44 protein-coding genes (2 of these 44 running past the window's edge) are annotated in these 57,671 nt (G+C 63.3%); 17 read left to right on the forward strand and 27 right to left on the reverse strand.

All coding sequences use genetic code 11. The features are described from left to right. Window positions 1-1,376 carry the 3' portion of an enoyl-CoA hydratase-related protein gene (locus tag RE4_RS10790; protein WP_238076708.1) on the forward strand. It extends 391 nt beyond the left edge of the window, so only the last 1,376 of its 1,767 coding nucleotides appear in the window; its start codon lies beyond the left edge, outside the window; it ends in the stop codon at window positions 1,374-1,376. On the opposite strand, the gene RE4_RS10795 is transcribed toward RE4_RS10790, so the two are convergent. Then, window positions 1,366-2,157, reverse strand: coding sequence for an Rv1486c family protein (locus tag RE4_RS10795; RefSeq protein WP_060938558.1), 792 nt, complete (start codon window positions 2,155-2,157; stop codon window positions 1,366-1,368). The two genes, RE4_RS10790 and RE4_RS10795, sit on opposite strands and share 11 nt — an antisense overlap. A 67-nt stretch (window positions 2,158-2,224) precedes the next feature. Here RE4_RS10795 and RE4_RS10800 point away from each other — a divergent pair, with 67 nt between their 5' ends. Genes RE4_RS10800 through RE4_RS10810 form a run of 3 tightly spaced genes read left to right on the forward strand, consistent with a single transcriptional unit; the run spans window position 2,225 to window position 4,809 of the window. After that, entirely contained in the window at window positions 2,225-3,052 is an 828-nt protein-coding gene (locus RE4_RS10800; protein ID WP_003944813.1) for a DUF3097 domain-containing protein, read from the forward strand. Window positions 3,053-3,094: 42 nt separating this feature from the next. Continuing rightward, on the forward strand, window positions 3,095-3,526 hold the full coding sequence (locus RE4_RS10805) for an NfeD family protein (RefSeq protein WP_019748432.1): 432 nt from the start codon (window positions 3,095-3,097) through the stop codon (window positions 3,524-3,526). Beyond that, the gene (locus tag RE4_RS10810; protein ID WP_003944935.1) at window positions 3,526-4,809 is read left to right on the forward strand and encodes an SPFH domain-containing protein; all 1,284 of its coding nucleotides are present in this window, start codon (window positions 3,526-3,528) and stop codon (window positions 4,807-4,809) included. Before RE4_RS10805 ends, RE4_RS10810 begins: the two co-directional genes overlap by 1 nt. Window positions 4,810-4,845: 36 nt before the next feature. On the opposite strand, the gene RE4_RS10815 is transcribed toward RE4_RS10810, so the two are convergent. From RE4_RS10815 to RE4_RS10825, 3 genes are read right to left on the reverse strand one after another with little or no spacing between them, the layout of a single operon-like run. Further along, on the reverse strand, window positions 4,846-5,379 hold the full coding sequence (locus RE4_RS10815) for a hypothetical protein (RefSeq protein ID WP_003944797.1): 534 nt from the start codon (window positions 5,377-5,379) through the stop codon (window positions 4,846-4,848). A gap of 55 nt (window positions 5,380-5,434) precedes the next feature. Continuing rightward, window positions 5,435-6,031: a hypothetical protein gene (locus RE4_RS10820; protein WP_003944858.1), complete on the reverse strand. Its 597-nt coding sequence runs from the start codon at window positions 6,029-6,031 to the stop codon at window positions 5,435-5,437. Between the two features lie 31 nt (window positions 6,032-6,062). Beyond that, window positions 6,063-6,770, reverse strand: coding sequence for a TVP38/TMEM64 family protein (locus RE4_RS10825; protein ID WP_060938559.1), 708 nt, complete (start codon window positions 6,768-6,770; stop codon window positions 6,063-6,065). A gap of 423 nt (window positions 6,771-7,193) precedes the next feature. Between RE4_RS10825 and mutA the strand changes: the two genes are divergently transcribed. The 3 genes from mutA to meaB are packed head-to-tail and all read left to right on the forward strand — an operon-like array spanning window position 7,194 to window position 12,348. Then, the gene (mutA, locus tag RE4_RS10830) at window positions 7,194-9,089 is read left to right on the forward strand and encodes a methylmalonyl-CoA mutase small subunit (protein WP_020969616.1); all 1,896 of its coding nucleotides are present in this window, start codon (window positions 7,194-7,196) and stop codon (window positions 9,087-9,089) included. After that, window positions 9,086-11,338, forward strand: a complete 2,253-nt coding sequence (scpA, locus tag RE4_RS10835) for a methylmalonyl-CoA mutase (RefSeq protein ID WP_019748436.1) — start codon at window positions 9,086-9,088, stop codon at window positions 11,336-11,338. Before mutA ends, scpA begins: the two co-directional genes overlap by 4 nt. 17 nt (window positions 11,339-11,355) lie before the next feature. Next, on the forward strand, window positions 11,356-12,348 hold the full coding sequence (gene meaB / locus RE4_RS10840) for a methylmalonyl Co-A mutase-associated GTPase MeaB (RefSeq protein ID WP_003945003.1): 993 nt from the start codon (window positions 11,356-11,358) through the stop codon (window positions 12,346-12,348). A gap of 60 nt (window positions 12,349-12,408) precedes the next feature. Here the strand turns inward: meaB and RE4_RS10845 are convergent, their stop codons facing one another. From RE4_RS10845 to RE4_RS10910, 14 genes are all read right to left on the reverse strand, one after another. After that, window positions 12,409-13,356, reverse strand: a complete 948-nt coding sequence (locus RE4_RS10845; protein ID WP_019748438.1) for a sulfite exporter TauE/SafE family protein — start codon at window positions 13,354-13,356, stop codon at window positions 12,409-12,411. 230 nt (window positions 13,357-13,586) lie between these two features. Then, the gene (locus RE4_RS10850) at window positions 13,587-14,621 is read right to left on the reverse strand and encodes a nucleoside hydrolase (RefSeq protein ID WP_019748440.1); all 1,035 of its coding nucleotides are present in this window, start codon (window positions 14,619-14,621) and stop codon (window positions 13,587-13,589) included. Beyond that, the gene (locus tag RE4_RS10855) at window positions 14,614-15,090 is read right to left on the reverse strand and encodes an OsmC family protein (RefSeq protein ID WP_019748441.1); all 477 of its coding nucleotides are present in this window, start codon (window positions 15,088-15,090) and stop codon (window positions 14,614-14,616) included. The genes RE4_RS10850 and RE4_RS10855 overlap by 8 nt, the downstream gene beginning before the upstream one ends. Window positions 15,091-15,121: 31 nt before the next feature. Beyond that, a complete protein-coding gene (locus RE4_RS10860; RefSeq protein WP_060938560.1) occupies window positions 15,122-16,435 on the reverse strand; it encodes a CoA transferase in 1,314 nt (437 codons plus the stop codon). A gap of 18 nt (window positions 16,436-16,453) precedes the next feature. Further along, window positions 16,454-17,332, reverse strand: coding sequence for a hypothetical protein (locus RE4_RS10865; RefSeq protein WP_060938561.1), 879 nt, complete (start codon window positions 17,330-17,332; stop codon window positions 16,454-16,456). A 3-nt stretch (window positions 17,333-17,335) separates the two neighbouring features. Continuing rightward, window positions 17,336-18,424 carry a hemolysin family protein gene (locus RE4_RS10870; RefSeq protein WP_060938562.1) on the reverse strand — a complete coding sequence of 363 codons (1,089 nt, stop codon included), beginning with the start codon at window positions 18,422-18,424 and terminating at the stop codon, window positions 17,336-17,338. After that, entirely contained in the window at window positions 18,417-19,799 is a 1,383-nt protein-coding gene (locus RE4_RS10875; RefSeq protein WP_019748444.1) for a hemolysin family protein, read from the reverse strand. The genes RE4_RS10870 and RE4_RS10875 overlap by 8 nt, the downstream gene beginning before the upstream one ends. A 311-nt stretch (window positions 19,800-20,110) precedes the next feature. Continuing rightward, complete coding sequence (locus RE4_RS10880) at window positions 20,111-21,547, reverse strand: GuaB1 family IMP dehydrogenase-related protein (protein WP_020969620.1); 1,437 nt, start codon at window positions 21,545-21,547, stop codon at window positions 20,111-20,113. Between the two features lie 3 nt (window positions 21,548-21,550). Continuing rightward, window positions 21,551-22,432 carry a DMT family transporter gene (locus RE4_RS10885; protein WP_020907757.1) on the reverse strand — a complete coding sequence of 294 codons (882 nt, stop codon included), beginning with the start codon at window positions 22,430-22,432 and terminating at the stop codon, window positions 21,551-21,553. Between the two features lie 4 nt (window positions 22,433-22,436). Beyond that, entirely contained in the window at window positions 22,437-23,939 is a 1,503-nt protein-coding gene (locus RE4_RS10890; protein WP_060938563.1) for a DEAD/DEAH box helicase, read from the reverse strand. 62 nt (window positions 23,940-24,001) lie between these two features. Further along, the gene (gnd, locus tag RE4_RS10895) at window positions 24,002-25,459 is read right to left on the reverse strand and encodes an NADP-dependent phosphogluconate dehydrogenase (protein ID WP_007730904.1); all 1,458 of its coding nucleotides are present in this window, start codon (window positions 25,457-25,459) and stop codon (window positions 24,002-24,004) included. A gap of 217 nt (window positions 25,460-25,676) precedes the next feature. Next, entirely contained in the window at window positions 25,677-27,518 is a 1,842-nt protein-coding gene (locus tag RE4_RS10900; RefSeq protein WP_060938564.1) for a DEAD/DEAH box helicase, read from the reverse strand. Between the two features lie 261 nt (window positions 27,519-27,779). Further along, window positions 27,780-28,733 (reverse strand): M56 family metallopeptidase, encoded by a 954-nt coding sequence (locus RE4_RS10905; protein ID WP_003944922.1) that lies wholly within the window; start codon window positions 28,731-28,733, stop codon window positions 27,780-27,782. A gap of 25 nt (window positions 28,734-28,758) precedes the next feature. Beyond that, entirely contained in the window at window positions 28,759-29,172 is a 414-nt protein-coding gene (locus RE4_RS10910; protein WP_003944876.1) for a BlaI/MecI/CopY family transcriptional regulator, read from the reverse strand. A 191-nt stretch (window positions 29,173-29,363) separates the two neighbouring features. On the opposite strand from RE4_RS10910, the gene RE4_RS10915 reads away from it, so the two are divergent. Next, a complete protein-coding gene (locus RE4_RS10915) occupies window positions 29,364-31,937 on the forward strand; it encodes a bifunctional lysylphosphatidylglycerol flippase/synthetase MprF (RefSeq protein ID WP_060938565.1) in 2,574 nt (857 codons plus the stop codon). Window positions 31,938-31,947: 10 nt separating this feature from the next. On the opposite strand, the gene RE4_RS10920 is transcribed toward RE4_RS10915, so the two are convergent. The 3 genes from RE4_RS10920 to RE4_RS10930 are packed head-to-tail and all read right to left on the reverse strand — an operon-like array spanning window position 31,948 to window position 35,344. Continuing rightward, a complete protein-coding gene (locus RE4_RS10920; protein ID WP_020907760.1) occupies window positions 31,948-32,799 on the reverse strand; it encodes an ABC transporter ATP-binding protein in 852 nt (283 codons plus the stop codon). Then, on the reverse strand, window positions 32,796-33,887 hold the full coding sequence (locus RE4_RS10925) for a FecCD family ABC transporter permease (RefSeq protein ID WP_019748452.1): 1,092 nt from the start codon (window positions 33,885-33,887) through the stop codon (window positions 32,796-32,798). The genes RE4_RS10920 and RE4_RS10925 overlap by 4 nt, the downstream gene beginning before the upstream one ends. Next, window positions 33,884-35,344 (reverse strand): FecCD family ABC transporter permease, encoded by a 1,461-nt coding sequence (locus tag RE4_RS10930; protein ID WP_019748453.1) that lies wholly within the window; start codon window positions 35,342-35,344, stop codon window positions 33,884-33,886. Before RE4_RS10930 ends, RE4_RS10925 begins: the two co-directional genes overlap by 4 nt. Before the next feature lie 202 nt (window positions 35,345-35,546). On the opposite strand from RE4_RS10930, the gene RE4_RS10935 reads away from it, so the two are divergent. Both RE4_RS10935 and RE4_RS10940 read left to right on the forward strand, forming a co-directional pair. Beyond that, on the forward strand, window positions 35,547-36,329 hold the full coding sequence (locus RE4_RS10935; protein WP_020907762.1) for a hypothetical protein: 783 nt from the start codon (window positions 35,547-35,549) through the stop codon (window positions 36,327-36,329). A 236-nt stretch (window positions 36,330-36,565) separates the two neighbouring features. Beyond that, window positions 36,566-36,994, forward strand: a complete 429-nt coding sequence (locus tag RE4_RS10940) for a PaaI family thioesterase (RefSeq protein WP_020969625.1) — start codon at window positions 36,566-36,568, stop codon at window positions 36,992-36,994. An 87-nt stretch (window positions 36,995-37,081) separates the two neighbouring features. Here the strand turns inward: RE4_RS10940 and RE4_RS10945 are convergent, their stop codons facing one another. Beyond that, window positions 37,082-38,497: an NAD(P)/FAD-dependent oxidoreductase gene (locus RE4_RS10945; protein WP_060938566.1), complete on the reverse strand. Its 1,416-nt coding sequence runs from the start codon at window positions 38,495-38,497 to the stop codon at window positions 37,082-37,084. A 410-nt stretch (window positions 38,498-38,907) separates the two neighbouring features. Here RE4_RS10945 and RE4_RS10950 point away from each other — a divergent pair, with 410 nt between their 5' ends. After that, entirely contained in the window at window positions 38,908-39,705 is a 798-nt protein-coding gene (locus RE4_RS10950; protein ID WP_081098343.1) for an ArsR/SmtB family transcription factor, read from the forward strand. A 451-nt stretch (window positions 39,706-40,156) separates the two neighbouring features. Here RE4_RS10950 and RE4_RS10955 read toward each other — a convergent pair whose 3' ends face one another. Continuing rightward, complete coding sequence (locus RE4_RS10955; RefSeq protein WP_021333470.1) at window positions 40,157-40,429, reverse strand: hypothetical protein; 273 nt, start codon at window positions 40,427-40,429, stop codon at window positions 40,157-40,159. A 58-nt stretch (window positions 40,430-40,487) separates the two neighbouring features. Between RE4_RS10955 and RE4_RS10960 the strand changes: the two genes are divergently transcribed. From RE4_RS10960 to galE, 5 genes are all read left to right on the forward strand, one after another. Next, window positions 40,488-42,575 carry a glycosyltransferase gene (locus RE4_RS10960; protein ID WP_060938567.1) on the forward strand — a complete coding sequence of 696 codons (2,088 nt, stop codon included), beginning with the start codon at window positions 40,488-40,490 and terminating at the stop codon, window positions 42,573-42,575. 61 nt (window positions 42,576-42,636) lie between these two features. Next, window positions 42,637-42,909 (forward strand): PqqD family protein, encoded by a 273-nt coding sequence (locus tag RE4_RS10965; protein WP_020969628.1) that lies wholly within the window; start codon window positions 42,637-42,639, stop codon window positions 42,907-42,909. A gap of 7 nt (window positions 42,910-42,916) precedes the next feature. Beyond that, the gene (locus tag RE4_RS10970; protein ID WP_235867796.1) at window positions 42,917-43,795 is read left to right on the forward strand and encodes a phosphoenolpyruvate carboxykinase (ATP); all 879 of its coding nucleotides are present in this window, start codon (window positions 42,917-42,919) and stop codon (window positions 43,793-43,795) included. Beyond that, complete coding sequence (locus tag RE4_RS10975) at window positions 43,774-44,904, forward strand: nucleotidyltransferase family protein (protein ID WP_060938568.1); 1,131 nt, start codon at window positions 43,774-43,776, stop codon at window positions 44,902-44,904. Before RE4_RS10970 ends, RE4_RS10975 begins: the two co-directional genes overlap by 22 nt. Continuing rightward, on the forward strand, window positions 44,901-45,935 hold the full coding sequence (gene galE, locus RE4_RS10980; RefSeq protein WP_060938569.1) for a UDP-glucose 4-epimerase GalE: 1,035 nt from the start codon (window positions 44,901-44,903) through the stop codon (window positions 45,933-45,935). Before RE4_RS10975 ends, galE begins: the two co-directional genes overlap by 4 nt. On the opposite strand, the gene RE4_RS10985 is transcribed toward galE, so the two are convergent. Next, on the reverse strand, window positions 45,907-46,890 hold the full coding sequence (locus RE4_RS10985; RefSeq protein ID WP_060938570.1) for a hypothetical protein: 984 nt from the start codon (window positions 46,888-46,890) through the stop codon (window positions 45,907-45,909). The genes galE and RE4_RS10985 overlap by 29 nt on opposite strands. A 489-nt stretch (window positions 46,891-47,379) precedes the next feature. Here RE4_RS10985 and RE4_RS10990 point away from each other — a divergent pair, with 489 nt between their 5' ends. Then, on the forward strand, window positions 47,380-48,513 hold the full coding sequence (locus tag RE4_RS10990) for a GGDEF domain-containing protein (protein ID WP_020969633.1): 1,134 nt from the start codon (window positions 47,380-47,382) through the stop codon (window positions 48,511-48,513). Here the strand turns inward: RE4_RS10990 and RE4_RS10995 are convergent. From RE4_RS10995 to RE4_RS11005, 3 genes are all read right to left on the reverse strand, one after another. Then, window positions 48,502-48,975 carry a DUF5709 domain-containing protein gene (locus tag RE4_RS10995; RefSeq protein WP_019748468.1) on the reverse strand — a complete coding sequence of 158 codons (474 nt, stop codon included), beginning with the start codon at window positions 48,973-48,975 and terminating at the stop codon, window positions 48,502-48,504. The genes RE4_RS10990 and RE4_RS10995 overlap by 12 nt on opposite strands. Window positions 48,976-49,048: 73 nt before the next feature. Beyond that, the gene (locus RE4_RS11000) at window positions 49,049-50,224 is read right to left on the reverse strand and encodes a lipase family protein (protein ID WP_021344275.1); all 1,176 of its coding nucleotides are present in this window, start codon (window positions 50,222-50,224) and stop codon (window positions 49,049-49,051) included. A gap of 110 nt (window positions 50,225-50,334) precedes the next feature. Beyond that, a protein-coding gene (locus tag RE4_RS11005) for a non-ribosomal peptide synthetase (protein WP_060938596.1) crosses the window boundary here: on the reverse strand, window positions 50,335-57,671 show its 3' end. The gene runs 19,240 nt beyond the window's last position; 7,337 of the gene's 26,577 nt are visible here — the last part of the coding sequence; its start codon lies beyond the right edge, outside the window; the stop codon is at window positions 50,335-50,337.

The following is a 57,671-nucleotide window of genomic DNA, read 5'->3' on the forward strand; positions in this document are numbered from 1 at the left end:
GTGATCGCGGACCGTCGTCGCTGGACTGGGCGATAACGGATGGCGAACCGATCTGGGGAGTGACCGCGTTGCAGGCCGCCGAGGAACTCGATGCCGGAGCGGTGTGGGCGTGGCGGACATTCGAACTCCAGAGCGGTGTAACCAAATCTTCGGTATACAACGAGGCAGTCACCGACGCGGCGATGGAGTGCATTACGGAGGTCGTCGAACATTTCCGTACTCCTGACTTCCAGGCGATCCCATCGGACCGAGTTGCGCTGCCCGTGGCATCGGCCCGATCGAGGCCCAGCATGAAACAGGCCGATCGCGTTTTCAGCTGGGAGGAAGACGCGTCGAGCATCGTCCGCGCCGTCAACGCCGCCGACGGGTTTCCCGGCGTCGCCGTTCAGTTGGGGCTCGACCGGGTCTACGTCTACGACGCTCACCCCGATACCCACGTCGATGCAGCGCCCGGCACCATTGTCGAGTACTTCCACCAGGCGATACGTGTCGCCACCGGTGCGGGCTCCGTATGGATCGGACATGCGCGGCTCGTCGGCGCCGGCAATGTCAAACTTCCGTCGACCGCGGTCGTACGTCCGGACGTGTTCGTTCCACAGGTCTGGGAGAGTCGTTACCCCGAGACCGACTATCACCGCGACGGCGAAATCGGATATCTCTCGTTCCGCTTCTACAACGGTGCGATGAGTACGAAGCAATGCGCCCGACTGGCCGCCAGGCTCCGCTGGGCGATCGCGCAGGACACCAAGATCCTTGTCCTGACGGGTGACTACGACAGATTCAGCAACGGTATCCACCTCAACGTCATCGAGACAGCGTCGGATCAAGCCGGAGAAGCGTGGGCCAACATCAAAGCCATCAACGAGATCGCGAAAGCGATCGTCACCTGTACGGAACAGGTTGTGGTGGCGGCATTCACAGGCAACGCCGGTGCCGGCGGGGTCATGCTCCCGCTTGGAGCCGACGTAGTCGTGGCCAGGGACGGTGTGGTTCTCAATCCTCATTACGCCACGATGGGCCTGTTCGGCTCGGAACTGCACACGTACACACTTCCGGCTCGGGTCGGCGAGGAGCAGGCCCGCAGCCTGCTGGCCGAGTGCAGTGCGATCGGTATCCGTCGAGCCTTGGACATCGGACTTGTCGACGCGATCGGCCCCAGACGGCCGGATCTGTTCGAGGCGTGGTTGCACGAGGTCGCCACCGACTTGCTCGAAGGAGATCGGATGGAATCGATGCTGGAGCGCAAACGTCTTCGACTGGAACGTGATCCGGTGGAGCCCTACGAGGAGCGTGAGCTCGAAGAGATGAAGATCGACATGTTCGGTGACCGCAACGGGTTTGCCGAGAAACGCCGGAACTTCGTGCTCAAGCTCTGATCGACACGCTGTTCGCCGACGCGACACGGGCAGTGCGAACGACGTCCCACAGTCGTCGCAGCAGGTCGTCACGCCTCTGCGCAGTGGACACGCTCGGGGCCTGATTGGTCGAGACCGACGCAGCGACGGTAAGAATGGCTGCCACGTTGTCGGCGGTGTCGATCACCTGTAGATGCCGAGGTGACAGTGTCGACGGCCAGCGGTACCCGGCCTGGGCCTGCAGCGCTTCGGCGACCAGCGTACGAGCGTCGCCCCCAGGCATTCCGGTGGCTACGGCCGGAAGCCCGCCGAGCACCTCCGCTGCGTCCCGAACAGCCTGGCGCAGTTCGTATTCGGCTTCACGGAGTCCGATCGATTCGGCACTGCCCGCCACGGTGGGAATGGAGAAAACCGTCCACCGTAAGACGTCCGGACCTTCCTTCGACGGCACGAGGCCGACTCCCGGCTTCCCGACGGAGCCGATCTGTATCCCTTCACCCGTTGCGATCGCAGCGCGCGCGAACTCGGTGCCTGTGGGCAGGCCACGTACATCGCCGGCCGTAGGAAGGACCAGGCGGACTTCAGCAGCCTCCGAGCGTGCGATTCTCAACAGGGTGGACACACCCGAAGCCGTGACTCCCGGCCACTCGAGATCGTGACGGACCGCGGTTTCCGCATCGGCGGCGCCGATCAGGTGCATCGGCGCCCACGCGGCAAGGGCGTCGATGACGTCGTCCGGCGCAGCGTCGCCGGCGAGCCATGACGCTGCCCACACGGTGAGGGTTGCGCTGGGAGAACTCATGACCGTGAAGTTTAGTTCGGCGTGGCGACATGCGCGGCCCCGGCATTGTGACCTAGCGTGATCCGGCGTGAGCGGTGGCAACGGATACGGTGACATTTTTGCGGGTCATACCCGCAAACAGAAGCGCGTGACGCCTGAAGTGGCGGCCGAACGTGATCTTGTCGTCGAGGATGCGGCGACAGGATTCTGCGGTGCGGTAGTCGGTTTCGAGCGCACGTACGACGGCGATTTCGTGCGACTCGAGGACGGGCGTTCCCGGACGCGGTTGTTCGCGATGCGCGAGGCGGCCTTCCTCATCGACGGCTCACCGGTCACCCTCGTTCGCCCGGCCCCCAAGCCCGCGTCCACCAAACCCGCACGATCGGCTTCGGGTTCGACCCGAGTCGAAGGCTTACGTGCACGCACGGCACTGCCCAGCCGGATCTGGGTGGAGGGAGTACACGATGCTGCCCTCGTCGAGCGGGTGTGGGGCCATGACCTTCGCGTCGAAGGTGTTGTCGTCGAACATCTCGAAGGGCTCGACAATCTGGGGGAGCGGCTTGCCGAATTCGGGCCGGGCCCCGGCCGCCGTGTCGGTGTCCTCGTCGACCACCTGGTCACCGGTTCCAAGGAAACCCAACTGACTCAGGGCCTCGGCCCGAACGTGTTGGTGACCGGACATCCGTACATCGACGTGTGGGAGGCCGTTCGTCCCAAATCTGTCGGAATCGCCTCCTGGCCGAAGATTCCACGCGGCGAGGATTGGAAGACGGGAATCTGCCGCGAACTGGGCTGGGGGACACCTCAGGAGGGCTGGCGGCGGGTCTACAACTCGGTCGAGAGCTTCCGCGATCTGGAAGCTCCCTTGATCGGTGCCGTCGAACAACTTGTCGATTTCGTTACCGAGCCGAACTGACGTAGCGGCGGCCTGGGTCACACATTCTGGTTAGATGGTGTTGTGGCTGCACTTATTTGGCTGATCGGAGCACTGGTGCTCGCCGGGGCCGAAGCGCTGGTGGGGGATTTCTTCCTGCTGATGCTCGCCGGTGGGGCGCTCGCTACTGCCGGTGTCAGTGCTGTCACCGACTTCCCGGTGTGGGTCGACGCCGTCATGTTCGGAGTGTTCTCCGCCGCCCTCGTCCTGGGTGTGCGACCGATCATGTTGCGTCGCTTCGGTAGTCCGCCACCGACCCCGACCGGAATTCAGGCACTCGAAGGTAAACACGCTCTGGTTCTGGAAGAAGTGGGCGAGCATTCCGGGCAGGTCAAGTTGAACGGCGAGGTGTGGACTGCCAGGCCGTACGACACCACCGAGGTGTACCCGCCGGGCACCAAGGTGACGGTGATGGAAATCAACGGCGCAACAGCAGTCGTCTGGAGGGGACCTTAATGGCAGCACTCATAGTGCTCGGTGTGTTGGTGCTATTCGTGATCTTGGTGGTCGCGAAGTCGGTAGCACTGGTACCGCAGGCAGAAGCCGCGGTGATCGAGCGGCTCGGTAGGTATTCGAAGACGGTGTCCGGTCAGCTCACATTCTTGATCCCGTTCGCCGATCGTGTGCGCGCCAAGGTGGATCTTCGTGAGCGGGTGGTCTCCTTCCCACCGCAACCGGTGATCACCCAGGACAACCTGACACTGTCCATCGACACGGTGGTGTACTTCCAGGTCACCAATCCGCAAGCTGCGGTGTACGAGATCAGCAACTACATCGCTGCCGTCGAGCAGTTGACAACCACGACGCTGCGAAACGTCGTCGGCGGAATGACCCTCGAAGAGACGCTGACCTCGCGTGATTCCATCAACGGTCAGCTTCGTGGTGTCCTCGACGAGGCGACCGGCCGCTGGGGCCTGCGAGTGGCCCGCGTCGAACTCAAGAGCATCGATCCTCCGCCCTCCATCCAGGAGTCGATGGAAAAGCAGATGAAGGCGGACCGCGAGAAGCGCGCGATGATTCTGACGGCTGAAGGCCACCGCGAATCCGCTATCAAGACAGCCGAGGGTGCCAAGCAGAGCCAGATTCTTTCCGCCGAGGGCAACAAGCAGGCCTCGATCCTCAACGCCGAGGGTGAGCGTCAGTCCCAGATTCTTCGGGCTCAAGGTGACCGCGCGGCCAAGTACTTGCAGGCCCAAGGCGAGGCCAAGGCCATCGAGAAGGTTTTTGCTGCTATCAAGTCCGGTAAGCCGACTCCGGAATTGCTTGCATACCAGTATCTTCAGACGTTGCCGCAGATGGCGCAAGGCGATGCGAACAAGGTGTGGCTCGTGCCCAGCGACTTCGGTGACGCACTGAAGGGATTTGCGAAAACGCTTGGCGCGCAGGGGCAGGACGGTGTCTTCCGTTACGAGCCGCCGGCCGCCGAAGAGAATCTTCCCAACCCTGAGGACGATTCAGCTGAGGTGGCGGAGTGGTTCGAAACGAAATCCGATCCGGCTATCGCAGAAGCAGTCCGTGCTGCTGAAGTTGCTGCACGTACTCCCGTCGAAGATCCGGCGGCTGCGGTCAGGCACCTCCGTGAAAGTGCGCCCGAGCAGCCCGGATTCGTAGATCCCGCGCTGCCGCAGCAGAGTGAAAATCCTTGGCCCGGTCAGCTACCGCTGCCGTCCGAACGCGAAGAGTTCCAGCAGAAGTACCCCTACCAGGATCAGCCGCCGGAGGGCGGCCAGCGCCGGTAGGCTCCTCTCGTAGTAATCGGGACGGGCACTCGTCACCTACGTGATGAGTGCCCGTCCCGTTCCGCATACAGCGATCGCCCAGAGGACACTGACGAAGGTTCCCATGATGAACTGCTCGGACGCGTGAGGTTCGCGAAGTTCCGGGTACCGTGCGAGCCCCTTGACTGCCAAGACGATCGCGATCCCCTCCGGCCAGGTTGCGAGAATCGACGCCGCCACCGCGAGCCGTTCGAGGATGCCGATCACACGTCCGCCGCGAAGAGGTCCGGCGTCCGGTGCCGGGCTCCCGTCCGGTTGGCGACGAGCGATCTTGAAGGTGGCAAGTACCAACGGTGCACCGGCCGTGGCGGCGGCAAGTACGCACAGGACAAGCGTCGCCCCGAGAGCGAAACCGGTGACCGGGGTCGTTCGGGTCGATGCCAGTGCGGCAACACCCAGCGCCGGAAGAGCCACCACGGACGACGCCCATTCGGGGACTTCCAGTCGACCACGACTGAGCGGTCCCAGTGCCGCCGCAACTGCTGGTGCCGCGGCGGCGACGGCGAGCGCGATCAACGCCAGAACGACCATGTATTCGAGCCCCCTGCTGTGTCGACGAGTTTGTACCGGTGCGAGCGTGAGCAGTCTAGGGCTGGAGTCTGACCAAAAGTCGTTCTGCGAGTCTGCGCCCGGCGAGTTCTGCGTGCCACCCGGCTGTCAGGAGTCGCTTGGACATGGCTTGCTTGGTGATTCCGAGGTGGGCTGCCGCGCTGACCTGAGTGAGTCCGCTGTCCATCAGAGCGATGGCTTCGCGTCCGTCCTTCGTCTGTCTCGTGACAATCGTTCCGAGCAAGGTGAACGCGGCATCGACATCGGCGGCGAGTTCGTCGCGTGAGCTATCGGCCGGCGCCTGTTCGACAGCAATTCTGGCCGGAGCTCGCTTGGCTCGCTCGACGGCGATCCGAGCAGCTTCGAATGCCGGTCCGCGTCCGGCCCGGGTCTGCCGTGGGAGAGGCTGCTCGACGGGACCGATCCCGATCCCGACACTCCAGTGCTCGCGCCGAATCAGCTCGAGTGCGACGAGGACGAGTAGCGCCGGATCGTCGGTCACCGCTTGAATCTCGTCGCCCGCCGTGCGCTCGAACGGCCGCAGGAGCCTGCGATCGGCCATGTCGTCGATGATGTCCCCGACGCGGTCGACATCGCGTCGGCTACCTCGCTGATCCACTGTCAGTACGAACATTAGTCAATGCTAGATAGTTGACTGTCAATAGTCAATCGTTTTGGGTTGACTCAATCAAATCAACCTCTTGAGATTGACCGTTGTCAACGATGGTTTCGCCCGGTGAAGGCTGACGGCGAGCGTCGAACACCAGACCGGCGATGCCGATCGCAATGCAGATCCCGGACAGAATCAGGAGACGAGGATCGGCTTCGCCGGAGAGCGCATCGCCCAGAACGACAATCCCAACAGTGCCGGGCAAGATGCCGACGACGGTGGCAAGGATGTAGGGCACGATCCGGATCGACGAAATGCCGCAGCAGTAGTTCACCACCGAGAAGGGGACAAACGCGATCAAGCGCAGAGAGCCGACGGCCAGCCACCCCCGCTTTTCGATCCGCTCGTCCACCCGCCGGATCGTCGGACTCGAAATCCGTTGCCACACGACGTCACGGCCGATGGCGCGGACCAGGTAGAGGGCCAGAACGGCGCTCACAGTCGTTGCCGCCACGGTAAGAGCGATGCCGGTCACCGAGCCGAAAAGAACCCCCGCACTGAGGGTGAAGACGGTGCGCGGGAACGGCGCGACGGTGACTATCGAATGAACCAGGAAGAACACGAGGGGAAACGCCGGGCCAACCGAGTCCGCCCACTCTCGCACCTGGGACACCGTGGGATGTGGGGCGAGGAGGGCTGCGAGGAACAAAGCGAGCACTACCAGGACTATTGCGATCAATCTTCGGTCCAGCAGGCGTCCCATCACAGGTCACAAGGCTACCTGCGAACGGTGAACCGGGCCGACTGCCGACCCGCAATCGTGAGTCGAACATTGCCACGGGGGCGGGAAAGCGACGTGCTCCAGGCGACAATGAAACGGCGCTGTGACGAAAACCACTAGGCTTTCGGAGTGGCCTTCACCTGTAGTCCCGGCCAGTGAAACGAACTCGCGGGTAACCCGTAAACATGCTGAACAATCGCTAGGTAAGGGCCGGTCACACGTGCACGAACGACCGAATCTGCACGTCGTCTGACCGGTCGGAAAGTGGCCGCGAACAGCCCTGTGAAGAACATGACGTGATCCTCACGATATCTGGGCTCAACCGCGGGTTAGCATCACAGAACTAACGAACAAATCCGATTATCGGTAAAGCGCTCACGCAAAAAATGAGAGGGAGCGGACACAGTGTCATTAGCTTCAGAAGCCGAGGCTGTCGAGCAGGCGTACGCGGAGTGGCAGCGCTCCGTAGCCGGTGTGCTCGCCAAGTCCCGCAGAGTCGATGCGGCAGAGCTGGGCCCCGAGCCACAGAAACTGCTCGAAACCGTCACCTACGACGGTGTCACTGTCGCACCGCTCTACAGCCCACGCGACGAGCGTCCCGAGCAGAGCTTGCCGGGCACGTTTCCGTACGTGCGTGGCGTCGACGCTCACCGTGATGTCAATGCCGGTTGGTTGGTTTCCGCTGCATTCGGAACCGCTTCGGCGGCCGAGACTAATCGCGCCATCCTGGACGCCCTCGAAAACGGAGTCAGCGCACTCTGGTTGAAGGTGGGCGCCGACGGCGTTCCGGTCACCGACCTCGCCGCTGCGCTCGAGGGCGTTCTTCTCGACCTCGCACCGCTCACGCTCGACGCAGGCGCCGAGGTGAACGATGCAGCCCGCGCACTCTTCTCTCTCCTCGATGCTCGCGGCGAAGCCGGCGACGGCGTCAGTGATCGCAGCAGTATCCGAGTCCACCTCGGTGCAGCGCCGCTGACCAGTTCGTTCTCCGGCGCAGCCGACGTCGAATTTGCAGGCGCCGTCGAGTTGGCCGCCCTCGCTGCAGCTCGCGCGGAAACCGTGCACGCGATCACCGTCGACGGCACGGCCTTCCACAACGCGGGTGCCGGCGACGCCGAGGAACTCGGAGCCGCGATTGCCGCCGGACTCGAATACCTCCGCGCACTCACCGCAGAGAGCGGTCTGACCATCGGTGCTGCGTTGTCGCAGTTGGCTTTCCGCTACTCGGCAACCGACGATCAGTTCCAGACCATCGCGAAGTTCCGCGCCGCACGTCTCGTGTGGGCCCGCATCGCTCAGGTCTGTGGAGCTTCCGACTTCGGTGGAGCGCCGCAGCACGCAGTCACCTCCGCCGCGATGATGGCTCAGCGTGATCCCTGGGTGAACATGCTGCGCACGACCCTCGCCGCATTCGGCGCCGGCGTCGGCGGAGCAGATGCAGTGACTGTTCTTCCGTTCGACGTCGCCCTGGCCGACGGCACCCTTGGTGTCAGCAAGTCCTTCTCCTCGCGCATCGCGCGCAACACGCAGTTGCTTCTCCTCGAGGAGTCGCACCTGGGCCGCGTGCTCGATCCGTCGGCGGGCTCCTGGTACGTCGAGGACCTGACGCAGCAGATCGCCGCCACCGCGTGGGAGTTCTTCCAGGAAATCGAAGCAGCCGGCGGATATCTGGCGGCACTCGAAGCGGGAATCGTCTCCGGTCGTATCGCTGCCACGAAGGCCAAGCGCGACTCCGACATCGCACACCGTAAGACCACGGTCACCGGTGTCAACGAGTTCCCGAACCTCGGCGAAACGCCGCTGTCCGCCGAAGCCGTCGAGCCCGGCCAGTCCGTCGCCCGCTACGCAGCTGCATTCGAAGCGCTTCGTGACCGTTCGGACGCGTTCCTCGCCGCCGGCGGCGCCCGTCCCACTGCGCTTCTCGCGCCGCTGGGCTCGGTTGCAGAACACAACGTGCGCACCACGTTTGCGTCCAACCTGCTCGCTTCGGGTGGTATCGACGCAGTCAACCCCGGCCCCCTCGAGGTAGGCGCAGAAGCCATCTCCGCAGCCGTCAAGGCTTCCGGTGCCACCGTCGCGGTGCTGTGCGGCACGGACAAGCGCTACGGCGAGAGCGCCGCAGCGGCCGTCGCCGAACTTCGCGCTGCAGGCATCACCAAGGTGCTGCTCGCAGGACCGGAAAAGGCAGTCGCCGACGCGACCGGCGATTCTCGCCCGGACGGATTCCTCACAGCCCGCATCGACGCAGTGTCGGCTCTGACCGAACTGCTCGACTTCATCGAGACGGGAAGCTCCAAGTGACGACACGAGAGGTCAAGCACGTGATCGGCAGTTTCGCCGAGGTCCCACTCGAGGACCCGCAGTCTCCGGCACCCACACCGCCGTCGGTCGAGCAGGCACAGGCGCTCATCGAAGAGGGCGCAAACGCCAACAACTACGCCGCCGAGCAGGTTGTCTGGTCCACCCCGGAAGGCATCGACGTCAAGCCGGTGTACACCGGTGCGGACCGCACGGCCGCCGCCGAGTCCGGTTACCCGCTCGACAGCTTCCCGGGCGCAGCGCCGTTCCTGCGTGGTCCGTACCCGACCATGTACGTGAACCAGCCGTGGACCATTCGCCAGTACGCCGGATTCTCCACTGCCGCGGAGTCGAATGCGTTCTACCGTCGTAACCTCGCGGCCGGTCAGAAGGGCCTCTCGGTTGCCTTCGACCTCGCCACACACCGCGGCTACGACTCCGATCATCCTCGCGTTGCGGGTGACGTCGGAATGGCCGGTGTCGCAATCGATTCCATCCTCGACATGCGTCAGCTCTTCGACGGAATCGACCTCTCGCAGGTGTCGGTCTCGATGACGATGAACGGCGCTGTGCTCCCGATTCTCGCGCTGTACGTCGCTGCGGCAGGCGAGCAAGGCGTCACCCCGGACAAGCTGGCCGGAACGATCCAGAACGACATCCTCAAAGAGTTCATGGTTCGTAACACCTACATCTATCCGCCCAAGCCCTCGATGCGGATCATCTCGGACATCTTCGCGTACTCCAGCGCGGAAATGCCGAAGTACAACTCCATCTCCATCTCGGGCTACCACATCCAGGAAGCCGGAGCGACGGCCGATCTGGAACTGGCGTACACCCTTGCGGACGGCGTCGAGTACATCCGCGCCGGCCTCGACGCCGGTATGGACATCGACAAGTTCGCACCGCGCCTGTCCTTCTTCTGGGCCATCGGCATGAACTTCTTCATGGAGGTCGCCAAGCTCCGCGCCGGACGCCTCCTGTGGGCCGAGCTTGTTGCCAAGTTCGATCCCAAGAGCGCGAAGTCGCTCTCGCTGCGTACCCACTCGCAGACCTCGGGCTGGTCTCTGACCGCGCAGGACGTCTTCAACAACGTTCCGCGTACCTGCGTCGAAGCCATGGCTGCCACCCAGGGCCACACACAGTCGCTGCACACCAACGCACTCGACGAGGCCATCGCACTGCCGACGGACTTCTCCGCCCGCATCGCCCGTAACACCCAGTTGCTGCTGCAGCAGGAATCCGGCACCGTGCGTCCCATCGACCCGTGGGGCGGCTCGTACTACGTCGAGTGGCTCACCAACGAACTCGCCAACCGGGCTCGTAAGCACATCGAAGAGGTCGAGGAAGCCGGCGGAATGGCTCAGGCCATCAACGAAGGCATCCCGAAGCTGCGCATCGAGGAAGCTGCCGCCCGCACCCAGGCACGCATCGACTCCGGTCGGCAGCCGCTCGTCGGCGTCAACAAGTACGTTCCCGACGAGGTCGACACCATCGAAGTTCTCAAGGTCGAGAACTCCAAGGTCCGCAAGGAACAGCTCGAGAAGCTGGTTCGCCTTCGCGCAGAACGTGATCCGGAAGCCGTCGAGGCCGCACTCGCGAACCTCACCCGCGCTGCCGCATCCACCGAAGGCGGCATGGAGAACAACCTCCTCGCCCTCGCTGTCGTCGCCGCCCGTGCGATGGCTACCGTCGGCGAGATTTCCGACGCCCTCGAAAAGGTGTACGGACGCCACCAGGCCGAGATCCGCACCATCAGTGGTGTGTACCGCGACGAGGCAGGAACGGTGAGCAACATCAGCAAGGCGATGGAACTGGTCGAGAAGTTCGCCGAGGACGAGGGACGTCGTCCCCGTATTCTCGTCGCGAAGATGGGCCAGGACGGTCACGACCGTGGCCAGAAGGTCATCTCAACGGCCTTCGCGGACATCGGATTCGACGTCGACGTCGGACCGCTGTTCCAGACTCCCGAAGAGGTCGCCAATCAGGCGGCCGACAACGACGTCCACGTAGTCGGTGTGTCGTCGTTGGCAGCCGGTCACCTCACCTTGGTGCCGGCGCTGCGGGAGGCTCTGGCTGCGGCCGGTCGTCCCGACATCATGATCGTCGTCGGCGGCGTCATTCCGCCCGGTGACTTCGACGAACTCTACGAGGCCGGCGCTGCTGCCATCTTCCCGCCCGGAACCGTCATCGCCGACGCTGCCAGCGGATTGTTGGAGAAGCTCTCCGCCCAACTGGGTCACGACCACAGCTGAGAAGGGGGTCACTGAAGATGGCACGTCAGCCCATCGACATTGATTCCCTCGCCGAGGCGGTACGCGGGAATCAGCGTGCCGGCCTCGCTCGGGCGATCACCCTCGTCGAGTCCACTCGCGACGACCACCGGGCCCTTGCGCAGCAGCTTCTACTGAAGTTGCTGCCCGAGGCCGGGGGAGCGCACCGGATCGGCATCACCGGCGTTCCCGGCGTCGGCAAGTCGACCTTCATCGACGCGCTCGGAATGTACTTGCTGGGCAAGGGACATCGGGTTGCGGTGTTGGCGGTCGATCCGTCGTCCACCCGCACCGGCGGCTCGATTCTCGGCGACAAGACACGCATGGCTCGGCTCACCGTCGAACCGAATGCGTACATCCGGCCGTCACCGACGTCCGGCACGCTCGGTGGCGTTGCCAAGGCAACCCGCGAGACCATCGTGCTTCTCGAAGCTGCCGGTTTCGACGTCATCCTGGTGGAGACAGTGGGTGTCGGCCAGTCCGAAGTCACCGTTGCCAACATGGTGGACTGCTTTACGTTCCTGACCCTCGCGCGTACCGGTGATCAGCTCCAGGGCATCAAGAAGGGTGTCCTCGAGCTCGCAGATCTGGTGGCGGTCAACAAGGCCGATGGCAAGCATGAGCGCGAGGCAAAGGGTGCTGCCCGCGAACTTGCGGGAGCGCTTCGCCTGATCTACCCGCACGACGCCATCTGGAAGCCGCCCGTCATCACGATGAGCGGTCTCGAAGGTGTCGGGCTGGACGAGTTCTGGGGAACTGTCACCAAACACCGTGAGGTGCTCACCGAAGCAGGACAGTTCGAGGAGAAGCGTCGCAAGCAACAGGTCGATTGGACCTGGACGATGGTCAACGATCAGCTGCTACGCAGGCTCTCGAGCAACGATCGGGTGCGTGCGATCCGGGCCGACGTCGAGCAGAGCGTGCGTGACGGTTCGCTGACGGCAGCGTTGGCGGCGGGGCGAATTCTCGACGCGTTCGACGGAAGCAACTAGGGCGAAAAACAAAATCCCGGGTATCCGAGCGCGGATACCCGGGATTTCTTCTGTGACGAGCTATCGTTCGCGTTTGACCGCAGGCTCGGTGAGTTCGTTCTCGACAGCGAGTTCGACTCCCGTGAAATCGCCTTCTGCCTCGGCTGGGGTGAGCGTGGACCGCTTCCACGCGTAGAACAGCAACGCTGCCCACGCGCCGAGAATGGCCAGGTAGCCGGCCACTGTGACCGCCCCGGTGATGTCGAAGGATTTGAACAGCTTCTGTGCGTTGGTCAACACGATGACGCCGCCCACCGCCGTTCCGAGCAAGGTTGCAGGCACGCGGCTGACCAGCCACGCCGCGAACGGGGCAGCGATGACACCGCCGAGCGCGAGACCGGCGACAACGAGGAGGTTTCCCGCCGACTCACGACCCAATCCGACAAGAAATCCCAGCGACGCGGCCGACGCGACCAGAAACTCCGAGGCGCTGACCGAGCCGATCACGGTGCGCGGCGCGGTCTTGCCCCGCGAGAGCAGCGTGCTGGTGGTGATCGGACCCCAACCACCACCGCCGGATGCATCGATGAAACCACCGAACAGGCCGAGTGGGGACAGGAAACGTGCAGTGTGCGGAGTGGTACGAGCGTCCGCGACGGCCGGTGGGCGGACCGAAAAGCGAAGTGCCACATAGATACCGATGGCCAGCAGGATCGTCGCCGTGATGGGGACTGCCGCTTCGGTGGACAGACCCGATAGCACAGTTGCGCCGATGAATGCACCGACTGCGCCGGGCACACCGAGCTTGGCGACGAGCTTCCAGTCGATGTTCTTGAACTTCCAATGCGACACACCCGAAGCGAGGGTGGTGCCGACCTCGGCCAGGTGAACAGCGGCGCTGGCCTGAGCCGGACCGAGGCCACCGATCATCAACAGAGTGGTTGCGGTGACACCGAAGGCCATACCGAGGGCGCCGTCGACGAGCTGGGCGCCGACGCCGACAAGGGTGAACAAAAGAAGGTTGAACATGAGAAGACAGACTCCGAGCGAAGAAGCGACAAAGTCAGGGGTGCAGGCAGCGAGAATCGCCGCTCAGCAACACGCCTGATCGAAGCATGCGCTACGACGAGTGGGCCAGAACGCCATCAATCCGAGCGCAAATGCCGGGGAGGCATCGTGGCTGGAAATCTGCACGTCAGGTCCTTTGTTCTCGTTCGTTGGTGTTCTGTCCATGCGAGCATAGCCGGTGCCCGGCTCGGTCAACCCACGACGCGGGCGTAATTTCCCACTCGGTGGACAAGTCGATCGAAGAATTCCGCCGGATCGGTGCTGACCGCGATATCCGCGTTGGGCTCACGCTTCCAGTGCCCGACCCAGTCCGCGACCGTCGTTCCGATCAGCAGTGGACTCTCGGTTTCGACATCTACCGTTGCCGGCTTCAGTGTCGCCAAGCTCGGATCGAGCGCGACGGCAGCAGCAAAGGGATCATGCATGTGAGCAAGAAAGCCCTGGTCGTATTCACGATGGAATTCCATGTAGAACCGGATCGCGTCGGACATATGCCTGATCACGCTGTTGGACGCGGAACTGCGGACGTCGGGGCCGTCGTCAGGCGAGATGATCTCTTCCGGAGTGCTCCCGGCAGCTTCGGCGAGCCGACGCACATGTTCGGGGAACATCTCGATGGATTCGGTGACGTTGAGGCCGCAGATGATCGGGCGCCGGTGCGCGGGTACGACGGAGAACGCGTCGAACACCTCCTTGGCGGCGTGCGGATCCACCGAGACGTTCCACTCCGCGGTCGGCGTCGTGTTGCCCGGATAGTTGAACGACCCACCCATCACGACCAGTCGCTTCAGCAGAGACGGCAGATCGGGTTCACGTCTGATCGCCAGCGCAAGGTTGGTGAGCGGCCCCGTCACCAATCCGGTGAGTTGTCCGGGGTACTCCCGGACGAGATCCACCCAGAGGTCGGTGGCGGTTCGGACCGAGCGCTTGCGACCCGAATCGGGGAGGACGGCATGCCCGATCCCTTGCGGACCGTGAGTCTCCTCGGTGGTGCGCAACGGGATGACCAGTGGCTCGCGGGCGCCGAGTGCAACCTCGATGTGCGGGGCGCCGCAGAGCGCAAGCCAGTTCAAGTTGTTGGCCGCGACCTGTTCCACCGGAACGTTGCCGGCGGTGCTCGCTATCCCCAGAATCTCGGCTTCGGGGCTGGCAAGGAGATAGAGAAGCGCCAACGAGTCGTCGATGCCGGTGTCGACGTCGACGATGAGCTTGTGCGTATCACTCATCGGTGGCCACCAGGATCGTCGGTGAATGCAGGACAGGGAAGTTGACCGACCGAGCGATGAAGCACTTCGTGTGTGCGGGGCCGTGAAGCTCCTCGGCCTTCTCGACCATCGACGCCTCCGCGACCAATACCGTCGGATTCAACGTCACTTCGATGAACTGGCCGCCGCCATCGGATTCCTCGATCATGCTGCCGACCGGCTGATCGCTGTAGTCGAGAACGACGACCCCAGCGGCAGCTGCCAGACCGAGGTACCAGAGCATGTGGCATTGGGCGAGGGAGGCAACGAGCAGTTCCTCGGGGTTCCATCGCTGCGCGTCACCGCGGAACGAGGGATCGGAGCTGCCGAGAAGTTCCGGCTTTCCGACCGCGGATATTGCATGATTGCGCGAATATCCCTGCGTGCTGGACGTTCCGGTTCCCAGATCGCCCGTCCACTGAAGGTCGAGTGTGTAGGTATGTGACTTCACAGGTCCATCTTGCCCTGAATGTGCCGGTCCCTCAGTGTGCCCACTCCGCGCGATCCGATCCCCACGGATGGGCTGGTTCGGGGTAGTCCTCGAACTCTGCCAGCGCGGGTCGTGCGGTGGTCACGTCGGCATGGTTGACAACAACATTCAGGCCGGGAGCGGTCGGTAGACCGGGATGGACGGTTCGGCCGGGTGCGTCGAGAAGACGGGCGCCGGTGCTGGCCAATGACACGTCGACCTCGCGGCCACGGCCGTCCTGCGAGCGCAGCGTCAACGCGTCGAGGATCCCAGCTGCCAAGAAGTATCCGGTGGAGTGGTCGAGGGCCTGCGCTGGAAGTGCGCCCGGTTTCTCGTCGCCCTCGAGGAACGAGATACCGGATGCGGCCTGCACGATGCTGTCGAAGCCGCGGCGATTCGCCCACGGACCTTCCCATCCCCATGCGCTGACGCGCCCGTGAATCAGGTGGGCGGGAAGATCCTGCCCGATGAGTGCTTCGAGTGCGCCAGGACGGTAGCCGGTGACCAGTACGTCTGCGGTGTCGAGGAGTTCGCGGAATGCTGCCGCTTCCGCCGAGGACTTCAGGTCGAGAAGCGCCGACCGCTTGCCCTGGCCACTGTCGAGGTGCTGCCATCCGATCTCGGGGATCGCCGGAGGGTCGATCCGCAGAACGTCAGCGCCGACCAGCGCGAGGGCACGGGTCGCGACCGGGCCGGCGATGACGCGGGTCAGGTCGAGAACACGTGGGCGCGTCGGATGCGTGCGGGGTTTTCCCTCGTCGCGTACTCGGATGGATACCAGAGGCTCAGACCTCGCAGCTGCGCACTGCTCACTCAGGCGCCACTCGGTCTCGGTACGAACACGGACCGCGATGGCGCCGATCTCGGCGGCCTGCTGCTCGATCTCGATGGCGCTGAGTTCGGATATCCGTTGCGCCACTGCATCTTTAGGTGATCCATGGTCGAGTTCGAGGATGGCGAGCAGGCGGTCGCGATGGTGTGGATAGTTGCCGTGCGTGCGGACCCAACCGTCGCGGGCGGCAAAGAACCCCGAGTATTCGGAGAATCCGTTGATCGGTTCGCCGCCGATCCGGAACAGTCGATCGCTCGAGAAGGACGCGGCGATGCGCTCGGGATCGAGGGTCCAGTGTCCGTCGCCCGGGCTGGTTGACCGATGAATTGCCGAGGCGAAGGCCGCGACTGAGCCTGCAGCGAGGTCGAACACCGGCAAGTGCGCCGCAAGGAAGCCCGCCGAGTCCGGGCATTCGATGTGGCCGCGTCGGTCGTCGGTGTGCACCCCGACGTCACGTTGGTATTCGTCGAGATAGAACCCGTACCCGTGATCCATGTGGCGCCTTTCGGCAGTTCAGTGGCCGAGAAGCTCCCGGCACTTCTCTGCCAGCGTATCGCGGAGCGGCGCAGCACGATCCGCCAACTGTTGTTGCTGACGCACGTATTCGGCGCGGCCCGCGGGAGTTTCGATACGAATGGGGGAGTACCCGTACTCGGCGAGGTCGTATGGGCTCGCGCGCATGTCGAGTTCACGGGCCAGGAGCGCGTGTTCGAAGCACCGCATCACCAGATCGGAATCCACGAGTGGCAACAACTTGAAGCTCCACTTGTACAGATCCATACCCGCGTGCAGGCAGCCCGGCTGTTCGTGATCGATCTGAGTTTCGCGTGCAAGCGGGAGCGAGTTCTTGGGGGCCGCGTCCGGTGTGAAGAACCGGAACGCGTCGTAGTGCGTGCATTTGAGTGGCAGGGATTCGACGACCGCGTCGGTACCGGCGAACCCGAGCCGCAGCGGCACTGACTGGTGACGGATCGCGTCCTCGCCGCCGCGATAGACCATCGCCCATTCGTGGAGGCCGAAGCAACCCAGCACAGCGGGCCGCGCAGACGTCTGATTCAACAGATTCCACACGAATTCGACTGTGTGACGCCGACGCTCCAGCACGGCGGACTCGACCGTCGCGGTACCCGAATCGTCGACGCGGTAGCCGGAGAAGGCTGCGTATTCGCCGGCGTTCTCGAGTGCGACTCCGTACCCGGGGTGCCAGCGGCGCAGTTGGGCGGGCTTGAAGTTGTAGTACGTGAAGAGGAAGTCGTGCACCGGGTGAGAGATACCGGCGCTACGACGCGCTCGGTGCGGCTCGACGAGCTTCTCCACCTCCTCGAGGTGAAGTGCCCGCCGAGCCGTCCACTCGCTCTGTGCGAGTGCGAGTGAATGCACCGAACGTGTCATCGATCAGCTGTTTCTTTGTCCGGGAACAGCATCTGTGCCGCGGTGCGTGCCGTCGCGAACCGTTCCGACGTACTCCTCGAGCAGATCCTCGAGCGCGACGATACCGATCACGACTCCGTCGGCGTCCGTGACTGCGCCGAGGTGCGAGCTGGCCCGACGAAGGCCGGCTAACGCTTCGGCCAGCGGCGTGCTGAGCGGAACGATGGGCAACGGGCGGATATCCGATGTCGGAACGACGGTGTCCGGCCCGGCAGCTTCGTCGAGCACCTCGTCGAGCACATCCTTGAGGTGCACGTACCCGGCCAGCGATCCGTCGCTCGCTCGGACCGGGTAACGCGAGTATCCGGTCTCGATGACCGCACGCTCGATCTCACCCAGTGTTGTTCCCGACGGCGTGAGGGGAATGGTCCGCACCTTGTCGAGGGTGATCAGGACCTCGGAGACGGTGCGATCTGTCGATTCGAGTGCCTGCTTCAAGCGCCGGTGTTCTTCGGCGTCGATCAGACCCTCGGATCGCGATTCACCGATCATCGCGGACAACTCCACCGCCGAGACCGTGACATCGAGTTCGTCCTTGGGCTCGACGCGCAGGAGCTTGAGCACTCCGTTGGCGCAGAGGTTGTAGAACGCGATGATCGGGCGAGCGATCTTGATGAACGCCAGATGCACGGGAACGAGCAGCATGGCCGTCTTCTCGGGGCCCGCCAACGCGATGTTCTTGGGCACCATTTCGCCGAGGAGGATATGCAGCACGACGACCAGCGAGAGCGCGATCGCAAACGAAATCGGGTGTAGCAATCCGTCGGGAAGGCCGACGGCTTCCATCGGCACCTCGAGGAGATGCGCAATGGCGGGCTCGGCGACCTTACCGAGGAGGATCGAGCAGATCGTGATGCCCAGCTGAGCTGCCGCAAGCATCAGCGAGAGGTTCTCACCGGCCTTGATGACCGTGAGTGCCCGCTTCTTACCCTGCGCGACAAGTGCCTCGAGGCGGTCGCGTCGTGCGGAGATCAGCGCGAACTCCGCACCGACGAAGAATGCGTTACCGGCGAGCAGCACGGCGGTGAGGAGTACACCGAAGAGGTTATTCATCGTCGGACTCCTTCGTATCGTCGTCTGCGGATTCGGGTTCGACATGTGCCGGTACCGGCGTGATGGTCACTCGGTCGATACGACGGCCGTCCATACTGGTCACTCGGGCGATCCACTTGCCGCGGGAATCACCGGACGAGTCGACGTCGGGCAATTCCACTTCGTCACCCTCGTCGGGGATTCGGCCCAGTTCGGTGAGCACCAGACCGCCGAGCGTGTCGTAGTCGCCTTCGGGTGCGGTGTACCCGGTTGCCGACGTGACCTCGTCGATGCGCAACAGACCGGAGCACGACCAGCCGTCGCCGACGCGCTGTACGTCGAGTTCGGGTTCGTCGTGTTCGTCGCGCACATCACCGACGATTTCCTCGATGAGGTCTTCCATCGTGACGATGCCGGCTGTTCCGCCGTATTCGTCGACGACAAGAGCGACCTGCATGCCGTCGGAGCGGATCCGCTCCATGACGGTGTCTCCGTCCAGGCTCGACGGCACGACGGGAACACGTTGAGCCAGACTGTCGACGCGCGTCGTGCGCCTGCGCTCGGCCGGAACGGTGAATGCGTGTTTGATGTGTACGACGCCGACTGTGTCGTCGAGATCGCCGCGAACGACGGGGAAGCGCGAGTAGCCAGTTCGCGACGCCGTCACGATCAGGTCTGCGACGGTGTCCGAGAGTTCCAGCGATTCGATCTTCACTCGCGGAGTCATCAGCTCTTCTGCGGTGCGGTCACCGAACTGCAGCGAACGGTCGACGAGCATCGCCGTGCCCTTGTCGATGGACCCGCGCTGCGCGGACGTCCGCACGAGGGACCCGAGTTCCTGCGGTGATCGCGCCGAGCGCAATTCTTCCGCGGGTTCGATGCCCAGGCGTCGCACGATCCAGTTGGCGGTTCCGTTGAGGCCGTTGATGGCCCACCGGAAGATCAGCGAGAAGCCCGCTTGCAGGCCCGCAGTCGCGCGGGCGGTGGGCATCGGCTTGGAGATTGCGAGGTTCTTCGGTACGAGCTCACCGAAGATCATGGAGAACGAGGTCGCAATCACGAGCGCCAGGATCAAAGACGTTGTCGAGGCAGCGGATTCGCTGAGCCCGACGGCCTTCGTGACCGGTGTGATGAACCGTGCCAGAACGGGCTCGGCCAGGTAACCGGTGATCAGGGTTGTGATCGTGATACCCAGCTGAGCGCCGGAGAGCTGGAACGAGAGAGTCTTGTGCGCGTGTTGAACCTGCCGCGAGCGTCGGTCGCCGCCACGAGCAGCTTCGTCGACGGTGCTGCGTTCGAGCGCGGTCAGTGAGAATTCGGCCGCCACGAAGAGGGCGGTGCCTGCAGTCAGCGCGATGAAGCCGACCAGGCTGAGAATGGTGAAAACGATGTCCATGTGTCATCGCCACCTGAGGTGTGCACGGGGGCCGCCGGGTTTGTCTCCCGGCTCGCTAGAGGAGCCCTCCGAACCAGCGGAATCAGACGATTCCTCGGATAAAACGACGGGTGTAGCGCCGGGTAAGTGTGTGGGTGCCTCGGGCACCGGGTTCCTCTCGTCGGAGCCGAGTATTTCTCGGCTGTAGCGGGCTCGGTCGGGTCGCCGATGGGCACCCGACCGAGTTTTGTTTCCTGTTTACGGATCCAATGATACCGGCGGGTGCCCGGGAGCAGGGACCCGAGCACCCGCCGACTGTCATAAAACGTGGTTCACCAACCCGACGGAAGCGGCCGTCCTTCGGCGAATCCGGCGGCGGACTGCACTCCCAGAACTGCCTTCTCGTGCAGCTCCTCGAGTGAGCGCGCACCCGCGTACGTGCAGGTACTGCGTACGCCGGAACAAATCTGATCGATCAGGTCCTCGACTCCGGGGCGCTCGGGATCGAGACGCATCCGCGAACTGGAGATGCCTTCCTCGAACAATCCCTTACGGGCGCGATCGAAAGCCGTTTCGGTGGCTGTGCGAGCGGCAACAGCGCGCTTGGAGGCCATACCGAAGCTCTCCTTGTACGCGTTGCCCGCCTGATCGACTTTGAGATCGCCGGGGGACTCGTACGTGCCGGCGAACCACGAGCCGATCATGACGTTCGACGCGCCCGCCGCGAGGGCGAGTGCAACGTCGCGAGGGTGGCGAACGCCGCCGTCGGCCCAGACGTGCTTGCCGAGCTCGCGTGCTGCTGCAGCACATTCCGCGACGGCCGAGAACTGCGGGCGTCCGACGCCGGTCATCATGCGAGTCGTGCACATGGCTCCGGGCCCGACGCCGACCTTGACGATGTCCGCGCCTGCGGCGATCAGATCACGGGTTCCCTGTGCGGACACCACGTTGCCTGCAACCAACGGGACGCCGAGGTCGAGCGCCTTGAGGGTGGTGAGCGCATCGATCATTCTCTGCTGGTGACCGTGAGCTGTGTCCACGACGATCACGTCGGCACCGGCGTCGACGAGTGCCTTGGCCTTGGCGCCCACGTCACCGTTCACACCGACCGCTGCGGCGACCCGGAGTGCGCCGCGCTCGTCGACTGCGGGGTCGTAGATGCCGGCACGAATCGCGCCGGTGCGGGTGAGGACGCCGGCGAGGGTTCCGTCCTCGTTGACGATGACGGCCAACGGATCGTGCTTGGTTTCGAGCAGTTCGAAGACCTCACGCGGTGTGGCGGTGACCGGGGCGGTGACGAAGTCGGTGATCGCGACGGTACGTAGGCGAGTGAACCGATCGACATCCGCGCAGGCAGCCTCGGTGACGACACCGAGAGGCTTGCCGTCCTCGACCACCACGACTGCGCCGTGTGCACGCTTGGGTAGCAGCGCCAGCGCATCTGAGACGGCGTCGTCCGGACTCAGCGTGACCGGCGTATCAGCGACGAGGTGGCGGCTCTTGACGAACGCCACGGTCTCGGCGACCGCTTCGGTGGGGACGTCCTGCGGAATGATGACCAGTCCGCCGCGGCGGGCGACAGTCTCCGCCATGCGGCGGCCGGCGACTGCGGTCATATTGGCGACGACGACGGGAATGGTCGTTCCGGATCCGTCGGAAGAATTGAGATCGACGTCGAACCGAGAGGTGACCTCGGTCCGGTTAGGGACGAGGAAGACGTCGTCGTAGGTCAGGTCGTATGGGGGGCGTTGCCCTTCGAGGAACTGCACGTTTCACGAGCCTACCGTCGATTCCGCCGTAGCGCCCTCGGTATCGCGTGCTTGTGAGCGGGAGAGGGCGATCGTGGTCATGATCATGACGGCGACGGCGCACCCGATGAGAGCAATTCCGGGACCGTCGACGCGGAGGCGTTCGTCGAGAACCGTCATCCCCAGGAAGATGGCCGCGATCGGCTCGCCGATCGTCAGGGCAGGTAGCGACGCCGACAGGGGCCCGACCTGGAAAGCGCGCTGTTGGAGGTAGACCCCGATTGCGCCCGAGGCGATCAGCGCCCACGTCTGCCATGCCGAAATCACCCCGACGACGCCATGTCCGAGTAGGTCGGTGACGTACTTGGTGAATGCGACGGCCACGCCGTAGAAGATTCCGGCCGCGGAGCCGAGAAGCAGAGCGCGCCAGCCACCGTCGAGTTTGGACAAGCCGCCGATAGTTGCGACCACGGCCACTGCGACCGTGATCGTCAGTGGCACAGCCCAATCCGACCACGGAGCGTTGCTGTCTCCCTCGGTGGGATCGCCGACGACGAGGAAGATCGCCAAGGAAATCGCGAGCATGATCGCCAATGACCACGCAGAACGGGTGATGCGAATTCCCGAGAACCTGGCCGAAAGTGGCAGCGCGAACAGCAGCGAGGTCACGATCAGCGGCTGCACCACCAACACCGAACCCAACGACAGTGCAACGGCCTGCATGACGTAACCGCCGCCGTCACCGATCAGCCCGGCCCACCACCGAGGACTGCGAATCAACGACGCCACCAACGCCTCGCCCTCCGGAACCGCAGACGCGGCGCGCTGCTGAGCGACGGAGGCACACGCGAAGAGAAGCGCGGCGACGAGTGCGCAGAGAACAGAGATCAGTGGAAGATCACCCATTCCCTCAGTGTGCGCGCTTGCCCGCCCGATTTCCGGCAGACGGCTTTCCTGCGCCGGGTGCGCCGCGACGCGGGGTCAAGCCCTTGGACGCCAGACGCTCCGAACGGGTTGGGACCGGAGTGCCGTCCGCACGGATCTTCTTCACACTCTTCGGATCGGTGACGCGCCGCGAGGAAGCCGCGCGCTTGTCGCCGTCCTTCTTCATCCGTCCTCCGGCAGCGGTCCGGCCTGCAGTGTCGTGTTCCTGACGGCCACGCTTGGCGGTGTGCTTGACGGCGACCGTCGTATCGGGAGCTTCGACCGGTATTCCCGTCGGCTCCATCGCGCCGGTGATGCGCGTGAGCTCCAGATCGTCGGGGCGGACCCGCACGCCGTGAACCTTGATGCCTGCCTGCTTGGTCAACTTCTCGACCGAATCACGTTCTTCGTCGGTGACGATGGTGACGACGACGCCTGATTCCCCGGCGCGTGCCGTCCGGCCGGCCCGGTGCAGGTAGTCCTTCGCCTCCGCCGGGGGATCGACGTGAACGACGAGCGTCACGTCGTCGACATGGATTCCGCGCGCGGCGACATCGGTGGCGACCAGGACCGGTGTCGTCCCGTCGGAGAACGACGCGAGGGTCTTGGTCCGATTGTTCTGCGTCTTGCCGCCGTGCAGGGCGCCGGCCGAGACACCGATCAAATGCAGTTGCTGCGCAAGACGATCCACACCGTGCTTGGTCTTGACGAACATGATGGTCCGCCCCGCCCGTGAACCGATATGTGCGACAACGGATCTCTTGTCGTCGCGGTCGACGAAGAGCAGGTGATGCTCCATGGTCGAGACGGTGGCAACCGGGGGAGCAGTCGAGTGCGACGCCGGATTGCGCAGGTAACCCGCGACCAGATCGTCGACCTTGCCGTCGAGTGTTGCCGAGAAGAGAAGGCGCTGACCGTCTTTCGGTGTCGTGTCGAGAATCTTCGCAACCTCGTCGATGAAACCCATGTCTGCCATGTGGTCGGCTTCGTCGATGGTCGTGATCACGACGTCGTCGAGAATCACCGACTTCTGCTCGAGTAGGTCGAGTAGGCGCCCTGGGGTCGCGATCAGGAGATCGACGCCGCGGGCAAGGATGTCGGCCTGACGCTTGATCGGAACGCCACCGACCGCATTTGCCGCACGCAAACCGATCTCGGTAGCAGCGTCGTCGAGTGCCTTGTGGATCTGGATCGCCAGCTCACGGGTGGGAGCGAGCACCAAACCGCGCGGACGATTCCGCTTGCTCGCCCCACCCTTGAGGCGCACCAGCATCGGAAGCCCGAAGGCCAGAGTCTTTCCGGAACCCGTCGCGCCGCGCCCGAGGACATCCAGGCCGGCAAGAACATCGGGGATGGTTGCCGACTGAATGGGGAAGGGGGCATCGATGCCGCTACGGCGCAACGCGTGCACCATCACGGCGGGGATTCCGAGGTCGACGAACGAACGCCCTTCGGTCGAGGTGGGCGAGTCGATCGTCGATTCCTGCATTTGTCCAGGCTACCGGGTATCGGTAGACGCAGATGACCGCATCTACCGATACCCGCTGTGAATCAGGCCTCGATTTCGCTGCGGTCACCGCTCCACAGTGTGTGGAACTTGCCCGGCTTGTCGATGCGCTCGTAGGTGTGCGCGCCGAAGAAGTCGCGCTGACCCTGAGTCAGGGCGGCCGGCAGACGCTCCGCGCGGAGACCGTCGTAGTACGAGAGCGAAGACGCGAACGCCGGTACCGGAATGCCGAGCATCGTCGCGGTGGCGACCACACGGCGCCAGCTGTCGATGCCTGCCTCGATGGCCTCGCGGAAGTACGGCGCCAGAATCAAGCTCGGCAGGCTCGGATCCGCGTCGAACGCGTCCTTGATGCGGTTGAGGAACTGCGCACGGATGATGCAGCCACCGCGCCAGATCGTCGCCAGGTCGGCAGGCTTGAGGTTCCAGTCGTACTCGGCGCTGCCGGCAGCGATCTGATCGAAGCCCTGCGCGTACGCCACGATCTTCGACGCGTACAGCGCGGCCTGGATGTCGGCGGCGAACTGCTCGGCGTCAGCAGGCTTGTCGCCGAGAGAGCCGGCGGCCAGACCCTGCGCCTGAGCTGCGGCGCGCTGATTGCGGCTACCGGACAGTGCGCGAGCGAAAACGGCCTCGGCGATACCGGTGACCGGCACGCCCAGATCCAGAGCGGACTTGACCGTCCAGCGGCCCGTGCCCTTCTGCTCGGCAGCGTCGACGATGACGTCGACCAACGGCTTGCCCGTCTCGGCGTCGACCTGGCGGAGCACCTCGGCGGTGATCTCGATCAAGTAGGACTCGAGCGTGCCCTTGTTCCACTCGGTGAAGACGTCTGCGACCTGACCGGCGTCGTAACCGAGTGCGTCGCGGAAGAGGTTGTACGCCTCGCCGATGAGCTGCATGTCGGCGTACTCGATGCCGTTGTGCACCATCTTGACGAAGTGACCGCTGCCGTCGGGGCCGATGTGCGTGCAGCACGGGGTGCCGTCGACGTGAGCGGAGATGGACTCGAGAAGCGGGCCGAGAGCCTCGTAGGACTCCTTCGGGCCGCCGGGCATGATCGACGGACCGTTGAGTGCGCCTTCTTCGCCACCGGAGATACCAGCGCCGACGAAGTGCAGACCGCGGGCGCGGATCGCTGCTTCACGACGGATCGTGTCGGTGTAGAGCGAGTTGCCACCGTCGATGATGATGTCGCCGGGCTCCATGGCGTTCGCGAGCTCTTCGATCACGGCGTCGGTCGGGGCGCCGGCCTTGACCATGATCAGGACGCGTCGCGGCTTCTGCAGTGCGGCAACAAACTCCTCGACGGTCTCGGTGCGCACGAAATCGCCCTCGGAACCATGCTCGGCGATCAGGGCATCGGTCTTCGCGATGCTGCGGTTGTGCAGGGCAACGGTGTGACCGTGGCGGGCGAAATTGCGGGCAATATTCGAACCCATGACGGCCAGGCCGGTGACGCCGATCTGAGCTCGGGGTGATTCGGTGCTAGTGGTTGACATACTTACAGCTTTCCCTCTCGGTCCGCGGCTGTGAAATCCTGCGCTGTGCGCAGCCGAAAACGGTGCGGCCGCGACGCGCGTGAACATCAGACCGTGCATACAAAACACGGATGCAGATCACTTTAATTGCAGTGACCTGCATCCGTCTCGATACAGCTTCCGGCACAGCCGGAAGGTTCTCAGTGTTCAGTTGTCGAGCCGCAGCTCAGCGCAGGTATTACCGCTGATCGCGCTTCGGGCCGTCGAATCCGTCATAGCTACGACGGTCGGTGCGGCTGCGGAAGCCGCCACCGCTGGTCGAGGCTGCACGGTTGTCGCCGCCGTCGCGGTTGCCCTGGTAGCCACCGGAAGAGCGGTTGCCCTGGTATCCGGTCGAGGGGCGGCTGTCGCGATCGCCGTACGAGCGGGTGTTGTCGCGGTTGCCCTGGTATCCACCACCGGACGAACGGTTGCCCTGGTATCCGCCGCGGCTCTCGCCGTCACGGCTTCCCTGGTATCCGCCCGAAGAGCGGTTGCCCTGGTAACCCGTCGACGGGCGGCTGTCGCGGTCTCCGTAGGACGGACGGCTGTCACGGTTGCCCTGGTAACCACCGCTGGAGCGATCACCCTGGTATCCACCGGAAGAGCGGTTGCCCTGGTATCCGCCGCGGCTCTCGCCGTCACGGTTGCCCTGGTAGCCACCGGAAGAGCGGTTGCCCTGGTATCCGCCCGAAGAGCGGTTGCCCTGGTAGCCGCCACGGCTTCCGCCACGATCACCGAAGGAACGCTCGCCACGAGAAGAGCTCTCGCGCAAGGGTTCTCCGGTCGGCTTCTTGGCGCCGGTGATGCGAGCAAGTTCAGCAGAACCCGGGGTGACGGCAACGGCTGCGGCATTGACGCCGGCCATTCCGGTCAGACGCTTGAACTGACGCTTCTGGTTGGGCAGCACGATGGCGACAACGGTGCCCTTCTCGCCGGCGCGAGCGGTACGACCAGCGCGGTGCAGGTAGTCCTTGTGGTCGGCCGGGGGATCGACGTGAACGACGAGGTCGATGCCGTCGACGTGGATACCGCGTGCTGCGACGTCCGTTGCGACGAGGACCGGGGTGCGGCCGTTCTTGAAACGCTCGAGGACGCGGGTGCGCTGGTTCTGTGCCTTGCCGCCGTGAAGCGACTCGGCAGCGATGCCGACTGCGCGGAGGCGATCGGTGATTCCCTCGCAACCGAGCTTGGTGCGGGCGAACATGATGGTGCGTCCGTCGCGGGCACCGATCTCGGCGAGGACGGAATCCTTCTGCCCACGATCGACGAGGAGGACGTAGTGCTCCATCGTGTCGACGCTTGCGCGGCCGTCTTCGGTGGAGTGGGTGACGTGGTTGGCCAGGAACTGACGAACCAGCGACTGGACCTCACGGTCGAGGGTTGCCGAGAACAGCAGACGCTGTCCGTCTGCGGGGGTCTCGCCGAGGATCGAGCGAACCTCGGGCAGAAAGCCCATGTCCGCCATCTGATCGGCTTCGTCGAGTGCGGTGATTTCCACCGAGTCGAGGATGCAGGTGCCCTGACGCAGGTGATCGCCCAGGCGACCCGGCGTTGCGACGAGGACGTCTACGCCGCGGCGAAGCTGATCGACCTGCTTGGCGAACGGCGTTCCACCGACAGCGGGACGAACCGTGAGTCCGAGTGCGCCGGCGTAGGAGTTGAGGGAGTCGACCACCTGGAAAGCAAGCTCACGGGTGGGGACGAGCACGAGTGCGCGGGGACGCTTGGCGGCCGGGCGATCTTCGTGGCGTGAGAGGCGGGTCAGCATCGGCAGGCCGAAGGCGAGGGTCTTACCCGATCCGGTCTGTGCGCGGCCGAGAACGTTGGTTCCGGCGAGCGCGTCCGGGATGGACTGTGCCTGGATGGGGGACGGGACGGTGATGGAGTTGCGCGCCAATGCGGCAACAAGCTGCTCGGGCAGGCCGATCTCGGCGAAGGTGATACCCGGCTCGGTGGCGACTGCTTCTTCGGCAGCGGGGGTGTTGACGGTGGGGTCTTCGATGTTCTCGGAAGACGACATTTGGACAGCGTTGGTCACGCGGAAACCTCTCCGGACTACGGGCACGTCGCGGAGCGGAAGAAGCCATGCTGAAATACACGACACAGTTCGCAAAGGGACGAGCCAGGGCACATGTCACCTGGCAATCCGAACGCATACTGCGGGGAATTGGGCTGTGTGCCGTTATATGTTGACGGACCACGATGGTGGCCGTGGTCCACTCTACGCCACCGGGGACACCGAAGTCAGGTAGCCCCGCCTGTGACCTGCACTACTACACGGGGTTGCGCAGGTCAAGACTCAGTATGCGTTGAAAAGCAGTCGAAGTTCGGTGAGCCAGGGCACAGCCACCGCAACCGTGGGAACCACGAGAATCGCGACCGCCCCGAGATACGCAAAAACTGCGATGCGGGGATCTGCATCGTCGGCCGAGAGGCGCTGCACTCGGATGAGCGTCGACGGGCCGCCCGCTGCCATCGCTCCGCGGGGTGCCGTCGATCCGGCACACGCGACAAGTGCCCGCGCGAGGGGAGTGGGACCGGTAGCCCGCACAGCTGAATCGTCGGCGAGCAACTCCACCAGGAGTTGTACCGATCCCAGAGCCGACTTGCTACGGACGAAACGGGGGAACGCGTGGTTGACGGCCGTGAAAGCCTCGAGGACCAGATCGTGACGAGCTCGCAGGTGTGAACGCTCGTGCGTCAGGATTGCTTTGACCTCGGCATGATCGAGGTTCTGCAGAGTGCCTTGGCTGAGAACCACGCGTTGGCGCAGACCTGGCAGGCAGTATGCGATCGGTTCGTCCACGTCCAGCACCCGCAGATCGGGTGTGCGTTCCACCGACGCGGGCATGGCGCAGTCGTCGAGAAGGTCCACCAACACGCGGTGACGTGCACGGCGACGTCGGGTTCTCACAGCGACCTGGATTATCGAGAAGATCAGCTTCGCGCCGATCAGGAGCGTCAGGGCAAAAACAACCACGTACAGAATCCACAGCGGGAGCCCGAGTGCATCGATTTCGGCGGTCGGGGCCGTCGTCGGCCTACCGTCAGCGCCGGGAACGAGCAGCTGGCTGGCAATGGCCAGGCCCGAGCTGAATGCCGACAGCACCGCAGCAATCGCGACGGCTTGCCACAGAACCAACGCCGCGCGTGGAGCGCGGTAAGGCCACGTGGAGCGGCTCAGGAGTGCGGGAACCGGACCGGCCAGCAACAAGGCAAGCAGTCCGAAAACCAGTGCAGTAGTGGCGTTCATGTCCTACACATCATGCACGACGAAATCAGTTCGGCCTAGAAATTCCGGGCTGCGCAGCCTTTTTCGCGGACTCGCGCACCTCGAGGGCAGCGAGCGCTTCGCGGAGAGCATCGGCTTCGTCAGCATTGACCTGTCCCACGAAGTGGACGAGTGCCGCAGCGCGACCGCCGGACTCCGGGGCCTGGGCCAGCGCGTCGACCATCAGGCTCGCGACCAGTTCTTCGCGCTTGTTGACGGGAAGATAGCGATGGGCGCGATCGTCACGCTGCTGAATCACCAGATGCTTCTTCGCCAGGCGCTGCAGAACGGTCATTACCGTCGTGTACGCCAATTCGCGATGCGTCGCGAGTGCTTCATGCACCTGTCGCACAGTTTGCGGTTCCGATGTGGACCACAAATGATCCATCACCGCGCGTTCGAGTTCACCTAGACCTGCCATTCTTCGATTCTACGGACTTCCACGACGAAATACGTACTACTGGTAGTAGTAACCGCCTCGGTGGGGGTGTGGTATTGGCCATAGTGATCTGCGTGACGGTTACGGTGGTGTGAGACGACCAAAGTCCCGACAATGACGATGCCCGATAATTGCAAGCCAACAGTCGATCCGCAGAAAGTAGCCGCACGTAGATGACGATCGACAGTTCGCCGGGCACCGAAGAATCGACGTCACGGGCGCGGGTAGTCAGGCAGAAAGCTGCCGGCATCATCCGTTTCGGCATTCGCGACGCACCCTTGACGGTCGTCCTACTTCTCACCATGTGGATACTGGGCGCCGTAACCGGCAGCATCGTTCACGGACCGTCCCGCGATCTCGAGCACACGATCGGTGCGGGAATGGGCTCGATCCAGCACGGACATGTCTGGATTCCACTGAGCTCCGCGCTGTGGGCAGGAAACCTGCTCGGGTACATCGGCGCGAGCGTGCTCCTGATTGCGGTCGCTGCACCCCTCGAACGGCGGATGGGAACGATCAAGCTGGCGATCGCCGGCGCAAGCACTCAAATCTTGGGAGTTCTGCTCGGGCTCGGCTGGGCATCCTTCGTGAAAGTGTTCGACTCCAATTGGGGGTTCCGCCTCCATGTCGGCTCCGCTGTCGGCGCGAGCGCGTGGATCGTCGGCGCCGCGATGGCCGCCAGCTCGAACATGGGGACATTGTGGCGTCGCCGCATCCGCGTCGGAACCCTGGCTTTGACCATCACCTTGGCCTTGTTCAGTGGTCAGCTGCAAGATGTCATCCGATTCTTTGCCGCTGTGGTGGGTTTGGTCATCGGACAGTGGATCGTCGGACGATCGGCTCGCGGTGAACGCATCGCCGGGACACAGCGAGAGGGCCGCGTCCTGGTCGCCATCGTCGTCGCGGCAAGTGCGATCGGCCCGATGATCGCCGCGCTGTCCCCACAGGCGGTTGGCCCACTCGCCGTACTCCGCGATCTCTTCCGTGGTGTTCCCTGGACCGTCGCAGAAGTACGTGAGCTGTGCGCCGAATCCGCGTCGGATCCGGACTGCCGACGCGGCCTCCTCGAGCTGAGACTCTCGGGGATCGGGCCGACTCTGCTCTCGTTGATGCCGTCGATTTTTGTGCTGGTGTTGAGCGATGGGCTCCGTCGTGGCCGCAGATTCGCCTGGATTGCGACTGTCTGTGCTCAGGTCGTCTTACTCGTCCTCTCGATCGGGAACTTCGTCATCAGGTTCGTCGACGCAGTCGACAGTGACAGCTTGTTCTACGGAATCAGCGATCCGAACGTGTATCGAACGCTGGTGCCGTTCCTGACACCGCTCTTCGTGCTGATCCTGCTGATCGCCACACGTCGATACTTCGACGTCGCGGCCCCGGCCAAGACGTACCGACGTCTCGGTGCTGCGATCGTGACCTTGCTCGCGGTCCTCGCCGTGATCTACGTCGGCGGCGGAATGCTCGCCAGGCACGGGTTCGACCGCGAGCCCACGGTCACGTTGCTGCTCGCGGACTTCCCACAGCGCCTTGTACCGCCGGTGTACCTGCAGTTGATCGACCCGCGCCTGCTTCCCGTGGACATCGAGTCGACGTTGCTCTTCGAGTGGACCGGCGTCGTGTTCTGGGGCGTTGCCGCCGTGTTGGTATTCGTGAGTTTCCTCAAGCCGGTCAAGACCGCCGATCCCAAAGCCGCCGAACGAGCGCGATCCATGTTGATCGCCGGTACCGGCAGCCCGTTGTCGTGGATGACGACGTGGAAGGGGAACACGTACTGGTTCAGCGCGGACGGTTCGAGTTACGTCGCGTATCGCGTCATCGCCGGCGTTGCTCTCACCACAGGTGATCCGGTCGGTCCTCCAGATCGCATGCGCGCGGCGATCGAGGGGTTCGCCGAGTTCGCGTCGTCGAACGGTTGGATTCCCTGCTTCTATTCCGTGACCGACGACGCCCGAACCATCACCGATTCGATGGGCTGGAGCGGTCTACAGGTCGCCGAGGAAACCGTGCTCGACCTGGGACAAGTCGCGTTCACAGGAAAGCGGTTCCAGGACGTGCGCACAGCACTGAACCGGGCGAAGAAGTCCGGTATCACCGCCGAGTGGATTTCCTTCCCTCATGCACCTCTCGCGATCAAGGATCAGATGGTCGCGATCTCGGAGGAGTGGGTAGCGGACAAGGGGATGCCCGAGATGGGATTCACCCTCGGCGGACTCGACGAGGTCGACGACGAACAAGTGCGATGCCTGATCGCGGTCGACGAGGATCGCACCGTGCACGGTGTCACGTCGTGGCTACCGGTGTACCGCGACGGCAAAGTCGTCGGGTGGACACTCGACTTCATGAGGCGACGCTCCGAAGGGTTCCGTCCCGCGATGGAGTTCCTCATCGCTTCCGCTGCACTGAAATTGGAGGAGGAGGGCGTCGAGTTCCTCAGTCTGTCCGGTGCACCGCTGGCAACAATCGCCGGTGACTCCGAGAGGAATGCGAACGAACCGGAGGCCACGACTTTCTCGGCGATGATGGACAGCGTGCTCGACCTACTCGGTCGCACCCTTGAACCGGTGTACGGATTTCGATCGCTGCTGGCCTTCAAATCGAAGTTCCAGCCGCGGTACGTGCCGATGCACATGACATTCGCCGATCCAGCCGCGTTGCCGAGCATCGGCAACGCGGTCGGACGGGCATACCTGCCGACCGTGACGATCGGTCAGGGATTCAAACTCGTTCGGACGATTCTGGGTCGCTGATTCGCGATCGTCACGCAGGCTTTGCCGGCCCGCCGACGGCACCGAACACGTGCCGGGTTCCGATCGGAACGATCAGCGGCCGATCCGAGACGGGATCGTCGATGACCGCAGCTTCGAGACCGAACACCTCGAGCAGAAGTTCCGCGGAAATGATGTCCTTGGGGACACCAGAAGCGACGACGGCGCCGTCGCGCATCACGATCAGATGATCGCTGTATCTGACCGCGAGATTGAGGTCGTGCAGAACCATCACCACGGTGCGCCCCATTTCCTCGTGGAGTTGATCCACCAGGTCGAGGACTTCCATCGAGTGCGCGAGGTCCAGATAGGTAGTCGGTTCGTCGAGAAGCAGGATGTCGGTTCCCTGGGCGAGAGCCATCGAGATCCAGGCTCGCTGACGCTGACCGCCGGACAATTGATCGACGGGCCGATCGGCGAGATCCGAGACACCGGTCAGCTCGAGCGCTTCGGCGACCTCGCCCTCGTCGTCCGCGGACCACTGCCTGATCCACGACTGGTGCGGGTGGCGCCCACGTGAGACCAAATCGGCGACGGTGAGCCCTTCCGGCGCAACAGGAGTCTGGGGGAGCATTCCGAGCACCCGCGCGACTTCCTTGGTCTTCATCGAACTGATCGCCTTGCCGTCGAGGATGACCGATCCACCCTTTGGCTTGAGCAGACGACCGAGCGCGCGCAAGAGCGTCGACTTGCCGCAACCGTTGGGTCCGATGACCGTCGTGATCACGCCGGTGGGGATCTCGAGATCGAGTCCGTCGACGATGATGCGATCCCCGTACCCGAGCGTCAGATTCTGCGCGACGAGACGCGAAGGAGCATCGGTGGACTGGGCGATGGTGGTCATGCTGTGACCTTCCGATTGTTACGAACCAACAGGTAGAGCAGGAACGGGCCGCCCAGTGCGGAAGTCACGATTCCGACGGGGAGTTCCACAGGCAGAATTGTTCGAGCGATGACGTCGCTGCCTACCACCAGTACAGCACCGGTCAGCGCGGAAGCCACGATGGGCGGGCCGGCGGAGCGCACCAGACGCATGGCGACCTGTGGCGCAGCCAGGGCGACAAAGCCGACCGGACCTGCTGCTGCGGTCGCGATGGCGGCCAGTGCCACGGCGGAAAGCAACAACTTGGCCTGTGATGATTGCAAGCGAACACCGAGTGAGGTTGCGTTGTCGTCGCCCAACCGCAGTGCTCCCATGGTGAACGATGCGATCACCGCGTAGCCGCCGACTACTGCGACGGCGATTGCGACCGGCCACATCTGATTCCAGGTGGCACCGTTGAGTGAACCGTTGAGCCACACCTGTGCGCGAGAAGCGTCGTTGATGTCCGCCGAGATGAGGAGCCATCCCGTCGCTGCCACCAGCATGGCGTTGATGCCGATACCGATCAGGATGAGGCGGAACCCCTCGACGCCCTTGCGCCACGCCAAGGCGTAGATCACCACTGCTGTCAGTAGGCCGCCGCAGAGCGCAGCCAACGGAATCCCCAGTGTGGCAAGCAGTCCCACGAACGAGCCACCCCCGCCGAGTACGATGAGTGCCACTGCGGCGGCACTCGATCCAGCCGTGATTCCGAGGATGTCGGGGCTGGCGAGGGCATTGCGCGCAATCGTCTGGGTGACCGCACCGGCAATGCCGAGTGCCATACCGATGAAGAGCGCGGTGAGCGACCGAGGAAGTCGAAGGTCGAAGACGATCAGGTTCTGTGTCTTGCTGCCATTGCCGAGCAGGACCGAAATGACATCGGGGATCGAGATCGGATAGTCGCCCCGCCCGATGTTGATGCAAAGCAGAAGGAACAGCGCAACTGCGAGGGCAATGCTCACCGACACCGCGAGTGGGCGGTAGACCAGCGAGAATCCACCGAGGCGGATCGACTTACGTGAGGGGACGGTCCGGGGGAGTACCCGGAGTTCCTGCTTGAGCGTCACAGACTTGCCAACTTCCTGCGGCGTACGAGAGCGATGAAGAACGGAGCGCCGAACAGGGCCAAGATGATGCCGACCTGCAACTCACCAGGGCGCACGACCACGCGGCCGATGATGTCCGCGGTGATCAACATGACCGCGCCGAGTAAGCCCGCGTACGGGACCAGCCAGCGGTAGTCGGGTCCGGTGATGGCCCGGGCCACGTGAGGGACCACCAAACCGATGAACGCGATCGGACCACACGCCGCGGTGGCGGCGCCGGTCAGCAGGGTGATCGCGACGATGCCGAGTGTGCGACTGAACGCGATGTTAGTTCCCAGTGCTTTTGCGACGTCTTCACCCAGGCTGAGGACGTTGAGCCCCGGCGTACTTGCCAAGGCGATGACCAATCCGAGTATCAGGAACGGCAGGACCTGCCAGAGGACGTCGAACCCGCGACCGGACACCGACCCGACAACCCAGAAACGGTAGGCGTCCAGGCTCGTCTGGTCGAGGATTATCACGGCGTTGGTCATGGCTTGCAGGAAGAATGCGACGGCCGCGCCCGCCAGAGCCAGACTCAGAGGACTTGCGCCGCCGTTTCCGATGGAAGACAAGCCGAAAACGACGATGCTGGCGACGAAGGATCCTGCGAACGCGAACCAGAGGTATTGACTCGGTGCCGTAAAGCCGAAGAGGTAGATCGCCATGACCACGAAGAACGCTGCGCCTGCGTTGAGGCCGAGTAGACCGGCATCCGCCAACGGGTTGCGCGTGTGTCCCTGAATCAAGGCACCGGCGATACCGAGTGCAATTCCGACAACAAGACCCAAAATCGTTCGTGGGGCGCGCAACGTCCGCACGATGATGTCCGTTTGAGTTCCGTCCGAATTGAAGAGCGCGTGGAAGATCTCGGCGAACGTCAGTGGACGAGCACCCACTGCGATACTCGCGAGCATCACAAGCGCGAGCAGCACGGTGAGGACCGCGAGTCCGATCAGGCGGCGCCGGCGAGTTGCACCGACGCTGTTGTCGCGTGCGAGTTCTTCGAAGCCCTCGTCGCGGGCCGTGCTTTCTCGGACCACCTCGATGCCGCTTCGGTCGAACGGTCTGCGCAGAGCCCGGCGGACACCGATGGGCTGTTTGGTGGTCGCGTCACGCGTGACCAGGCCAACCCATCCCTTCCCCGAGGTCCGACCGGTTGCCCCCTCACGGAATCCGAGGTTCCACACAAGGAGACCGACGGCGATGGCTATTGCTGTCCCGCCGAAGACTGCTCGATCGGCCTCGCCGCCACCGTTGTCGTCACGGAGCGACTGGACGATGTACCAGCCGACGATCAACGGAAGTAGGAACACCGCCGCGTCGAAAAGTCCAGCCAGGACACGCATTCGGACAGGAGCGGGGCCGCGCGGCACGATGCGCCGTCCGTACGTCTCGCTGGGTCCTCGGGGATGTCCGTTCCCGAGAGATTTGATCATCGTCACTGGCGGTTCGAGCTCCTGGTCTTGGTGCGCAGGGAATTCGCATCTTAGGTTACGGAACCCTATGCGGGTGCGCTTCCTGCGGGGGACGTTCCTGTGAATATGCGGTGCCCAGCGTCACAGTTCATTACTCTTGAATTATGGTGAGGCTAACCTACATTAAGAACCACAAGACAACTTCGGCCGATTGGAGTGCACGGTGACCATCACCTTGACCACCCAGCATGCGGATGTTCGTGAATTCGAACTCCGGTCGAACGCATTGAGCCGCACCAGCGTTCGCCTACGAGCGCTCAACCCTGACTATCCGCGCGTCTACGCGGTTGCCGCCATGGCGGGCGAAGGTAAACGGCGTTGGTGGCAACTGAGCGAGGGCCTGTGCGGGGATCGGGTGCATCAGATGTTCGCCCGTTCACTTCAAGATCTCGACAGCGCCGAAGCTGCGGCGATCCAGGTTGCAACGTCACTTATTCATGCCGTGGTCGGCAGGGTGGCCGCGTCGATCGTCTCCGAGGGGTCCGCATGGGACCCGGGGCTCGAGAACCTGTTCATCCACATGGACAGCGACGGCGGGATCGACTGGGCCGGCGTGGTCGACGAAACGCTGCGCGTTGCGCCCAACGGACGGGAGTCCGGCAGTGACGGCGTCGTCGACATGCCATGTGAAGAAGCGCTCCTTGTCTGGACCGCGCACCGTTGCCTGACTTCACTCCGAGCGATCTATGACGCCGTCGCCAGGTGTGCGCCCGTCGACCAGTTCAGATTCTGGGGCCTGGTAGGGGAGTCGATCCTGGGTGCAGCGGCCTACGTCCCCATCTTGGCCGGTGAGGGCGAATCGGCCGCTCAGCGTCGAGGGCAGGGACTGCTGGACGCCTTTGTTGCCGCCGGGCTGCCGGTTCGTGCGCGCCGCAAGGTCTCGCTACGCCCTCGTTGGAACCAGTTCGACGAAGGGCTTGCTAAATTAGGTCAGCCTTGCCTATGATTGTGGAAGACCTCGCAGAGAGCTACACGACGCGAGAGTGACGAAACTGCCGGACCGCGCCGGAGTCCTGAGGGCTGCAGAGACTCCCGGTCCTTCCCACGGCGGGTTTCCCATCGAATGATGGGAAACCCGCCGGTTCTTTTTCCAGACCTGATTCCAAGCTCGAGTTACCTCTCGTGTAATCAGGTAGGGAGTGGCAGCCACACCGGCGCCAGAGAATCACAGATGGAGATGGCATGGTCGACACTGCTGAGACCGCAGAGATGATGAAACGGCTCGGGACGGGCTTCGACGCCACCATCGGCCTGGAATACACCGAACTGAGCCCAGACCGTGTGAGGGCGCAATGGACGGTCAAGCCCACGCTGCACCAGCCCGCCGGGATACAGCACGGGGGTGTGTACTGCTCGGTGGTGGAGTCTCTCGCCAGCGTCGGCGGCACCGTGTGGCTGGGCGAGCGAGGACACGTAGTCGGAGTCAACAACAACACCGACTTCCTGCGCGCAACGCGGGAGGGCACTCTCACCGCTGAAGCCACCCCGATTCATCGCGGACGCACCCAGCAACTCTGGGAAGTTCGCATCACCGACGAGAACGGCCGACTCGTTTCCAAGGGACAGGTTCGCCTCGCGAACATCACCGAGGTGGCGAAGATCGGAAACTGACCACGCGGCAGTCGATCAAATAACGAAGGGCGGCTGTGGAGTTGAACTCCACAGCCGCCCTTCGTTATTCGCCCAGGTACTGATCGATCAGCCGGCGGCCTTCTGCTGCTTGCCGGCAGCCTTCTTGGCTTCGCCATTCGAAGTGCTGCCGGACTCCGTCGCTTCCTTGTTCTTCTTCTCCAACTCGCCCATCGCGTTTCGCGCGAAGACCTGCTGCTCGGTGGACGCCATCTGAGCACGGCCACGCCCGAAGAACGTCACTGCCCACGACAAGAGCGTCGAGGCGCGTGAACGGAATCCGACGAGGTACAGGAGGTGAATTGCCAACCAGGCAACCCACCCGATGAAGCCGCTGATCTCGAGCTTGCCCACCTTGGCTACCGCGCTGAAGCGCGAGATCGTCGCCATACTGCCCTTGTCGAAGTACTTGAACGGAACTCGTTCCGACGGGGACTTTCCATCCAGTGACGCTTTGATCTGTTTGGCCGCGTACTTGCCGCCCTGCATGGCGACCTGAGCCAGTCCGGGAAGCTTGTCGAGCGACATCATGTCGCCGATGACGAAGACGTTGGGGTGCCCGGGAAGCGACAGGTCAGGATTGACCATCACTCGGCCGGCGCGGTCGGATTCTCCGCCGCTTTGCTCTGCAAGCTGCTTGCCGAGGGGGCTGGCCTGCACGCCGGCGGACCAGACCTTGCACTGCGACTCGATGCGGCGAAGCGTGCCGTCCTTTTCCTTGATGATCAGACCGTCGTTGTCGACGTCGGTGACCATTGCGTCGAGCTGGATCTCGACGCCGAGCTTCTCGAGCGTCTCGGCAGCTTTGCGGCTGAGCTTCCCGCCGTACACGGGCAACACGGCAGGGGCGCCGTCGAGGAGCACGACGCGCGCTTCACGAGGATCGATCTTGCGGAAGGCGCCGTCCAGCGTTCGACGGGAAAGCTCGGCGATCTGCCCGGCCAACTCCACCCCGGTGGGGCCGGCGCCGACCACGACGAAGGTGAGCAAGCGCGCGCGCTCGGCGGGATCGTCCGACAGTTCGGCCTGCTCGAAGGCCCCGAGGATCCGTCCGCGCAGTTCGAGGGCGTCGTCGATCGTCTTCATTCCGGGGGCGAACTCCGCGAACTGATCGTTGCCGAAGTAAGACTGACCGGCACCTGCTGCCACGATCAGACTGTCGAACGGCGTAACCGTGACGCGTTCGAGCAGACGCGAGGTCACGGTCTGATTCTCGAGATCAATGGTCTCGACCTCACCGAGCAGCACCTGGGCGTTCTTCTGCTTGCGCAGCACCAGTCTCGTGGCGGGAGCGATGTCACCGACCGAGAGGATGCCGGTCGCAACCTGATAGAGGAGCGGCTGAAACAGATGGTGGGTTGTACGCGCGATCATCGTGATGTCGGCATCGGCTTTTTTGAGAGCCTGAGTGCCGAACAATCCTCCGAAGCCGGAACCGATCACCACTACGCGGTGGCGGTGCGGTTCAACCGACTGGATGCTCATTCCGTACTCCTCGAGTTCTAGGCGACAGTCCTACGGTAGTCCCACCGCGGCCGAGCTTCTCTGCGAGCAGTCCGACGCGCGCCGGTGTGTCCGAATCGATCAAGCAGCCTCCGGCGGCGATCACCCCGAGACGCGCGTCATCGTCGCGCCGGGGGTGTTCACCACTTTGTCGAGGTGTCAGCTACTGCCGGACCGACAAAATGAACAGTGCGATGCACCCGCCGACGAAAACCAGGATCGACAGGGCCACCGAGGCATACCCGACACCCACTCCAATTGCTGCCCAGTCCATGTGCCCAACCTCTCTTACGGTGCGATCCGGGATTCAGATCACATCTGCCTGAAGACATCACACCCTATTTATCCCTACTTCCGAAACCCGGCACGCCCAACCATTGACATGCAAGCAAATGCTTGCATATCGTGAAGTTGTGAACGACCGGATGAATGCAGCCTTCAAAGCACTTGCCGATCCCACGCGAAGACTTCTGCTGGACCGCCTGTTCGTAGTCAACGGGCAGTCGCTCGGTGAGCTGTGCGAGAGCCTCGACATGAGTCGCCAAGCTGTCACGCAACACCTCACGGCGCTCGAGGATGCAAATCTGATCAGCACGGTACGGCAGGGGAGAACGAAACTTCACTATCTCAATCCCGTTGCGCTCGAGGAGATTCGAGAGCGATGGATCAACAAGTTCGAGGTACCGCGCCTGCATGCGCTCAGTGCCGTCAAAAAACTCGCGGAGGAAGCCATGACCGACAAGCCCAGTTTTGTATATGTCACCTACATCGCCAGTACGGCCGAGAACGTCTGGAAAGCACTCACGGACGCGGGGGCCACTGCAGAGTATTGGGGACACAGCAACGTCTCCGACTGGCAGCCGGGATCGACGTGGGAGCACCGCCGGATCGACGGTTCGAACATCGCGGATGTAGTCGGCACCGTAGTCGAAAGCAGCCCACCGTCGAGGTTGGTCACCACCTGGGCTGATCCGAACGGTGAACCGGGCGTCGATATCTCGCGGGTGAGTTTCGACATCGAAGCCTTCGGCGCGATCGTGCGATTGACCGTCAAGCACACCGATTTAGCGGACGAATCGGCTCGCATGGAGGTAGCGGGCGGATGGTCGGCGGTGCTGTCGAATCTGAAGTCCTACCTCGAGACCGGAAATACTCTTCCGGTGGCGCCGTGGGAGATGCCGGTTGGTTGACGGTTGTCGACCGGGACAAACGAGTCCCCTGAACAGGAGGAGATCGCCGTACTTCTGTCCGAACAGTCGGCGCAGTCCGGACTCAAATTCGCATACCCGTCAAATATCGGCGCGTTCAGTCTGTAAAGTTGCCGGAAGGATGCTAGCGTTTTGCCCGACATCGAGTGAGGACGACCTCGTCTCGGACGCATGGGAGAAACGCTATGGGCGGCGACGCTTTTCAGAATGTTCCGGTTGATCGACGCAAGTTCGTCAAGACAGTTCTAGCGGCCTCGGCGGTAACTGTTCCGGTCGTGACGTCGATCAGCCTCGGTGGTGCGGCACCGGCCTTCGCGGCCGGTGACACGCCGAACCTCTCCGGAGCTCCTACTCGAGGCCAGCAGAATCCGAATCAACCAGGAGGCGAGCAACCAGGCGGGAATCAGCCCGGTGGTAATACTCCGGGAGGGAATCAGCCGGGCGGAAACGAGCCGGGCAACCCCGGATCGTCGGGAAGTTCGGGATCGTCAGGAAGTTCGGGTAGTTCCGGGAGTTCGGGATCGTCTGGAAGTTCCACAGGTTCCGGATCAACCGGTAGCTCGTCAGGTTCGGGTGGAACGACGACCGCCAAGCCCACCGGGCCGACGGAGCCGACAGAGCCGACCGTCCCAACTGTCCCAACTGTGCCGACCACTCGCACCGAGCCGACGTTCCCAACCAGCCCGACCAAGCCGACAGATCCCACGGAACCTGCGTAACCGACGTAATCGATACAACGCCACGGGTTCCCAGGGAGCACACCGATGCCCGAGTTCGACGAAGCCCTGCACCGCGCTCTGAAGAAGCTTCAGAGCGCGGTGCCAGTACAGGTGAAAGAAACTCCGCCGCACGGAGAATCTGCCGACCTCACCATTGCAATCGCGACCTACGACGATTTCGACGGCGCATACTTCACGATCCACTCGATCCTGGTCCATCATCGCGAGATTCTGGACAGAGTCGAATTCGTCTTGTTGGACAACAACCCCGAGGGGTTGCCGGCGCCGATGCTCGAATCGTTTGCCGGTTACATCGATCGGTTCCGCTACATCCCGTTCACCGACGTTCGATCGACTGCGGTGCGGGACGTCCTGTTCCGCAAGGCCACCGGAAAGTATGTCCTGGTCCTCGACTCCCACGTGATCCTGGCACCGGGATCGTTGTCGGCGTTGCTGGCGTATTTCGATGCAAATCCGGAAACTGACGATCTGATCCAGGGACCGATGCTCTCCCAGGATTCCTCGCACATCGCGGCCACCCACATGGACCCCAAGTGGCGCAACGGAATGTTCGGCTCCTGGGGAGTTGATCCGCGAGCGAAGCAACACCCTGACGTGCCTTTCGAGATCATCATGCAGGGCCTCGGCTCATTTGCCTGCAGGCGTGAGGCGTGGCCGGGATTGAACTCGCACTTCACCGGATTCGGCGGTGAGGAGGGATACATCCACGAGAAGTTCCGGATCAACGGCGGAAAGGTCGTCTGCCTTCCGACATTTGGTTGGCACCATCGATTCGAGCGCCCGGCGGGTGTCCCGTATCGAATAAATTGGGAAGATCGCGTTCACAATTACCTGCTCGGTTGGAGTGAGGTCGGATGGGATCTCGACTCACTCCATCGTCAGTTCTCCAGGTACCTCGGTGATTCGTATCCCGAGATTCGTCGCCGTGCCGAACTGAGCGTCCAGCGACCCGAGTTGGTCTTCGGCGGGGTGATCGTTCTCAGCGACGACGGCCGAGTAGCTCCGTGGCGTTCATGCCTGGCGGAGGCCGAGTCGATCGAACTGACCGTTCACCGTGCCATTCCGGCGGAGGACGACGGTCCGGATGGGTGGAGGACGGCCTCAGCGTTCGTCGCCGGACTCGACAAGGCGATTCTGCTGGGCTGGAAGTCGGTGGTCTTCCTGGACGAGGCTCGCGTGATCGAACCCGCGGTTATGTACAAGCTGCGGAACATAACAGACGACCTCCCCGCCGAAGCCGATGCGGCCGTCATCCACGCACACGGCGAAGACCTGGTCGGGGCTGCACTGATTGTTCGCGCCGCGGCATACCGAACCTTGCGAGACGAACTCTCTCGGAGCATGGACGGACCCGTGCGGCCCGACTTTTCACTGGCGACCTATCTGCTCGAGCGGGGCGCAGTCGACGTTGTGCTCGATCGCCCACTGTCGCCTGCCAGAGTAGGGGGAGAACCCACCCCGGCTGTCGAGGATTCGAAGTCGGACCTCGGTGTTGTCGTCGTGAATCTTGACCTCGATATTGACAGATGGAAGGCGTCCTGGCATCGATTCATTCGCTTACCGCGCGTAACAGCGGTGGAGAGAGAATCAGCTTTCGAGGACGTGATGAATCAGGAAGCGGCCTTTGCCGTCTCGTGGCGTCGCGCGGTTTCTCGGGCGACCGAGAAGAGCAGGGATTCGGTCCTCATTGCAGCTGACGACGTGAGTTTGCTGGATGCGGCTGCGTCGATCCTGGACCACGCACGTGAAGAGCTCGATCACCGCGATTGGGATGTCGTCCAACTCGGACACGACGCGAAATCGGCCGACGGAGCGCTGATCGACGGTTCGGCGCTCTTGCGCACCAGTCCCGAGAACCGTGGAGTTCACGCCGTCCTCGTTCATTCGCGCGCCTTCGAGCGAATTCTGGACGCGATTGCGGATCCGGAGGCAGACCCTGAAGCATTCGAAAAATGGGCGGGCCACTACCAAACTTTGGGCGACTACCTGGTGGATGCGAACGCCGGGGGAGCGCTCACGTGTCTGACGCTCGCACCCGGCATCGCCTCCACACGCAGCCTGATTCGTTCGGGCGCAATCGAATCCGAATACTCACGACGCTTCTCGCTCTGACACCACCCCCAACACATATAGCTCAACACGAATATCGGACTCGTTGGAACAAGGAGATATCTTGACGGAACTACTCGAAGACGCGAGGCCTCAGCGCTCACAGACGGTGGAGAGCAATGATCTCACCGACGGTGTCGTGCTGTACGACAGTTCCAGCGAGGTTGCCCATCACCTCAACCCCGTCGCGACTTTGGTGTGGGAACTGTGTGACGGCCGGACCGTCAGTGACATTGTCCAGGCGGTGTCGGAGGTGCTCGAGATCCCTGACCATGACGCGGAGTCGGTAGTCAGCGAGACCTATGGACAGCTGAGCGCCTCGCGTCTGCTGGTGTGAGAATCCCGTGACAGGCAGCCATGTACCACAATTCCGAACGCACTACCTGTGGGTTGATGCGATCGTGCGCGGCCCTGCCATACCCGAACTCGGTGTCATCGAGCATCGAATTGCCAGCCCCTGGCCCGCGGACCACAACGTCGAAGTTCGGATTCAGCGGAATCGATCGACGTTCGGTCGCTGGGACGCCACCATCGACTCGAGCATCGGAGGCAGAAAGGAACCGCTGATCGGTCTCGACGGACTCCACCTCGCGGAGAACGTTTACCGCACTGTGCACCGGGATGTCATGACGGCCGCAGATAACGAACTGTGGACACGCCTGCATGCCGCTCTGGTCGACTGCAACGGTGTGAGAGTGGCGATCGCCGGGCACTCCGGGGCGGGTAAAACCACCTTGGCGCTTGCCCTTGCCTTACGGGGTGCACAACTGCGAGCTGACGAAGGGGTCTTCATTCGCGGTACCGAAGCGGTGGGCTTGCCGCGCCGGGTCCACCTCAAAGCCGGTACGTTCGACGTTCTGCCGGACATCAAGGCGCACGATTCGCTGTATCTCCCGTATACCCCTTCGGTGTGGGCACTGGACCCGTCGACATTGCCCGCTACTCCCAACGTCGATTCGGCGGTTCGCGGAATCGATCTGGTGCTGATTCTCGATAAATGGGACGGGGGTCCTACTCGTATCGCGCCGATGCCCGCACCCCAGGCGATACAGTCGCTGGCCGAGCAATCCGCGTTGTGGTCCGACAATCACGGTCTGACCCTGAGAAACATCGCTGCCCTGCTCTCGAATGCCCCGTGCTACAGAATGATCCGGCACCACGGCGACACCGGCGCCGACACCGTGGAGGAACTGGTGGCGTCATGCGTGACACCCGGTACCTGATTTCGATGTTGGAAGCCAAGCACGGGGCCGACGTCATCCGTTCGTGTTCGCAGCGGGATTGGCCGCGAGTCATCGACGTCGCCGCCAGGCACAAGGTGCTGCCGCTGCTGGCCGCCCGCGCAGTCGATGCCGGCTTCGCATCGGTCCCGCCGGCGAGTTTCGCCGAAATGCTGTCGGAATCCGCAGCTAGCGCGTCGAGTCCGGAATTGACGCTGAGCCTTGTCCATCACCGAAACGCGCTTCGTATCGCGGACCTCGATGCGCAGCGCGTAGAACTGCAAGAGTTGTTACACAGCAGCGGATTTCCGACTGTCGCGCTGAAAGGTGCTGCCCTTCTCGAGCGAAGAATCTGGCCGAACCCGGCGGCACGACGGATGACGGACATCGACCTCTTGGTCGTAGATCCCGCACACGCCGTTCCAGCCAACGACGCGATCATCGACTTCGGCTATCGAATGGTTCGCGCGGACGAGGTGGCAGGGGATTCCATCGATCACGACGATCATCAGGAACCAGCGCTCCTTCGCGACGACCGTCACGGCTCCGTCGAAATCCATTCGCACTTGCTTCCGCGGTTCGCCCGTCACGCGTTGACCCGCGAGTCCGTGGTCCGAGGACTCAGCGCGGAGACCGAAGGATCCAGGCTTGCCCTTTCCGATGTCACGCTTCATGTCATCGCTCACGCGCGGCTTGCCGATCGCGCCTTGATTCGCGCCGATCTGGCGTTGAACAGCGTCTTCGACGTGGGGTACCTGTTCACCTCCGAGCCGTCACTCCCGGCGATGCTCGCGCGACGCCGATTGCCACGCGATGTCCGTCGGGCGGTGAACGTCCACTGGGCTGCGGTGGAATCGATCTTCGGAGTGAGTACCGGGGTGACGACCACCTCGGCGCGTTGGTGGTGGCAATGCACGCTGTGGTTGGCCGATCGCCCACGCCTGCACTCGCTCTACCGCGATCTGGTCATGGTGCCGCTCTTTCTCGACCGTGATCGGCTTTCCATCCGGGACGGGCGCGACCTACGTGGATGGGACTTGGCACGCGCACGCGTATCCCACTTCGTCCGTCGTGCGAGGACTGCCGTCGAAGATGCCGGGGGAGCAGCGTGAAAGTACTGATCACCGGCGGAGCGGGATTCATCGGAAGCACCGTGGCGTCGAAGTGCGTCGACGCCGGGATCGATGTCGTGATTCTCGACAACCTGCTGACCGGCCGTGCCGAATTTGCGCAGAGATTCCCGTTCTACCGCGGCGACATCGCGGACGAGAAACTGCTCGACAAGATATTCGCAGATCATCCCGATATCGATGCCACAGTTCACTGTGCGGCCTTGATCGTGGTCGGAGATTCCGTGAGTAGCCCGGCGCGGTACTACGAGAACAACGTATCCAAGTCACTGACGCTGGTATCGAGTGTCCTTCGGAACGGGTGTGAGCGCCTCTTGTTCAGTTCCTCTGCTGCGGTGTACGCGCCGAGCGACGGTGGGTGTGTCGACGAACATTGGCGGATCGCACCGCAGAGTCCCTACGCGCACAGCAAGGCTCAGTTCGAAACGATGCTTGACGACATCGTGGCGGCCACAGGATTATCGGCGATATCTCTACGCTACTTCAACCCTGTCGGGGCAGACCCGGAGCTGCGAAGCGGAACAGCGTCGGCACGCCCGACCCACGCACTCGGAAAGCTGTTCGAATCATATTCGGCAGGAATACCTTTCAGGATTACGGGGACGGATTGGCCGACGCGCGACGGATCGGGTGTGCGTGATTACGTTCATGTCTGGGACCTTGCAGACGCTCATGTTCGAGCACTCGAAAGGTTCGACCGGGTCACCGCTGATTCATCACGCATGACTGTGGTCAACTTGGGCAGCGGGCGGGGGACGACGGTGTGGGAATTGGTACACACATTCGAGAACGTGCTCGGCGAAGAAATCGACGTGGTCGTTGCCGACCGACGCACCGGTGACACTGCCGGCGCCTACGCGTCGAACGATCGTGCGTTACGACTACTCGGATGGGTTCCGACGTTCACCCTGGAACAGGGGATCGAGGACACTGCACGGTGGCTGGCCGTACGGGCGCACCTGCTGAATTCTGCGCCGCTGAGCGTCAGCTTGGTGGCTCGCCCTCGACGGTGATGTTGTTGCTTCGTAGCCAGAATGTGGCGTCCGGATCCCACCCGGCGAGCACGGTGGCCCCCGAGTTGGCCGACAACGGGATCGCGATGCCTGGCGTGGTCAGATAAGCCATCAAGGTCAGGTGGACGGCGTCGTAATCTGCGGCGACCGAAACCCAGTCCGGAATGAACCAGTCACGGTATTCACCGGTCGTGTCGTACCAAACGGAGCGTCGTGAAGCGGGCACTGGCAGGGGATAGGTATCGACCAGATTCGCCCAGTCCCGCGGACCGGTGATCTCGTAGATGCGGGGCGCGCCGTAGATCCTTACCGGCTGCACCCGCGCCTCGTTCGAGGAGCTGTCTTCTTCGAGAAACACCCCGAGGGCCCCGATACCGTCGCGGGCCCTGGTTGTTTCGGTTGTGCCGTTGGCAAAAGGGGTAGACCACCATTCGCCTCCGATGTTACGGTCCGGATCTTCGATCTGGTATTCCAGAAACCGGCGTTCGGTATCGAGTGCCTCATCGCGCCACTGTTCGAGGCCGTCCTTCGTGGGGTAAATCCGCAGGGGTAGGCCCGACCAGCCGTAAATAGGGTTTCGCTTTTCAACCAGATTCTGGTTCAGACGGTCGATCGGCTCGGTCCACCAGGCGGCGTGTGGCGAGTCGAGTAGTGCTCCGGCAATCGGTCGCAGCGCCGCTGCGACATCCGGCCGGACGAAGATCAGGTCTTCTTCGTCCGGCGGCTCCCAGTAGCGTGCGCAATCTACGGCATACGCAAGACAGTGCAGAATCTCGAGTTCGGACATCTCGGCGATTGCCCGGATATCAACAGCGCCGAGAACTTCGAGCGCATGTTCCGGCGATTGAGGCCAGTGTCCACCGGAGTTGCTTGCGCTGGCGCGGCACGCGTACCCGACGTTCGCACAGAAGCGACGGCCACGTGGTGAACCGAGGACGAGTGCAACGGAATCCATGTGAGCAAAGCTAGCGGACAGGCTGACGGGGGACGTCCGAATACCCATTACTTGACATAATGTAGATTATCGGCAAATTGTCGACCTGGCGATATCGGCTCATGATCCGTTTCCTGCGTCGTCGATCCGTAGATGCATCTGTCGACCATTCGCGTGCTTCCGCCCTGAACCGCTGGACGCATTGTGTGAGCTGATCATCTTGGCGTGCCCGTCGTCGGACAATCAATCGTTGCTCGCCGTCCGCCCCCGGCCGGCCACCGAGCAACCCTGCCGCTCAGGTGTCCAGGCCGCGCGGCAGGCCGCCTGACGCGGGTTGATGTTGATGGATGAGTCTCGCCCACTCCCAGCCACCCCGCCTCAATTCGTCACTGTGACGTATTGGCGACGACAGGCTCTGCGTGCGGGTGCAGTTCCATTGTCATCGCCACGGACTACTATCGCCGCATGTGTTTTATTTCGACCGGCCGCTTCGAATGATCAGTGGCCGCGATGAGTGACACACCCAAGGCCGTGCACCGCTGGCTTGCAGTGCCAGACCAGTTCGACCGATTCACGCGATTCTTGCGCGACAACGGAATTCTGATGCCGACTCGGATAGGCATCGGCATATTGGTTTTCCTCCTGGGAGTCACGATTCTGCTGAAGCGACTGGGCACCCATTCGGTACAGACCATCGGATTTCCGTTGGACGTCGTCATCGCAGTGCTCGTGATGATCGGCGGAACAGCGCTGCCGTTCACTGCGACGACCCGGGAACGGTCGTACCTTTTCGTCATCGCGGGCGACCTCGCTGTTGCGGTGATCGTGCTGGCGGAGGCCAATCCGGATCAAAGGCTGTTGGGGTGCCTCGTCTTCGGACTCGTCGGCTCGTACATAGCGTTCTTTCACAATCTTCGAGCGCAGCTGTGGCACCTGCTGTTTTCCGGGGCGGTCATCGTTATCGCCAGCATTGGCGTGTTCACCGATGTACCTTCCGGCCTCTCAGACGTCCTGGGACGCATTGCCTTTGCCATCCCTGTCATCACCGTCATACCGGTGGTCACGCAGATTGCTCTGGCGCTCCTGAGCAACGACGCTCAAAGCTCCGAACTCGATCCGTTGACGGACCTGCTGAATCGGCGCGGACTCTCACGGCGGACTTCCGAACTCCTGCAAGCGAAATCCAGCCTCGACCAGTCCTTGCTGGTGGTGGTGATCGACATCGACAATTTCAAACACTTCAACGACACCTACGGTCACGACGTCGGCGACCGCGTCATTCTGCGCACGGCGTATCGACTCCACGACTGGGCCAGATCGGACGCAGCGATCGCTCGTATCGGCGGTGACGAGTTCGTCGTCGTTCAGATCATGCCGTTGCCGTACGTCGGCGACTTGCTCGCACGGATCGCCCCCATCATGAACTCCCCTACGGGCGAACCACTCTCGACGACAAGCATCGGCATAGCCATACACAACGGCGGCTGGCCAGACGTGCAAGCAGCAGAAAGTGGCGTTCACGATCTACATCGCCTAGCCGATTCGGCGATGTACGAAAGCAAGAGGATGGGTGGAAATCACGTCCACTCCATCGTTCTCACCGATCAACAGCCACAACAGTCAGGCGGTCGGTCAGTCGTCTGATTCTTCGATCAGATGCATCGCGGCTTCCTCCGCCGACGCTGCGCCGCCGTCGATTCCGACGTCTCCGGCAATGAGTTCGCTTTCCTCGTCCTCGTATCGGCCCTCGTCTTCGGCAACGAGACGCCCGACGCGGCGATTTCCGACTTCGTCACCGTTCGGGAATTCTTCTTCCCGTTCGAATTCGTCGGCATCTGCCGGATCCTTCAGGGGATCTCCCAGTGACGCGTACGGATCGGGTTCTTCCTCGGCCAGGCGCTCGTCGAGGGTCTCCCCCGCCGATTCTTCACTGCCGGTCAACCCGTGGGCGTCCAGGCCCAATGGGCGTTCCGGTGGTGAGATTCCCTCGTCGAGAATGTCGTCCACGCCTCGATCGATCAGGGTGTCTTCGGGTTGAAGTTGGTCGTCGGGATCGAGACTGTAATCGCCATTGCCGGCCGCGCCGGTGTCATCCGTGTCGCTCATACGATCAACGATGCCACGGGCACACCGAGTTGGCCATGTGCCGCGCCTGCTCGATACATCACTCCGGAGACATTCAGCACGAACGCGGGGCCGGCACTCCGTCGAACCGGTCCTGCAGGTACTCGAACGCGGTGGGCAGACCGAGGACCGCAGTGGTGAGGTGGTCCGGGCTGGGGAACAGCTGAGATTGAACCGTGGCTCCGGCGGCGCAGTACCGAGAAATCGTGTTGACCACCGAATCGATGGGGATAAGGACGTCGTCGGGCGTGTGCCATTCGAATACCGGGGCAGTCGGCACACCCGGATAGAGCTCGACGCTGTTGTCGTCCATAACCTTTCGCACTTCGGGGCTGGACAACAGGGAAGTCGACGTCGACACCTGGGAAGCGCTGCGTCCTGCGCCAACTCTCAGGATGTCGTTGGTGCACGCGTTGGTGAGTTCGGTCCGCATCGACCGACCGAGGTCGTTGAGTTGATTACTCAGCGGAAGAAGATCGGGGTACTCGCGTTCGAGGCCCATTGCGGCGGCGAACGCGAGGCCGAATGCCGGGTGCGGATCCTGTCCGAGGCCGTTGGCCATCTTGGACAGATTCATCGGAACGCCGCCCTCGGCTACACCGACGAGGTTGACCTCGGGTGCGTAGCTCGGGGCCAGTGCGGCCGCCCACGCGGTGGCCATGCCGCCGCCGGAGTAGCCGGCAATACCGACTGGGCTGGCGCCACTACGCAATTCGGGGATTTTCTGAACGGCGCGGATACCGTCGAGCGTGATCTGTCCGCCCAGGCGCGCGGCGCCGTAGGCGCTGTTGGGTCCGAGATGGTCAGGAAGGGCAATGGTCCATCCACGTTGAAGCGCGACGTTGAGGATGGGCGCTTCACGGATGACGATGTTGGGATCCGATGCGTAAAGCGCGCGAGATGGCGCACATCCCGTTCCGAGTGCGTTGACGATGTGCTGATAGGAGAGCAACGGGCCGTCTTGCGCTTGATTCGGCGGGACCAGGATCGTGCTGACCGCGGCGATCGGCTTGTTCTCGGAGTTCGTGGACCTGTAACTGACCTGCCAGATCGCGACGCCGGGAAAGGTCATCAGGTCAGGGGCCCGGCGCACGGAGATCGGCGTGCCGGCGGTCCCCTCGGCCGCTGCTTGCGAATAGAACGGGTCCGGGTCAGGCGCCGGATATGCGGGATCTGCTTGTGCAGTCCACCCGGAGAGAAGTGCGGCAGTCAGTGCAGCAGCAGTCAGCATCGATCCGGTAAACACGCGTCTGGTTCGCAGTTTCAACGTTTTCCCCTCGTCCGGACCCACCCGGGGTCCATCACCCTGTGTGTTTCACTCATACCCATGTCGAACCTGGTTCAGACACCCCACTGAGCGATAACTTCCCGCAATCGTACAGCTATGCTTGCCGCCGGACCCGGTTCGATCATCTGGTTGTGTTCACAATCGACTTCGGTGACTCGAATGTCGCCTTGCACAAACCTTCGCCATTCGGCCACGTCGTGTCCGTTCTCCGTAGATCTTCCGGCTACGAAGAAGTCGATGGCTCCAAGGTGGACAGGCGGTTGGTGCCGATTCGTCAATTCGACGGAGTGGGAGTAACCGCGACTGATCCGCGCTAGATGCTCCGCTTCGATTCCGATTCCGGCGCCCAGGGTCTGCTCCAGCAATTCCGCCGCTTCTTCGAAGGTTTCGACGGGCTTGGATCCCGCCGGCATCGCGAGCCCGGCCAGTAGTTCGGAGACCGAGAGTTCTGCGGGCTGATCGGAATCCGACGACGGATAGCTGTCGAGGATCGACAAAGTCACGTCACGTCCGCTCCGAGTGAGACTGTGCGCCACGGCGTGTGCGATGACGCCGCCGAGCGACCAGCCGGCCAGATGGATCGGGCCGGTCGATGCCACGGCTGCAATGCGATTCGCGTAGTCGTCGGCGAGTTCGGTCAGCGAGTCGAAGCTGGGTCCGCCGCTCAGGGACGGTAGCTGAAGACCGTATACGGGTTGATCCAGCTCGAGGTGCTTGACGAATTCTGCATAACCCCAGGACAATCCGATACCCGGATGGACGAAGAACAGTGGTGCTCGATCGGATCCGGCGCGCAGCGTGATCATCGGGGCGAGCAGATCCGAAGAATCGTCCGGCGAGTGTGCGTCCATTCCGTCAGCCGCCCGGGCGACACCGGCCGGTGTCGGATCCAGGAAAAGCGATTGCAACGGCACTCGCATCCCGAGGCGCTTCTCGAGTTCGATGGTTATTCGAGTGGCGACGATCGACGTTCCTCCCAGTTCGAAGAAGTCGTCGTCGACGCCGATGTGCTCGTGACCGAGCACGGTCTCGAAGATGTCGACGACCGTTCGTTCGGTGTCGTTGGTCGGCGGCGCGTACGGGACTGTACGACGCTCGAAGCTCGGCGTCGGCAGTGCTTTACGGTCCAGCTTGCCGACCGGTGTCACCGGAATTCGGTCGACGACGACAATCGCGCCGGGAACCATGTGCGCAGGCAGGCGAGAAGACAGGTGGCGGCGAAGCTCCCAGTCGTCGACGGTCTGTCCTTCTACAGGCTGGATGTAGGAGGCGATCATCGTCTCCCCCGACGGCGCTTCGTGCCCAAGTGTTGCGGCGAAGTAGACGGATGGGTGTGCCATCAGGACTGAGTCGATTTCGCCGAGTTCGATGCGGAATCCGCGGACCTTGATCTGGAAGTCGCTGCGGCCGAGGTATTCGAGTGTGCTGTCGGAGCGCCAGCGCACCAGGTCGCCTGTGCGGTACATCCGCTGGCCTGGTTCGCCGAACGGATCGGCGACAAATCGGTCGGCGGTGAGGTCGGGACGATTGTGGTACCCGCGGGCGAGTCCGGGGCCGGTCACGTACAGCTCCCCGATGACTCCCACTGGCACGGGCTTGAGGTGCCCGTCGAGGACCAGGCCGGCAAAGCCGATGGCCGGTCGGCCGATGTTGATGTCCTTGCCCGGCCGCATGGGTTCACTGACGCTGGCCTGGATGGTGGATTCGGTAGGTCCGTATCCGTTGAACATGCGGCGGTCGCGGCCCCAGATGTCCACGAGTTCGGGTGGGCAGGCTTCGCCACCGACTGCGAGCACGCGGAGTTCTGGCAGCGCGGAGCTTTCGATGGAGCTGAGCGCGGTCGGCGTGATGAACGCGTGTGAGACGTGTTCGTCGGCAAAGATTTCGGCCAACTCGGATCCGCCGAAGACCGTGGGTGGGATGACGACCAGGCAGGCTCCGCTGCCGAACGCCATCATGAGTTCGAAGACCGAGGCGTCGAAGCTCGGTGATGCCAAGTGAGAGATACGCGAATAGGGCTGGACGTTGAATCTCTGATGTTCCTCCGCGTTGAGGTTGGACAAACCGAGGTGGGTGACGATGACGCCCTTCGGCTTCCCGGTTGAACCCGAGGTGTAGATCAGGTACGCGGGATGCCCGTGATGCAAGGGGATCGTGCGGTCGAGGTCGGTGATCGCGGCGGCGCTCTGGCCGTCGATCTCGTCGACGGTCTGCGCTTCATCGAGGACCATCCACTCGACCGTGTCGGGAAGTTGACTGCGGTGAGCGTCGTCGGTGATGCCGAGTACGGCCCGCGAATCGTCGAGCATGTGGTTGATGCGATCGTCTGGATAGTTCGGGTCGACCGGCAAGAATGCTGCTCCGGTTTTCGTAACCGCCCAGATGGCGACGATCTCCGCCGTGGACCGCGGCAGACCCAGCGCCACAAAATCTTCGGGTCCGACACCGCGCCGGCACAACGCTCGAGCCAGCTTCGTCGATTCCTCGTCGAGCTCGCGGTAGGTCATCGATCCCTCGCGACTCGAGAGAGCTGGAGCATCCGGGTTCGAGGCGACTGCCTCGGCGAGGATCTCCGGCCACACCTGCACGCGAGTCGCTGCTGCACCGGATGCCGGCACCAGGGCTGCTGTTTCGTCGGCGGCGAGGATGCCGATGTCGGCGATACGTGTTGCGGGTTCGCGTCCGACAGTGTCGAGGATCAGACGCAGGCGGTCGGCAAAGCGCCGAATGGTGGCGGGTTCGAAGAGATCGGTTGCGAAGTCGAACGCAGCGGACATCCCGGCCGGGGCGCCGGACTCGTCGAACTTCTCGTCGACGATCAGTTCGAGATCTTCCTTCGCGTATTCGGTTTCCACGGTGAGGCCTTCGATATCGAGGCCGGGCAAGTGGAAATGCGCTGGTTCGTTGTTCTGAAGTTCGAGGGCGACCTGGAACAACGGTGAGTACGACGTGGATCTGGTCGGATTGATGACGTCGACGAGCCGTTCGAATGGCAGATCCGAGTTCTGGAATGCGGCCAGATCGATTTCCCGGATGTGTTCCACCAGTTCGGCAAACGTGATGTCGGGGTCGACGCCTGTGCGCAGGACCAGCGTGTTGACGAACATTCCGACGAGGTGGTCGAGCGCTGCCTGACCGCGGCCGGCGATCGGTGTGCCGATGGTGACCTCTTCGGCGCCGGACAGCTTCGACATCAGCACGGCCAGTGCGCCGTGCAGAGCCATGAACATCGTCACTCCGTTTGCCCTGGTGAGGTCCGCGAGGGCGCGGTGGGTGTTGGCGTCGATGTCGAAGGTGAATCGGTCGCCGTGGAAGGTCTGTTGCACGGGCCGCGGGTGGTCGGTGGGCAGTGCGATGACGTCGTCGAGGCCGGCGAGTTGCTCACTCCAGTAGCGCAATTGGCGACTGATGACGGATTCCGGATCGTCTTCCGATCCGAGGACGCGGTGCTGCCACAACGTGAAGTCCGCGTACTGCACTTCGAGTGGCGCCCAGGTGGGTTCGGTTCCTGCCGTGCGCGCCAGGTAGGCCGTCATCACGTCGCGTGCGAGCGGCGCCATCGACGAACCGTCGGCGCAGATGTGATGGACCACGACAAACAGAATGTGAACGGGTTCATCGGTGTCGAGGCGGAAGAGCGCGACGCGCAGCGGCAGGTCCACCGACACGTCGAAACCGGTCGTGGCGAGTCGTTGCATGCGCTCTGCGAGTTCGTGCTCTCCCAACGTCATTTCACGGACCGGCGGTACGGCCTCGTCGGCGGTGAGCACTTTCTGAATCGGATCGCCGCCGACGGCGGGGAACACCGTCCGCAGGGTTTCGTGCCGCTCGACGACGTCGGCGATCGCCTGTTGCATGGCGGTGACGTCGAGGTCACCGGTGAGGCGAACAGCTAGTGGGATGTTGTACGCGGCTGAGCGTGTGTCGAACTGGTTCAGGAACCACATGCGCTGCTGCGCCAACGAGAGCGGGACGTTACCGTCGCGCTCCATGGGAGTGAGCGGCACAGTGCCGACGGCAGTGACAGCGTCGGAAAGCCGTTCGGCGAGCTGAGCTGTCGTCGGTGCCTCGAAGAGCACTCGCACCCCGACGTCGATGTTCAGTGCGGAGTTGAGCCGCGAGACCACACGAGTGGCGATCAGCGAGTTGCCGCCGAGTTCGAAGAAGTTGTCGTCGACGCCTACCTGCTCGACGCCGAGTACATCGATGAAGGCGTCGGCGATCCGACGCTCGAGGCTGGTGCCGGGAGCCCGGAATTCCACGCCGGTTCCGGTGAACTCCGGGGTCGGCAACGCTTTTCGATCGAGCTTGCCGACCGCGGTGCGCGGTAGCTCGTCGACGATCATGATACTGGCCGGAACCATGTGCGAGGGAACACGTCCGGCGAGGTGCGCGGTGATCTCTGCGCCGGTCAGCGTCGACCCTTCCTCGACGGTGAGGTAAGACGCGAGAACGGTTGCGCCGGCCGGTCCGTCGACGCCGAGTGTCACGCAGTTCGTGACACTTGCCATTGCAGTGATCTGGGCGTCCACCTCACCGAGTTCGATACGGAATCCGCGAATCTTGACCTGGAAGTCGCTGCGCCCGACGTACTCGATGGTGTGATCGCTTCGCCAGGAGGCGATGTCACCGGTGCGGTACATCCGGTCGCCTGGCTTGCCGAAGGGGTCGGCGACAAATCGCTCGCTGGTCAAGCCGGGACGCCGGTGGTATCCGCGAGCCAGGCCGATGCCGGCGATGTACAGCTCACCGGGAGCTCCGACGGGCACCGGTTGCAGCCGCGAATCGAGGATCATCTCGTGCACACCGCGGATCGGGCCACCGATCGTGATGGGTGCACCCACTGTCATGGGTTCGCTGATGTCTGCCATGACGGTTGTCTCGGTGGGGCCGTAGGCATTGACGAATTCCCGCCCGGGTGCCCACAGACCGACGAGATGTGGTGGCAGGGCCTCTCCCCCGACGACGACGTGCCGGAATTCGTCCAGGCCGGCCGGATCGACGGTGGCGAGTGCCGCCGTGGTGACGAACGCGTGAGTGACGTGTTCGCGGCGGATCAGACTTGCCAGTTCGGCGCCGCCGTAGATGTCGGTCGGGACGATCACCATGGTTGCTCCGACACCGAATGCCTGCAGGTACTCGAAGATGGCACCGTCGAAGCTGGGGGTGGCGAAGTGCAGGGTCCGAGAGTGGTGATCGGCGTGGAATCGACGTTGCTGATCGAGTGCGAAGCTGTCGAGTCCGGTGTGGGTGACGACAACTCCCTTGGGTCGGCCGGTGGATCCCGAGGTGTAGACCACGTAGGCGGCGTTGTCCATGACCACCGGTGCAAGCCGTTCGTCCTGGGCGATCGGCAGCGTGCAGCTTGTGGCGACGTCGTCGTCGAATGCTTCCTCTCCGAGCACCAACCAGGACACGATGGGTGGCAATGTGTCGATGGCGTCGACGACGGTCAACCCGAACAACACCTCGGAGTCGCTGAGCATGTGTTCGATTCGGTCGGCCGGATAGGTGGGGTCGACGGGGACGAACGCTGCGCCGGTCTTGGCCACTGCCCACACCGCGAGTACTGATTCGACGGACCTTTCGATGCCAATGGCGACCGACGTCTCGGGCCCGGCGCCGCGGCGGATCATGGCTCTGGCCAACTGGTTCGAGCGTCGGTCCAGTTCGATGTAGGTCATGGAACGGCTGCCGGCCGAGAGCGCGATGCGGTCGGGATATGTGGCGGAGACGTCGGCGAGTATTTCCGGGAGCGTACGAGCGGAGCGACCCGGGGATCCGAAGACCGGCGCAAGATCACGGCTCTCGAACTCCGTGAGAACCTGCAGGCGGGCCAGCGGCTGATCCGGCGCCGACGCCAGCTGCTCGAGGACGATGCCCACGCGCTCGGTGATCTTCGCGACTTCGCGGGCGGAGAAGTGCGTCGGCAAGTATTCCATCTTCAGGTTCAGCGTGTCACTTTCCGACGCGACAACGGCAATCGGATAGTGCGCCGAGTCGCGTCCGTCGATGCCGAGGACGTGCATTCCCGCGATGTCGGTTTCGGCGGTCAGGGCTGCCTCGTCGACGGGATACGACTCGAATACCGTCAGGGTGTCGAATGAACCGGCGGCGCCCACTGCTCCCGCGATGTCCGACAGTCCGATGTGGTGGTGGTCGAGTAGTGACGCTTGCTCGGATTGGACGCGAATGGCCAGTTCCGCGAGGGTTTCTCGGGCGTCGAGGCGGATTCGCACGGGCACTGTGTTGATGAACAAGCCGACAATCGATTCCACACCGGACACCTGTGGTGGGCGTCCGGAAACGGTTCCACCGAAGACGACGTCGTCGCGGCCGAGGAGTTCGGCGAGCACGATTCCCCAGGCCACTTGGACCAGGGTTGCCATGGTCAATCCGCGGCTTCGCGCGAACGCCCGAAGGGTCTCGGCTCGTTCGGTCGGCAGCGAGTACGAGTGAATGTCACTGGCAACGGTTTCGGCGGCGGTGCTCGCTTGCGAGAGTTGGGTGGATGAGTCCACTCCTCGTAGCGCTTCCTGCCAGGCTCGCAGAGAAGAGTCGGGGTGCTGCTTCGAGATCCAGGTGAGGTAGTCGCGATACGACTGAACTCTGGGCAGAATCTCGGGGTCGCCGTCGGTTGCGTAGAGAGTGAGCAGGTCTCGAAGTAACAGAGGGGTTGACCAGCCGTCGAGCAGGATGTGGTGGTTCGTCACGACGAAGCGTGCTGTGTCCGGTCCGAATCGTACGAGCATGAACCGGATCAGGGGTGCTGTTTCCATGTCGAAACGCTGAGCGCGATCACGCTCGAGCAGCTGAGCGAACGCGACTTCACTGTCCTCGGTCCCGGACAGGTCGATCTCGGCCCAGCCGATCTCGACACCGGAACGGATTACCTGCAGCGCCCGCCCTCCCGGCGCGGAGACAAATCCCGCGCGCAAGCTCGGATGACGATCAACCAAGGCCTGCGCGGCGCGACGCAGGCGCGGCGCCTCCACCCGACCCCCGAGTTCGAGGGTCAGTTGCACCATGTACGGATCGATTTCCGTTTCGTCGAACTGGGCGTGGAAGAGCATGCCCGACTGCAGCGGTGACAGTGACCAGATATCGGTCAGGTCGGGGAATCTACGCTCGAGCTGTTCGATGCTCTGCTGATCCGCGGTGACGAGATCGAGATCGGTGGGCGTGAGCTCGCGCTCGGAGTGTTCGTCCACGTATTCACTCAACGAGCCGAGCGCTCGGGACCAGAGTTCCGCCAGTTCCGTGACTTCGTCCTCGCTGAGGATGCCGCGGGGGAAGGACCACGTAGCGCGCAGAATCGGACCGTGCGCGGTGTCGGTGGTGACGGCATTGATGTCGAGCACCGACGCGGCGGCAAGATCTCCGCTGTGCG

Origin of the sequence: Rhodococcus erythropolis NBRC 15567 (genome assembly GCF_001552595.1) — a bacterium.
GTDB lineage: Bacteria > Actinomycetota > Actinomycetes > Mycobacteriales > Mycobacteriaceae > Rhodococcus_F > Rhodococcus_F erythropolis.

What these genes read in the sequence shown, in the direction of transcription:
- RE4_RS10875 (WP_019748444.1), bottom strand. Translation starts at nt 19,799, where the DNA reads ATGGACATCGTTTTCACCATTCTCAGCCTGGTCGGCTTCATCGCGCTG.
- RE4_RS10915 (WP_060938565.1), top strand. Translation starts at nt 29,364, where the DNA reads ATGACGATCGACAGTTCGCCGGGCACCGAAGAATCGACGTCACGGGCG.
- RE4_RS10795 (WP_060938558.1), bottom strand. Translation starts at nt 2,157, where the DNA reads ATGAGTTCTCCCAGCGCAACCCTCACCGTGTGGGCAGCGTCATGGCTC.
- RE4_RS10950 (WP_081098343.1), top strand. Translation starts at nt 38,908, where the DNA reads ATGCTTGCATATCGTGAAGTTGTGAACGACCGGATGAATGCAGCCTTC.
- RE4_RS10940 (WP_020969625.1), top strand. Translation starts at nt 36,566, where the DNA reads ATGGTCGACACTGCTGAGACCGCAGAGATGATGAAACGGCTCGGGACG.
- RE4_RS10990 (WP_020969633.1), top strand. Translation starts at nt 47,380, where the DNA reads ATGAGTGACACACCCAAGGCCGTGCACCGCTGGCTTGCAGTGCCAGAC.
- RE4_RS11000 (WP_021344275.1), bottom strand. Translation starts at nt 50,224, where the DNA reads ATGCTGACTGCTGCTGCACTGACTGCCGCACTTCTCTCCGGGTGGACT.
- RE4_RS10985 (WP_060938570.1), bottom strand. Translation starts at nt 46,890, where the DNA reads ATGGATTCCGTTGCACTCGTCCTCGGTTCACCACGTGGCCGTCGCTTC.
- RE4_RS10960 (WP_060938567.1), top strand. Translation starts at nt 40,488, where the DNA reads ATGCCCGAGTTCGACGAAGCCCTGCACCGCGCTCTGAAGAAGCTTCAG.
- RE4_RS10860 (WP_060938560.1), bottom strand. Translation starts at nt 16,435, where the DNA reads ATGGATCACGGGTACGGGTTCTATCTCGACGAATACCAACGTGACGTC.
- RE4_RS10930 (WP_019748453.1), bottom strand. Translation starts at nt 35,344, where the DNA reads ATGATCAAATCTCTCGGGAACGGACATCCCCGAGGACCCAGCGAGACG.
- RE4_RS10945 (WP_060938566.1), bottom strand. Translation starts at nt 38,497, where the DNA reads ATGAGCATCCAGTCGGTTGAACCGCACCGCCACCGCGTAGTGGTGATC.
- RE4_RS10820 (WP_003944858.1), bottom strand. Translation starts at nt 6,031, where the DNA reads ATGTTCGTACTGACAGTGGATCAGCGAGGTAGCCGACGCGATGTCGAC.
- RE4_RS10885 (WP_020907757.1), bottom strand. Translation starts at nt 22,432, where the DNA reads ATGGGTGATCTTCCACTGATCTCTGTTCTCTGCGCACTCGTCGCCGCG.
- RE4_RS10905 (WP_003944922.1), bottom strand. Translation starts at nt 28,733, where the DNA reads ATGAACGCCACTACTGCACTGGTTTTCGGACTGCTTGCCTTGTTGCTG.
- RE4_RS10975 (WP_060938568.1), top strand. Translation starts at nt 43,774, where the DNA reads ATGCGTGACACCCGGTACCTGATTTCGATGTTGGAAGCCAAGCACGGG.
- RE4_RS10870 (WP_060938562.1), bottom strand. Translation starts at nt 18,424, where the DNA reads ATGAATAACCTCTTCGGTGTACTCCTCACCGCCGTGCTGCTCGCCGGT.
- RE4_RS10920 (WP_020907760.1), bottom strand. Translation starts at nt 32,799, where the DNA reads ATGACCACCATCGCCCAGTCCACCGATGCTCCTTCGCGTCTCGTCGCG.
- RE4_RS10910 (WP_003944876.1), bottom strand. Translation starts at nt 29,172, where the DNA reads ATGGCAGGTCTAGGTGAACTCGAACGCGCGGTGATGGATCATTTGTGG.
- RE4_RS10995 (WP_019748468.1), bottom strand. Translation starts at nt 48,975, where the DNA reads ATGAGCGACACGGATGACACCGGCGCGGCCGGCAATGGCGATTACAGT.
- RE4_RS10865 (WP_060938561.1), bottom strand. Translation starts at nt 17,332, where the DNA reads ATGACACGTTCGGTGCATTCACTCGCACTCGCACAGAGCGAGTGGACG.
- RE4_RS10815 (WP_003944797.1), bottom strand. Translation starts at nt 5,379, where the DNA reads ATGGTCGTTCTGGCGTTGATCGCGCTCGCCGTCGCCGCCGCGGCACCA.
- RE4_RS10825 (WP_060938559.1), bottom strand. Translation starts at nt 6,770, where the DNA reads ATGGGACGCCTGCTGGACCGAAGATTGATCGCAATAGTCCTGGTAGTG.
- gnd (WP_007730904.1), bottom strand. Translation starts at nt 25,459, where the DNA reads ATGTCAACCACTAGCACCGAATCACCCCGAGCTCAGATCGGCGTCACC.
- RE4_RS10890 (WP_060938563.1), bottom strand. Translation starts at nt 23,939, where the DNA reads ATGCAGGAATCGACGATCGACTCGCCCACCTCGACCGAAGGGCGTTCG.
- RE4_RS10850 (WP_019748440.1), bottom strand. Translation starts at nt 14,621, where the DNA reads ATGAGTGATACGCACAAGCTCATCGTCGACGTCGACACCGGCATCGAC.
- RE4_RS10845 (WP_019748438.1), bottom strand. Translation starts at nt 13,356, where the DNA reads ATGTTCAACCTTCTTTTGTTCACCCTTGTCGGCGTCGGCGCCCAGCTC.
- RE4_RS10810 (WP_003944935.1), top strand. Translation starts at nt 3,526, where the DNA reads ATGGCAGCACTCATAGTGCTCGGTGTGTTGGTGCTATTCGTGATCTTG.
- meaB (WP_003945003.1), top strand. Translation starts at nt 11,356, where the DNA reads ATGGCACGTCAGCCCATCGACATTGATTCCCTCGCCGAGGCGGTACGC.